Source organism: Janthinobacterium sp. 1L-D-8-B-C4 (assembly GCF_057291295.1).
This window is the reverse complement of record NZ_JBXAVX010000006.1, coordinates 285412-334857: the sequence shown is the minus strand read 5'-3', so window position 1 is coordinate 334857 and position 49446 is coordinate 285412. Positions and strand designations below refer to the sequence as shown.

Below are 49446 nucleotides of genomic sequence, written 5' to 3'. Positions count from 1 at the left end.
GTGGCGGCGGTGCTGCCGTCATAAGTCTTGCCGGCTGCTGCAAAGCCCAGCGCCAGTTCGCGCTGCGTAATCGTGGCAGTGGCGGCACCGGTGGTTGAGCCCAGAACATAGTTGGCCGCATCCACGCCGGACAGGCTGGCGTTTTGCACGGTTACGGTTTTCCCCGTACCGGCATTTTTATCACTAAACGCAGCACTTGCGGTCGCGCTCAACACGTCATTGGCGATACGATCATCGCTGACTGCCACGACGGCAGCCGTACCACCATCGTAGACCTTGTTGGCACCGGCAAAAGCCAGGTTCAGGGTACGTTGCGTGATATCGGCCGTGGCCGTGCCGCCGGTATTGGCCAGCGTATAGTTGGCAGCATCAGCACCGGACAGGCTGGCACCAGTCACCGTCACGGTCTTGCCGGCACCTGCATTCTTGTCCGCAAATGCGCCGGTTGCCGTTGTGGTCAGCACATCACCGTTCACACGATTATCAGTGACCGTTACAGTCGCCGCCGTATCACCATCGTAGACCTTGTTGGCACCGGCAAAGGCCAGGTTCAGGGTACGTTGCGTGATATCGGCCGTGGCCGTGCCGCCGCTACTGGCCAGCGTATAGTTGGCTGCATCCGTGCCGGACAGGCTGGCGCCGGTTACCGTCACGGTCTTCCCAAGACCTGCATTCTTTTCGGCAAACGCGGCGCTGGCCGTTGCAGTCAGCACGTCGTTGGCGATACGATTATCGGTAATCGTCAATGATGCGGCGGTGCCGCCATCGTACGTCTTGTTGACGCCGGTAAAGCCGAGATCAAGCGTACGCACCGTAATGCCGGCGCTGGCCTTGCCTGTGCTGGCATTGAGCACGTAATTGCCCGCGTCGCTGCCGCCCAGGTTGCCGCTCGCCACGCTGTAGTTGACGTCCTTGCTGGCGCCAACGTTCTTGTCGATGAAATTGGCCGAGGCGCCAGACAGTTGCACCTGATCGGCACCGAACACACCTTCGAAGGTCGCGCTGAGGCTGGCGCCGGTACTGCCATCGTAGACTTTATTGGCGGCGCTCACGCTGGCCAGGCTGAGGCTGGCTCGGCTGATCTCGGCCGTGCCGCTGGCCGTTTCGGCAAGGCTGTAATTTCCCAGTGCATTGCCGCTCAAGGCCAGGCCGCTGAGATTGACCGCCTTGGCGGTGCCGGCATTCTTGTCGACAAATTGCGCACTGCCGGTCACGCCCGGGGTGTCGCCACTGACCGTATTAGCCAAGGTAAAGGTCGCATTGGCAAACCCCAGCTGGCCGTCATACACCTTGCTGCCGCCCAGGATCACGCTCAGGGCGCGCGGCGTGACGGCCAGCGTGGTGCTGCCGGCATAGGTGATATCGTATTTGGTCGACCACAGGCCGCCCAGTGCGTAGTTGCCGACATTGAGTGCGTTGCCGTAGCTGGCGGTGCCGCTGGCGCCAAGATCGCCGTTCGTCAGGCCGACATAGCTGAGCGTGCCGACGCTGGCCATCAGGCCATCATAGACCTTGCTGGCCGCGCCGCTGGTGCTCACCTGCAACGGCGTCAAAAAAGCCTTCAACAGCGGCGTGGTGTAGCCGTCGTAGATGCGCCAGACGGCGTTCTCGCCGAAATTGAAGCCGCCGAAACTGCTTTGCTGCTGCATCTCTGCCGTGGTGCGCCCGGCGGAGCCGCCCTGATCGCGCTCTGTGCCAGCGGTTTGCCGGTCGAAAGAGGCCGGTCCTACGGCCGCGCCCGGATCGGCGCGCCCGACCACCGCTCCCACCGTATTGAAGGCAAAGCCATTGCCCGAGACATGACCGGAGAAATACAGCCGGCTGGCGCTGCTGCCCGCCACGCTCCAGCCGATCACGCCACCCACGTTCTGGCGCGTGAGCATCTCGTCGCTATTGCTGGCCAGGCCGATGGCGCCGGTGGCGTAAGCGTCGGCAATGCTGCCGCCATTGCGTCCGACCAGGCCGCCAACATTGGCACCGCCGCCCACGCCGCCGGTAGCATACGCCTGCGAAATGGCGCCATCGTTATTGCCGACCAGGCCACCGATCTGTTCGCCGGGCGCCGTGACGGCACCGCTGGCGCGCGCCACCGTAATCGTGCCGCCGCTGTTGTTGGAGCCGACCAGGCCGCCAATCGATGAACCGCTGACGCTATTGCCATTCATGCCGCCGGCCAGGCCCGTCACATTGCCGCTGGCGCTGGCATTGCTGATGACGCCGCTATTGGCGCCGACCAGGCCGCCGACATTGCTGCTGCCGCTGACAGCCATGCTGCTGCTTACATTGCTGAGCGTGCCTTCGCTGTTGTTGCCCACCAGAGCGCCGACATTGTTCCCGCCGATAACGCTACCGCCCACCATCGCCAGGTTGCGGATGGTGCCGCCCTGCAGCCTGGCAAACAGGCCGCTGCCAAAAAACGAAGGGTTCGCGCCGCCGTTGATGGTCAAGCCCTGGATGCCGTGATTGCCGCCATCAAGGATGCCGCTGTAGGCATACTCGTCGCCGCCGAACAGCGGCGTGAAACCGGCGCCCTGGTTCCAGTTGGCGGTGCCGCTGGCGTCGATATCGCCCGCCAGCAGATAATTGTTGTTGTTGATCTGTTTGCCGACGCCTTGCAGGCCGTACACATCGGCGATCTGGTACGGCCCCGCCACGCTGCCGTCGCCGCCTGTCACGCGCAGGAAGGTACCGCGCGCAACATTGAAGCGGTAGGCGGAAAACGCCGGCAGGCTGGCGGCGTTTTGTACCCAGTTACCGCCGTCGAGAAGAAATTCGCCACCCACGCTGACCGCGCCGGTGGCGCTGATGTCGCCGCCTTCCAGGGTCAGGCCCTTGGCGACCGATACAGGGCCGTTCAGCGCGATGCCACCGCCGCTGCGCAAGGCCAGCGTGGTCAGGCCGCTCAAGCCGCTCAGGTCCAGCCCGCCCTGCACCTTCAGCGTGCCGCCAAAGTCGCTGCCGCCGATGGTGATCGCCGGCGCGCTGATGGTGTTCAGCTCCGCAGTTGACAAGCCCAGGCTGCTGGCGCTGTCGACCGCCGCGCTGCCGACTTCAATACTGCCGCTGCTGCTGCGCCGCTTCAGGCTGACCATGGCGTTGGCGTTTTCGTCGGCGCTGGCGGTCGATATCGATTGGGCCGCGCCGCCCAGGCTCATGTTGTCGGCCACCAGGTTGACCGCGCTGGCCGCATGCAGGCCGCCGCCGGCGCCCACCGTCAGGGTGCCGCCGGCCGTGGCGCGCAGCGTGGCGCCGCTCTGGCGCAGCGCCAGCATATTCGATACCAGCAAGTTGCCGCCGGTTTCCAGGTTCAGGTTGCGCACGCCATTGTCGCCAAGGTTGACCAGGTCGACCGGCTGGTTGACGATCAGATTGCCCGAGGTGGCGTCGCCGATGGTGACGGTATTGGCCGAGAGATGGTTCAGTTCGGCGTTCGTCAGGCCCAGGCCATTGCCGGGTTTGTTGCCGACAAACACAGGCCGGCCACTGGTCAGCGGCTTGAAGATGACCTCGCCATAAGCGGCCACACCGCCGAGATTGATCCCGCCGGTCAGGCTGATATTGTCAGCTTGCAAGATGAACTGTTGACCGTAGACACCGCTACCGACCAGTTGATCGCCGCTGCCGCCCAGGTTGATGCCGCCCTGGGCCGTGTTGGAACGCAAGATCAGATTGCCGCTGCCGGCATTGATCACGCCGGCGCCGTTGACGCTGGCGCCAGACAGGTCCACCGCGCCGCCATTGGTGGTAATCGCCGTGCCCAGGTTCAGGTTCGCGCCACTGCCGTAGGCCATGCCGCCGCTGGCGTCGTTGGCCGACAGGGTCACCGCGCCGCCCAGGGTGGTGATCGGCGCGTTGACGTTGATCATTTCGCCGGCCGTGGCCGTGATGCCCACGCCTGCATTGACCATCGTGATGGCGCTGTCGAAATTGATGCGGCGCACCGCCTGCAAGGTCACATCGCTGCCGGCATTGGAAATGGTGGCGGCGCCGATGGTGGCGGTGCCAAGCGCCGGCGCATCGGCAAACTGGTCAAAGCTGGTCAGCTCGCCGCCATAGCCGTCGACCACTTCGATATCGTAGGGATCGATCAGCCAGTTGCCGCGCTTGCCGCGCAAGGAGGCGGTGTCGACGCGGATGCCCTTGATGTCCAGGTAGTGGCCCGAGGTTTCCACCAGGCCGCCGTTGCCGGACGCGGCGCCGCCGCGCGCCGAAATGCTGCCGTACACGCGCGCCGTCTGGTTACCCCAGACGATGACCTTGCCGCCGTCACCGCTGCTGATCGCATCGGCCTTGATGCTGGCGCCACTTTCCACCGCCACTTGGCGCGCATTCGCAATCGCCGCGTTTTTACCCTGGTAGTCGCCGCCCAGCAGCACCGTGCCGCCGCCAACGGCGCCGCTGGCGTCGACCGAGGCGTTGCCTTGCATGCCGACCTGCTCGCCCAGCACGGTAATCTCGCCGCCCTTGCCCGCCGCACTGGTGGCGCTGGTGACGCTGCCGTTTTCCAGCAGCGCCTTGCCGGTGGCTTTCAGCACGATCTTGCCGTTTTCGCCGAGCACCGCGCTGTTGGCATTGAGCACGCCACGCTGGTTCAGCAGCGCGCCGACCATGCCGATGCGCCCGCCCTGCGCCACGATCTGGCCCACATTGATGGCCTGGTCAGCGGGCGCCGACAGCACCACGCGCAAATCCGGGTTGGCGGCGTCGGCCAGTTGCACGCTGTGGCCGGCGGCCAGCAGCACGTCGCCATTCGGTGCGGTGATGATGCCGCTGTTTTCCACATTCGGCGCGATCAGCAGAATCTGCCCGCCGCTGCCGGCGTTGATGGTGCCCTGGTTGAGGACGGCGCCGGCCTGCTCGCCGGCATTGAAATTCATCTTGCCAGCCAGGAAATCCTGGTTCGACAGCGCCAGGCTGGACGCCACCAGGCCCGCCACATCAACCCGCGCATCGCGGCCGAACAGCACGCCGTTCGGATTGATCAGGAACACCTTGCCGTTCGATTGCAGCGAGCCGAGGATCTTGCTGGGGTCTTGTCCGGTGATACGGTTCAGTACGCTGCTGCCGGCATTTTGCTGGAGAAAGCGCGTAATTTCCCCCGGGTTGACGGAAAAACTCTGCCAGTTGATGATGGTATTGGGCGTGTTCGTGATGGTAAACAGATTGCCCTGCTGGTTGAACGTGGCCTGGCCATGCACCACTTGCGGCAAGACCGGATTGGCGTGGGCCGCATTGAAGCAGGCGGCGATCAGCAAGGCCAGCGCGGTGCGGCGCAGCGGCGGCTCGAAGGGGCCGCCAGCAGGCACGGTGCGCAATGTTTTTTGTTTGGTCATGATGTGTTTATCCTTGATGCTCAATACCTCAGTGCATTAATACGAAATCGCAACTCTGAAATGCAGGCGGTTGGCGTCGCGGCGCCCGGTCTGGCCGGGGTTGACCACATGCGCGTAGTCCAATTGCAGGTTGGCGTAGCGGTTCAGCAAAATGCGCAGGCCCAGGCCGCTTGAACCGATCGCCATGCTGTCGATTTCGCCGGGCAAGCCATGATTGCGGCGCACCCAGGCCGTGTCATAAAACGCCAGCGCGCGGCACTGGTAGCCGCCATCGCCGCACCAGTTCGGCGTATACAGTTCCAGGTTCAGGTTGGCGCCGGAATCGTTGGCCACTTCGCGTTCGAGAAAGCCGCGCACGGTGGCCGCGCCGCCGACGCCAAACTGCTCGCCCGGCACCAGCGCATCGGGCGTGTACTGGCCGTTGAACAGCGCGCGCCATTGCCAATCCTGCTCCAGAACGTGGCTGTAGTTGCCACTGACGCGCACGGTGCTGTAACCGGCCTTGGCGCCGGCACGCGCCAGCGTAAAGTCGTGCTGGCTGCCATTCTTGCCGCCGGGAATATTGCGCGCCAGCGTCAAGCCCACGCTGGCCTCGCCACGCGGCAGGCTCCAGGCGCCGATATAGGCGATGCTGACGGGATGCACTGTCACGTCGGTACCGAGCTCCATGCCGAAGAACTGCAGGCTGTTGCGGTAGGCCTTGAAGTCCAGGCCATACACCAGCTTGGGTTCATAGTTGTCGCGCTTGCCGAAGTTCTGGTTGTAGCGCGCGCCGGCAGTGGTGCCGCGGCCGCTGACGGCCAGATCGAAAATGCCGGCCGCGACAATACCCGAATCGACATTCGAATAGCTGGCAAAAAAGTCCAGCGAGTCGCCCAGCGCATACAGCGGCACGTGGTAGCCGAGGCCGTACACGCCGACCTGGTTGGCGTGTTCAAGCGAGGTGGTGTATTGCAGGCTGGCCACATGATCGCGGCCCCACAGGTTGGCATGCTGCAGCACCACGCCGGCGTGGGTCTTGCCGGAGTCCTTGCTGCCGGTATTGTCGAGGTTGAGCGTGGCTTTCCAGGCGCGCTCATCCACCACCGCGATGCTGGCGTCGACCGTGCCGTCGGCCTGGCCGGTAGCCAGCTTGACTTCCATCTTGCGCGCCGGATTTTCATTGGCCAGCTTCAGGCTTTGGCCCAGGGCCGGCATGTTCGGCGTCTGCCCTTCGACCAGGGCCGGCAGGGCGCGCCGCACATTGGCGTCGTCGACATACTGGTTGCCGGTAATGGCCACCTTGCCGACCTGCGTCTGCACCACTTCCAGGCGCACGGCACCGCGAGCCAGTTCCTGCTCCGGCAAGGCCACCAGCACCATGGTGTAGCCGCGCTTGCGGTAGGCGTTTTCCAGCGCCTCGACGGCTTGCTGGATCGCGCCAAAATCGCGCTGCCGGCCAGCGAACGGCGCCACCAGCGATTGCACCAGTTGCGGTCCCAGCAAGGTGTCGCCGCTGACCTCGTAGCTGGCAATATCAAACAGCGGGACGGCGTTGTCGGCAGCCGGGGTTTGGGCGTTTGCGCATGCCGCGCAGAGTAACAGCGCGGAACCTGCAAGCAGGCGCACCAGACGATAATTCATGTGTGAGAGTTCTTGTGGTTGCATGGCCAGTCAGGCGTGTCTGGACCATCAATTGATTGAAAGCAAAGTTTAGACGGATTCTGATTTCCAGTCAGAAATTTCTATGCTAGCGATGGTTATTTTGTCTCGAAGCTGGTAACGCCATCCCAGTCCTCGCCGGGCGGGTTGTCGCGATACCGGCGCAGCCGCTCGGCGTACAGCCGGCGCAAGCCATCGTCTGGCAGTTCCAGCAAGATTGCCTCGACGCCATCCCAGTCGCGTGCACGCAACAGTTCGAGCAGGCGCGACCAGCGCGCCAGCAGCGCCAGTTCCTCCGCATCGGCTTCGCTGTGCAAGCCGCGTGGCTCGAAAATCGCCACCGGCTCGGTCTTGCCCTTGACCCGCACGCGGTCCAGTTCGCGGTAGGCAAATTGCGGCGCCTGCGCGCGCGTGAATTCGCTGACCGCAATGCCCACGCCGTACACCTTGGTAATGCCTTCCAGGCGCGCGCCCAGGTTGACGGCGTCGCCCATCACGGTATAGGCACGGCGGATGCGCGAACCCATGTCGCCCACATGCATCAGGCCGCTGTTGATGCCGATGCCGATCTGCAGCGCCGGCCAGCCGCGCGCCTGGAATTGCTGGTTCAGGCGCGCTGCGCTGCGCTGCATCAGCAAGGCGCTGGCCACGGCCCTGCCCGCGTGGTCGGGAAACGCCACCGGCGCGCCCCAGAACGCCATTACGGCATCGCCGATATATTTGTCGAGCGTGCCGCCATGGCTGTCGCGGATGTCTTCCGACATGGCTGTCAGGTAGAGGTTGATATATTCGCGCAATTGCTGCGGCGTCATCTGTTCGGAAATGGCGGTAAAGCCGCGCACGTCGGCAAACAGCACCGACAGCTCGCGGCTTTCGCCGTCCATGCTGTAGCGGTCGGGATCGTCGGCCATCTGCGCCACCAGTTCCGGCGCCACATACTGGCCAAAACGCGACACCAGCGCGCGGCCCTTGCGCACTTCAAAGAAATAGCCCCAGGCCAGGTTGGCGACGAACAGCGCCGCGATCAAGAGCAGCAGCACGGCGCAATCGAGCGCGGCATCGAGGCTGTGGTACAACCACCAGTTCAGGCCCAGCGCGCCGGCCAGCGCGCTGCCTGCCAGCAGGACGGCTGCCGCCGGCGTGGCCAGCGCCAGCGCGCAGCCCAGCAGCAATCCCACCAGCACTACCTGGCCGAACTCGATCGCCAGCGCATAGTCGGGGCGCGACTTGAAGTGGCCGTCAAGTATCGACTTGATCAGGTTGGCATGCACTTCCACGCCAGGAAACTCGGCATTGACAGGCGTGGCGCGGATATCGTTCAGGCCAGCGGCGGTAGTGCCCACCAGTACGATGGCGCCATGCAGCACCTCGGCCGGCACCGCACCCATCAGCACATCGGCGGCCGACACATAGCGAAAAGCCCCGCCGTCCGGGCCGCCATTACCGCGAAACTGGATGGTGGTGGTCAAGGCTTCGCCGACCGGGATATCCAGCCGGCCGCGCGGCGTAAACAGTGCAATGCGATCCAGGCCACCGTGTTCGCGCTCGGCCTCGGACAGCTGGTCGGCGCTCTGGCTGAACACCGGCGCGATCGCGCGCGCCTTCAGATACACGCTGGCGGTGGCCAGCGACAGCGAAGGGTAATAGCCGTCGCCGATGCGCTGCAGCAACGTGGACGAACGCAGCACGCCATCGCTGTCGGTCAGCGCGGTGAAGATGCCGGCGCCTTGCGCCGCCTGCTGCAGCTGCGCCAGGTTCGCTTCGTAGCCCGGTGCGCTAAATGCCGTGACGGTGCGCCCGTTCAGGTCGGCCACCGTAAAGGCAGGCTTGGGCAGCACGCCCTTCTTTTGCCGGTCCGAGACGCTGTAGCCCAGCACTACCGGCTGGCCGCGCATTGCTTCGGCAAACAGGCCGTCGTAGTCCATCTGCGGTTTCAACCGTTCAAGCTGGCTGCGCAAGCCTGGCACGCCGGCCAATTCGCCCTTGGCCAGCTCGGCCAGCACGCCATAGCCAGAGCTGGTATCGGCTTCCGGAAACGAAATATCGAAGCCGACCGCCGCCACGCCATAGTGGCCCGTCAGCTGCGACACCAGCCTTGCCTGTACATCGCGGCCCCAGGGAAAACGGCCGATCTGGTTCAGGCTTTTTTCGTCGATATCGACGATCACGATACGCTTGTCGAGTCCCGGCGTGTCGGCACGCATGCGCATGTCGCCCAGCATTGCGTCCAGGCGGCTCACGGTATCGGTGCCGTACAGGCCGATGCTGGCACAGGCGGCCAGCAGGGTCAGCAGCGCGCCCAGCAGCAGGCGCGCGCCATGCTTTTTCAATCCGGAAAGCCAGCGCATCAGGGCACGTAACCGGGAATGGCGGCCTCGTCAACGGCGTCGACCTGCTCGGGCTGCATGTGCTTGTGGGCAAACGCCAGGTAGACCTTGCTGCGAATAAAGACGTCGAACAGGTCGGGATCGATATGACCATTCAGGCTGAAGTGGCCCAGGATGCGCAGCGACTCGGACAGTGACTTGCCCTTTTTGTAGGGCCGGTCGCAGGCCGTCAGCGCTTCAAAGATATCGGCGATCGCCATCAGCCGCGCCGGCACCGACATCTGTTCGCGCGTGAGGCCACGCGGATAACCCTTGCCATCCATGCGTTCATGGTGGCCGCCCGCGTATTCGGGCACTTTTTGCAGATGCTTGGGCCACGGCAGCGCTTCGAGCATGCGGATCGACACCGAAATATGGTTGTTGATGATCTTGCGTTCAACCTCGGTCAGGGTGCCGAAACGGATGGTCAGGTTTTCCAGTTCATTGGCGTCGAGGAAATCGCGCTCGACACCGTCGGGGCCGATCCAGCGCCGCCGTGCAATTTGCCGCACCCGCTCCTGGTCGGCCGGCGACATGCCTTCGCCGCCGATATTGGCGTGACGCAGAAAGTCGCGCTCCTCGCGCAGCAGCGTTTGCTGCTGCCGCAACGCATGTTCAAGCTCTTCCTTGCGCTCGGGAGCCGCCAGCTGCGCCTTCAAGGTGGCAATTTCAAGGTCGCGCAGCAGCACTTCGAAGCGCGTGTCGAGCAGGTGGATGCGGTCATAGATGGTTTCCAGCTTGGTGGCCTTGTCGACCACGTGCACCGGGGTGGTGATCTTGCCGCAGTCGTGCAACAGGCCCGCCAGCCACAGCTGCTTGCGTTCGTTCTCGCTCAACTGGAAACCGGCCATCGGCCCCGTATCAACCGCATGCACGGCGTCGGCCAGCATCATGGTCAGCTCGGGCACGAACTGGCAATGGCGGCCCGTGTACGGCGACTTTTCATCGATGCCGATATTGATCAGGTTGACCAGAGACTCCAGCAACTGTTCCAGCTGGCGCAACAGCAATTGATTGGTCAGCGCCACGGCCGCCTGCGCCGCCAGGGCCTCGATAAAACGCTGGTCGGTGGCGGAAAACGCCTGCACCGCGCCAGTGGCGCGATCCTGGGCATTGATCAGTTGCAGCACGCCGATCAGCTCGCCTTCATGATCGCTCATCGGCACTGTCAGGAAGGAGGTGGAACGGTAGCCATAATGGCCATCGAAGGCGCGCATGCCCGAGAAATTGAATTCGCCCGACTGGTACACATCGTCGATATTGACCGACACGCGGCGGTGCGCCGCATACGCCGCCACCGAGCCAAGATTCGGTGCGCCGTCGTCCTGCCACAGCGCAACGCCCGGCACGCCGATGGCCACGCCGGCGCTGGCACCCTGGCGCAGCCCCAGGCTGTCGTTGATGCTGATATGAAACTCCAGGCTGCGTCCATCCGCGCTGGGACGGTACAAGGTGCCGCCATCGGCGTCCGTCATGTCCTTGGCGACCAGCACGATACGTTCAAGCAGCGGCGTGATATCGCCGCCGTGCAGCATGCCTGCGGCCGCGCCACGGCCCAGTTCGACGCTCAGTTCAGTCAGCTGGTCGAGCCGCTGGGCGATTTGCTCGGGGTGCAGCTGGAGCATGATGGAGGCTGGGAAAGTGGCAACAACCGCCAGTGTACCGTTGCCAGTGTCCGACTGTACATTATAAAAATGCAACAACCGAAAATAGATTTCCGAAACACAACAATTATAAAAAAATGCCGTTTTGTGCACGACAATTAGAATAGAATCAACAATCGTTACAGTATAACAAGGCAGCGATGAAATTTACCTTCAGGGGCGTGCGCGGTTCGATCCCCTCGCCCGGTCCGCACACGGTGCGCTATGGCGGCAACACGACCTGCATCGAAGTGCGTACCGCCAACGGCGCCCTGCTGGTACTCGATGCCGGCAGCGGCATCTTCGCCCTGGCCGGCGCACTGCCGCCGGGACCAGCCACGGCCCATATCCTGATCACCCACAGCCACTGGGACCATATCCACGGCCTGCCGATGTTCGCGCCGCTGTTCATCCGCGGCAGCCATGTGCGCCTGTACGGCGCGGCGGACGCGTTTGGCAACGGCATCGAGCACGTGATGTCCACCCAACTGCAGAACAATTATTTCCCCGTCAGCGAAGCTGCCATGGCGGCCGAGATCGACTACCGTACCCTGGCCGTCGGCGAGCGCGTGGAAGTGGCCGACGCGGTGGTGACAAATACCGCAATGAACCATCCGGTAATCAACCTGGGCTACCGCATCGAGTCCGGCGGCGCCTCGCTGTTTTTCAGCGGCGACCATGAACCGTTCGACAATCCGCACGCCAGCGGCTCGCCCGAACACGCATCCTGCCAGGCCGTCATTGCGCAGCGCCAGGAGGCCATCGACAAGGCGATAGCCGGCGTCGACGCGCTGATCATGGACTGCTCGTACACGCGCGAGGAATACACGGCCAAGCGCGGCTGGGGCCACGGCACCTTCGACGGCGCATTGGAACTTGCCCTGCGCTGCGGCGCCAGGCGGCTGTATTGCACCCACCACGAACCGGGCCGCAGCGACGACCAGCTGGAAGCGGTGTTCGCCGACGTGATGGCGCGTTTTGCCGGCCGGCTGGGGCCGTTGCAGGTGTTCCTGGCCACCGAGGGCATGACGGTTGAGCTGGCTTAAGCCCGTGTGTGTTGGATAACGAACAGTATCGCCTGGCAAAAAAGTGCATCATGGAACTTCATCATTCAAGGAGAGCACCATGACCCAGCAAAGCGAGAAAGCGCGCGAACAGCAGCAGCGCGAAGATCAGCAAGCCCAGCATGAAGCGAACAAAAGCCGCCAGCAGGCCGAGCAGGACAAAGGCGCGATCCGCCAGAATGACGGCCTGAAGGAGCATCAAGGTGGCGACAAGGGCCCGCGCGGCCAGTAATTCCCGACCACCAGACAGGCGCCGCGGCGCCTGTTTCATTTGACACTTCCCCATGAAAAACCTGCTGACGATTGCCGGCCTGGCACTGCTCTCTGCGCTGGCGACCGCCCTGCTCGCCTTTATGGCGCTCGAACTGATGCCCTGCTCCTGGTTCGGCAGCGCCTCGGAAGGCGCTTGCGGCTATGGCGCCACGTTTGCCGTAATGGGTGCCTCGCCGTTCGTGTTCCTGGTGTTGATGGTGCTGCTGTGCATCGGGTATGCGCGCCGGCAGGCAAAACAGGCAAAGAGCGAGCCATGAAAAAAGGGAGCCTGCACGGCTCCCTTTTCAAACGCGACGGTACTTCATCACATGATATGGTGGCCGATCCACCAGGCCACTGCGGCAACAAAAGCCGAAGCAGGAATCGTGAAGATCCAGGCCCAGACGATATTGCCCGCCACGCCCCAGCGCACGGCCGACATTTTCTGCGCCGAACCGACGCCGACGATGGCGCCGGTGATGGTGTGCGTGGTCGACACCGGGATGCCCAGCGCGGTCGACACGAACAGGGTGATGGCGCCACCGGTTTCGGCGCAGAAGCCGCCCACCGGTTTCAATTTGGTGATCTTCTGGCCCATGGTCTTGACGATGCGCCAGCCACCGAACAGGGTGCCGAAGCTGATCGCCGTGTAGCACGAGATGATCACCCACAGTGGCGGCATCGCGTCCGCCGCGTTGGAGTGACCGGCGGCGATCAAGAGCATCCAGATAATGCCGATGGTTTTTTGCGCGTCATTGCCGCCGTGGCCCAGGCTGTAGGCAGCGGCCGAGGCCAGTTGCAAACGGCGGAACCATTTGTCGACCTTGCGCGGTGTGGAACGCACGAAAATCCACGACACGATCAGCATCATGATCGAGCCGAACACAAAGCCCAGCACCGGGGCGATCACGATAAAGGCGACGGTTTTCCACAGGCCGGCGGCAACCAGCGCGCCGGTGCCGGACTTGGCGACAGCCGCGCCGACCAGGCCGCCGATCAGCGCGTGCGAGGACGACGAAGGAATCCCGTAGTACCACGTAAACAGGTTCCAGAAGATGGCGCCCATCAGCGCGCCAAAGATCACGTACTGGTCGATAACTGTCGGGTCAATGGTGCCCTTGCCCACCGTGGCGGCCACGGTCAGCTGGTGAAACACGAAAATGGCGACAAAATTGAAGGTGGCAGCCATGGCAACCGCGGTCTGCGGTTTCAATACGCCCGTCGAGACCACCGTGGCGATCGCGTTGGCGGCATCGTGGAAGCCGTTCATGAAGTCAAACAGCAGTGCCAGGGCGATCAACAGGCCTAGCACGTAAATGCTGATTTGTATGGTCATTGGTATGTTCTTTTCGATTCTGGTTCAGGACAGGCCCAACGCTTACGCGTTTTCGACGATGATGCCTTCGATAATATTGGACACATCTTCGCAACGGTCGGTCACGGTTTCCAGAAGCTCGTAGATCGCTTTCATCTTGATCAGGTTGCGCACGTCCGGTTCGTCGCGGAACAATTTGGACATGGCGGCGCGCATCACGTGGTCGGCGTCCGACTCCAGGCGGTCGATCTCTTCGCAGATGGCGACGATCTTGCGCGAGTTGTCCATATTGTGCAGCAGGGCGACGGCGTCGCGCACCTTCTCGGTACAGGCCAGCACCAGTTCGGCCAGGCGCTTGGCTTCCGGCGTAACAGCTTTCAGGTCGTACAGGGAAACGGTCTGGGCCGCGTCTTCCAGCAGGTCGAGGATGTCGTCCTGGCGCGTGATCAGTTGATGGATGTCATCGCGATCGATCGGCGTGATGAAGGTCTTGTGCAGCATTTCAACCGTAGCGTAGGTTACCTTGTCGGCCTGTTTCTCGATGCTCTCGATGGCATGCACGCGGTTTTCCAGGTCGTCGAAATTGGTCATCAGGCCGAGCATCTCTTTTGCGCCCTTGACGCACAGTTCCGCGTGCTGGTTAAACAATTCAAAAAACTTGCCCTCAGTGGGCATCAAGCGTCCAAACATGTCATTCTCCGTTAAGCATTGAGTCGTGTTATTTACTACAGAAAGCCGCCCCGGTGAGTGGGGGCGGCCGATGGAATGCCAGTGCTGCTGTGTTAGTCGCCTTGGTAAAGCGCCAGGCCACCACTGTAATTGCCAAATTTGGTGTACTGCCCCATGAAAGTGAGGCGGATGCTGCCGATTGGCCCGTTACGCTGTTTGCCGATAATGATCTCGGCCGTGCCCTTGTCGGGCGAGTCGGGGTTGTACACCTCGTCGCGGTAAATGAACAGGATCACGTCGGCATCCTGCTCGATAGCGCCCGATTCGCGCAAGTCCGACATCACCGGACGCTTGTTGGGACGTTGTTCCAGCGAGCGGTTCAGCTGGGACAGCGCAATCACCGGGCAACCGAGTTCTTTCGCCAAGCCTTTCAGGCCACGTGAAATCTCGGAAATCTCGGTGGCACGGTTGTCGCCGGGGGAATTGGCCGACATCAGCTGCAAATAGTCGACGATGATCAGGCCGAGCTTGCCGCACTGGCGCGACAGGCGGCGCGAACGCGCGCGCAACTCGATCGAGTTCAGCGCCGGCGTTTCGTCGATGTACAACTGGGCGTCGTTCATCTTCTGGATCGCGTTGGTGAGGCGCGGCCAGTCTTCGTCGTTCAGGCGGCCGGTGCGCAGGCGGTGCTGGTCGAGCTGCCCGACCGAGCCCAGCATACGCATGGCCAGCTGGGCGCCGCCCATCTCCATCGAGAACACCGCCACCGGCAAGCCGCTGTCGATCGCCACGTTCTCGCCGATATTGACGGAAAACGCGGTCTTGCCCATCGACGGGCGGCCGGCGACGATCACCAGGTCGCCCGGCTGCAGGCCGGAGGTCATGCGGTCGAGGTCGATAAAACCGGTCGGCACGCCGGTGATTTCACTCTGGTTGTCACGGCTGTAGAGCTCGTCGATGCGCTCGACCACTTGCGTCAGCAAGGGCTGGATCGCGGTCCAGCCCTGCGCGCCGCGCGCGCCTTCTTCGGCAATCGCAAAGATCTTCGATTCGGCTTCGTCAAGCATCTGCTTGACTTCCTTGCCTTGCGGGCTGAACGCAGTGCCCGAGATATCGTCGGCCACGGTGATCAACTTGCGCAGCACGCCGCGGTCGCGCACGATCTCGGCGTAACGGCGGATATTGGCTGCCGACGGCGTGTTTTGCGCCATCGCGTTCAGGTAAGCGAGTCCGCCCACATCCTCGGCCTTGCCGAGCTGGGTCAGGGTTTCAAAAACAGTAATGACATCGGCCGGCTTCGAGGCGTTCACCATCTTGACGATTTGCTCGAAGATGATGCGATGGTCATAGCGATAGAAATCATCCGCATGCATGAAATCGGCAATGCGGTCATACGCGGCATTATCGCGCAGCAGACCACCAATGACGGACTGTTCTGCTTCGATCGAATGCGGCGGTATGCGGAGGGAATCCAGTTGTGGATCTGAGGGGGCGTTCATGGCGCGAATTATACCCGCTTCGGCGTGCGGGCAAAAATAAAGGGCTGAAAATGACGGAAAAAAAGGCCACAAAAAAGCCGGGCGAACCCGGCTTTTCCAATTGCGGCAATGCTGCAGGCCGAGGCCTGCAAACGATTTACGCGTTTGCGTCTGGTACCACAGCGATCACCACTTCCACTACCACGTCGGTGTGCAGGGCAACCGAAACGTTGTGCTCGCCAACAACTTTCAGCGGGCCGGTAGGCATGCGTACTTGTGCTTTTTCAACAGCGAAACCTTGCTTGGTCAGCGCTTCAGCGATGTCGAAGTTGGTGACAGAACCGAACAGACGGCCATCGACGCCAGCTTTTTGAGCAACTTGAACGGTCAGGCCGCTCAGTTTTTCGCCCTGGGCTTGCGATGCAGCCAGTTTGGCGGCAGCAGCTTTTTCCAGTTCAGCGCGCTTGACTTCGAATTCGGCGATCGCCGTAGCGGTAGCACGACGGGCCAGGCGTTGCGGGATCAGGAAGTTACGTGCGTAACCGTCTTTGACTTTGACGACTTCGCCGAGGTTACCGACGTTAACAACTTTTTCTAACAGAATGATTTGCATAGTTCTTCTCCAGGAATATCTGACCGATTAAGCGTGGTGCAAATCGGTGTATGGCAGCAGCGCGAGGAAGCGAGCGCGCTTGATTGCGGTGTCAACTTGGCGCTGGTAGTGCGCTTTGGTACCGGTCAGGCGTGCTGGCATGATCTTGCCGTTTTCTTGGACGAAGTCTTTCAGCGTGTCAACGTCTTTGTAGTCAACTTGTTCAACGTGTGCTGCGGTGAAGCGGCAGAACTTCTTGCGTTTGAACAGTGGGTTTTGCTGTTTGCGTTTTTCTTTAAGCTTGAGCTTGTTTTTGTCGAACTTTTTACCGAATGCCATTCTAGGCTCCTGTATCTAAAATTGCGCTAGTCAGAACTGACTGCACTAAAATCAATGATGTGAAACACCAAACTCTTGCTGTTGCGGCTTTTCCTGGCCAGGAAACCCGTGAACTGATACACCCCGCCCAAGCTTGCCTGACTGAACCGGCCTGAGATTTCGCCAGCGGCAAGCGCGGCAAGTTCAAACTCGGTCAAACGGGCGATACCGGCTTCCATCTGCTGCGAACTGTGCTGCAATACTGCATTCACGATCGGCAACCCTGCCGGGGTATAGCGCAATATTTCGCGCTCGGCAATGATGGCGGTAACTTGTAACTGGTTCAGCGCACGATCCTGGTCAATCAGGCTGCTGCTGCGGCTGGAGCGGCTGCTGGTGCTTCGGTGCGGTGGCTTTTGGCCGCATCTTCGCGTTGTACCGATTTCATCATCGGCGAAGGAGCTGTTTCAGCTTTCTTCATTTTAACGGTCAGGTGACGCAACACGGCATCATTGAATTTGAATGCTGTTTCCAACTCGACCAGGGTCTCGTTGTCGCATTCGATGTTCAGGCAGATGTAGTGTGCTTTAGGCAGTTTCTGGATCGAGTAAGCCATTTGACGGCGGCCCCAATCTTCCACGCGGTGAACCGAACCGCCGCGGGTGGTTACGCTGGCTTTGTAGCGTTCGATCATCGCGGGCACTTGCTCGCTCTGGTCCGGATGGACGATAAAGACTATTTCATAATGACGCATGCAAACTCCTTCAGGTCGGATTGATAATCGCCCACCCCGGCGTCAAGACGGGTGTGGGAAGGTCAGCCGAAGATTATAACCGCCTTTTGCAATCCGTTCAACCATTGCTTGCCATGCAGCGCCTGCAACGCCCGCCAGCGCAGCATTTTTGCTTCGCGCGCGACTTTTTCCATCGAAATCGGCCGAAAATGCCGAAAGTCGCTTGCATAGTCGGCGATACTGTACAAAAATACAGACTGTTCATATAGACAGCATTTCACTATGCACCCACCATCCATGATCAAGCTGACAGCACGACAAGAACAAATCCTGAACCTGATCAAGGACGCGATTGAAAACACGGGTTTTCCTCCGACCCGCGCCGAAATCGCCAATGAATTGGGTTTCAAATCGGCCAATGCAGCCGAAGAGCATTTGCAGGCCCTGGCCCGCAAGGGCGCCATCGAGATTTCGCCGGGCACCTCGCGCGGCATCCGCCTGATCGGCGCCTCGCTTGCCGAGCCGGCGCTGCCGAAGGTGCCTGCCGCGCTGCTGATGTCGCTGCCGCTGATCGGCCGCGTGGCCGCCGGTTCGCCCATCCTGGCGCAGGAAAACCTGGAAGCGAGCTACAACGTCGATCCGGCCCTGTTTTCGGCCAAGCCCGACTTTTTGCTGAAAGTGCGCGGCTGGTCGATGCGCGACGCCGGCATCATGGACGGCGACCTGCTGGCCGTAAAAAAAGTCGACAGTGCCAAGAACGGCCAGATCGTCGTAGCCCGCATCGGCGATGAAGTCACCGTCAAGCGCTACAAGAAAACCGGCACCCTGATCGAACTGTTCCCGGAAAACCCCGACTTCAAGGTCATTACCGTGACGCCGGAAGACGAGTTTGCCCTGGAAGGCCTGGCAGTCGGCCTGATGCGCAGCTGGCATTAAACTGCTGCACGTGAAAAAGGGCCGCCACAGCAATGCTGTTGCGGCCCTTTTTATTGCCGAAGGCGTTTACGCGTCCAGCGCGCTCTTGAAATCATCGAGCAGGTCGGCTTCATCCTCGATACCGACGGAAACGCGGATCAGCGACTCGGCAATGCCCATGCTGGCGCGGCGTTCTGCACCCATCTCGTAGAAGATCGTATGGGCGACCGGTATCACCAGGGTGCGCGTGTCGCCCAGGTTGCTGGCCGGTATCGCCAGGTTCAGGCGATTGAGGAAATCGAAGCAGTCGATGCCGTCTTTCAATTCAAAACTGAACAGCGAACCGTAGCTGCGGAACAACTCGGACGCCAGCGCGTGCTGCGGGTGCGACGCCAGGCCCGGGTAATGCACGGCCGCCACGCGCGGATCGGCTTGCAGCATGGTAGCGAGCGCCAGCGCGTTCGAGCAGGTGCGGTCCATGCGCAAGGCCATGGTTTCGGCGCCCACGGCAATATGATGCGCCGCTTCCGGCCCCAGCGAGGCACCGAAGTCGCGCAAGGCCTTGGCGCGGATCTGCGCAATGCCCCATTGTTTCGGCGCCGCCTTTTTGTAGTTCTCGAAAATATTCGGGTACTGCGTCCAGTCGAACACACCGGTATCGGTCAGGCTGCCCCCAAGCGCATTGCCGTGGCCGCCGATCGACTTGGTCAGCGCATTGATCACCAGGCCGGCGCCCACCGCTTTCGGGCGGAACAGGTAGGGCGTGGTCATGGTGTTGTCGACGATATACAGGATGCCTTTCTCGCGGCACAGCTCGCCAATCTTTGCCAGGTCGGCGATCTGCGTACGCGGGTTGGCGATGGTTTCAACGAACACGATGCGCGTTTGCGGCGTGATGGCGGCGGCCACGTTAGCCACTTCGGTGGCGTCGACGAATGACACGCCGATGCCCTGCCCCGTCACCGTCTGCCACAGGCTGTTGGTATTGCCGAACAAAAAGGCCGACGACACCACATGGTCGCCGGCGCGCAGCAAGGATTGCACAACGGCACCGATGGCACCCATGCCGGTGGCAAAGCACAAGGTGGCCACACCGTCTTCCATCTGGTTGACCTTGTCTTCCAGTGCGGAGACGGTCGGGTTGCCCTGGCGGCCGTAGCGAAAGCCCGGCTCCTTGCCCTGGAACACGGACGCCAGCTGGCGCGCGTCACTGTAGCCGAAAGCAACCGAAGTATGCACGGGCTTGTGCAGCGAGCCGTGCTCGATGCCCTTGCGGCGGTCGTTATGCAGGATGGTGGTGGTAAAGCCGTAGGTTTTTTTGGTGGTCATCGATGAAATTCCGGATATTCGATTTGCCGCGCAACCCCAAGGCAAATGCCGGGGTCAGACCTGAAGGTCTGACCCCAAAAAAAGCCCGGCGCAGGCCGGGCAGGTTACTTATGCTTCGGTAGTCGCCAGGTTCAGGTTCAGCTGGGAACGCGGCGTGTCTTCGGGCGCTGCCGCCTTCGGATTGTGGCGCGCATATTCCAGGCGGTCCAGGTAGTCCTGCGAGACGTCGCCGGTCACGTAGACGCCGTCAAAGCACGACGCTTCGAAGTTGGTCAGGGCCGGGTTGACGTCGGCAATCGCCTGCTTCAGGTCGTCGATATCCTGGTAGACCAGGTAATCGGCGGTGATTTCGCGGCACACTTCTTCGGTGGTGCGGCCATAGGCGATCAGCTCATCGCGCGTCGGCATGTCGATGCCGTAGACGTTCGGGTAGATCACCGGTGGTGCGGCCGAAGCGAAGATCACCTTGCGGGCGCCGGCTTCGCGCGCCATCTGCACGATTTCGCGGCTGGTGGTGCCGCGCACGATGGAGTCGTCGACCAGCAGTACGACCTTGTCCTTGAATTCGGACGGAATCGCGTTGAGCTTCTGGCGCACCGACTTCTTGCGCGCCGCCTGGCCCGGCATGATGAACGTACGGCCGATATAGCGGTTCTTGATGAAGCCTTCGCGGTACTCGATGTTCAGCGCCAGGGCCAGCTGGATGGCGGCCGGACGCGACGAGTCGGGAATCGGCATGACCACGTCGATGCCGCCTTCGGGCAGTTCGCGGCGGATCTTTTCGGCCAGGTATTCGCCCATTTTCAGGCGCGTGGCGTACACCGAGGCACCGTCAATGACGGAATCGGGACGCGCCAGGTAGACGAATTCGAACACGCATGGGTTCAGGCTGGCGTTGTCGGCGCATTGCTGGCTGTGCAGTTTTTTGTCAGCATCGATGAAGACCGCTTCGCCCGGCGCGATATCGCGCACGAAACGGAAGCCCATGCCTTCCAGTGCCACCGATTCGGAGGCGATCAGGTATTCGGTGCCCTGCTCGCTTTCGTTGATGCCCAGGCACAAAGGACGGATGCCGTGCGGATCGCGGAAGGCCAGCAAGCCCACGCCGGCGATCTGCGCGACGGCCGCATAACCACCCTTGACGCGGCGGTTCAGCACGGTCACGGCCTTGAAGATCGCCTCAGGATCGAGCACCAGGCCGCTGGTGGCCTGATGGATTTCATGGGCCAGCACGTTCAGCAGCACTTCCGAGTCGGAATCGGTATTGATGTGGCGGCGGTCGTTCTTGAACATCTCCTGTTTCAGCTGTTCCCAGTTGGTCAGGTTGCCATTGTGCGCGAGGGTAATGCCGAACGGCGCATTCACGTAAAACGGTTGCGCTTCTTCTTCGCTCGACGAACCGGCGGTAGGGTAGCGGCAGTGGCCGATGCCGGAATTGCCTTGCAGCGAACGCATGTTACGCGTACGGAAGACGTCGCGCACCAGGCCATTGGCCTTGTGCATGGAAAACATACTGCTGTGATTGGTCGCAATCCCTGCCGCGTCCTGACCACGATGTTGCAAGAGCAACAACGCATCATAGAGCAATTGATTGACAGGTTGATGGGAAACGACGCCGACGATGCCACACATGGTGTGCTCCTGTAACTGTGCTACTGATTTAAAAAGATCAAAATTTCACATGCTGCGCGTAGGCGGCAGGCAGATAAGGCTTGATGATGCGCGCACCCTGCTCCGCAAACGGACTGAGCAAGGCGTTCTTCCAGAACGGCTGTTGCGGAATCGAGGTCATGCCGCACAAGATGACGGTGGTCAGCACAATTACAAGCCCCCGCGCCGCGCCGAACAGGCTGCCCAGCATCCGGTCGGCCAGGCTCAGCCCGGTTACCTTGACCAGCGCATCGATCGTCATGCCAAGCAAGCCCATCAGGATGCGTACGCCGATAAACAGAATCACGAAGGCCAGCAGCAGGCGCACGGCCTCGCCAGGAATCACGGCCGGCAGGAATTTCGCCAGGGTCGCGCCGTAGGCGTTGGCTGCGACAAACGCCACCACCCAGCTCACCAGCGACAGGATTTCCTTGATCAGGCCGCGCATCATGCTGATCAGCACCGAAGTGGCCAGCACGAACAACACCAGATAATCGAAAATCGTCACGCCGCCTGGCCCACTGGCATCATGCTGGCACCAGGCTGCCGCCCAGGCCCAGCTTTTGCAATTTGGCGCGCGTCTTTTCCGCCTCGTCGCGGCTGCCGAACGGCCCCACGCGCACGCGGATGCGCTGGCCACCGGCGCTGGACACTTTTTGCGTATAGGAATTGATGCCCGCGTCGCGCAACTTCGCCTGCAGTTCATCGACCTTGTCCTGCGTTGCCAGCGCGGCGACCTGCACAACGAAGCGGCCGCCATCGTTATCGGACGATTTTTCCTCCATTTTGGCAACCGGCTTGGCTTCCGCTTTGGCCGCAGGTTTACCTTCCAGGATGGCCATCGCGCGCGCCGCATCGTCATTCGATTTTTCCACCTTGACCGGTTTCGGTTCAGGCTTCGGCTCCGGCTTGACTTCATGTTTCGGTTCAGGCTTGGGCTCGACCTTGGGCTCGCGCTTCGGCTCGGCCTTGGCCTCGACCTTCGGCTCCGGTTTTGTTTCGTGCTTCGGTTCGACCTTGGGCTCGACCTTCACCGGCTTCGGCTCAACATACGTCGGCTTCGGCTCGACATAGGCCGGCTTGACCGGTTCGGCCGCGGCCACCACGGTGGCGGGAACCGGCGTTGGCATCGGCGTCGGTTTGCTTCTGGCCGGCAATGGCGTATCGACGATTTCCTCGGACTGGTCCAGGCCATTGTTGGCCGCGCCCTGCGCCGGTACCGCTTGCACCGGCGCAGGCGCTGCAGCAACTTTTTCTTTCGACGGAATATCGATGGCGATATCGTTGACGGGCGACTTCGGTTCGGAATCGAGCAGCATCGGCAGGCCGACAGCCACGCCAAGGGCCAGCGCGATGGCGCCGATCAGGCGGCGGCGCGCGCGTTTCTTTTCCGGCAAGGCCGGATCGGGCGCATCGCGGCCAGCACGGCGGCCACCACCACCGGAGGTATTGGCGGCGCGCTTGCGGGTCGGCGACTGCGCTTCGCCAGGAACATAAAAGCCGCTGTCTTCGCCAGAGGATTCTTGCTTGTTTTTAAACAGTTTCGAGAACAAGCCCATGCGTCATTTTCAGTCGAGTGCGTTTCAGTGAAGTGAGGATTTCCTGGCCTTCATCACGCCGGCAACGGTGAGGAAAGAACCAAAGACCACAATTCTATCATTCTCACCCGCCCGGCTCATTGCATTTGCAAAAGCTTGTGCCGGATCATCGAATACGGACACCGTATGATCGCCACTATCCGGCTTGTCTTCCAGCATGATCTGTACCTTGGCCGCCAGCTCGGAAGCGCTGGCCGCGCGCGGCGAAGGCAGGCCCGTCAGGCACCAGTGATCGACGTGTTCGCTCATCGCGGCCAGCACGCCATCGATATCCTTGTCGAGCATGGACCCGAAGACGGCATAGGTATAAGGGTGAAAGCCCATATTGCCCAGGTTCTGGTTCAGCGCCGAGGCTGCATGGGGATTGTGCGCCACATCAAGAATCACGCTGGGGCGACCAGGCAGCACCTGGAAGCGGCCCGGCAGCTCCACCGTCACGAGGCCGGTGCGCACTTCCTGCGCGCCGACCGGCAACTTCAATTTCAGCACTTCCAGCGCCGCCAGCACGGCGGTGGCGTTGAGGATCTGATTGGCGCCGCGCAGGCTCGGGTAGGCCAGCGAATTGCGGCGCTGCTCGCGCCCGCCATAGTTCCACTGCTGCTTGTCGCCCGAATAATTGAAGTCGCGGCCCATCAGCCACAGGTCGGCGCCGATCGCCGTCGCATGATCGATCAACGATTGCGGCGGCACCGGATCACTGCAGATGGCCGCCTTGCCAGCGCGGAAGATGCCGGCCTTTTCAAAACCGATCGCCTCGCGCGTGTCGCCCAGGTAATCGGTATGGTCGATATCGACGCTGGTAACGATGGCCACGTCGGCGTCGATCACATTGACCGCATCGAGGCGCCCGCCCAGGCCCACTTCCAGGATCGCCACGTCGAGCTGCGCGTGCGACAACAGATGCAGGATGGCCAGGGTGGTGAATTCGAAATACGTCAGCGGCGTGTCAGCGCGCACCGCTTCGACGGCATTGAAGCTGGCGACCAGCTGCTCGTCGCTGGCCATTTCGCCCAGCACACGCGCGCGCTCGTTAAAGTCGAGAAAGTGCGGCTTGATATACAGGCCCACTTTGTAGCCAGCACGCAACAAGACCGACTCCAGCATGGCGCAGGTCGAACCTTTGCCATTGGTGCCGGCCACCATGATCACGGGGCAGGAAAATGCCAGCTGCAGGCGCGCCTTGACGGCCTGCACGCGGTCCAGGCCCATATTGATCTGGGTTTCCGAATGCCGGGTTTCCAGCATGGCGAGCCAGTCTGGCAAAGTGATGGGGAGGTTTTGCATGGGAGACTTCTTGTGTAAGGATGCGCGAGGCAGAGAAACAGGCAACCCTAAACAACATCTGGGGTCGGACCCTCAGGGTCCGACCCCAGCGGTTCATGGGTTCGGGTAAATGGACATTATTCCATTCAATACAATCAAGCCAGCACTTCCACAGCCTGATTCTGCAACAGTGCCAGCAAATGGGCGATTTCTTCGCGCATCTTGCGGCGGTCGACGATCATGTCGACGGCGCCCTTGGTGACCAGGAACTCGGCACGCTGGAAGCCTTCCGGCAATTTTTCGCGCACGGTGTTTTCAATCACGCGCGGGCCGGCAAAGCCGATCAACGCTTTCGGTTCAGCAATCACCACGTCGCCCATGAAGGCAAACGAGGCCGACACGCCGCCCATGGTCGGGTCGGTCAGCACACTGATGAACGGCAGTTTCTTTTCGGCCAGCTTGGTCAGCATGGCGGTAGTCTTGGCCATCTGCATCAAGGAAAGCAAGCCTTCCTGCATGCGCGCGCCACCGGTGGCGGTAATGCAAATGAATGGCACTTTCTGTTCCAGCGCGATCTGCGCGCCGCGCACGAAGCGCTCGCCGACCACCGAGCCCATCGAGCCGCCCATGAATTCAAATTCAAAGCACGCCACGACCACCGGCAAGCTCATGATGGCGCCGCCCATGACAACCATGGCGTCGGTCTCGCCGGTCGCTTCCATGGCGGACTTCAGGCGGTCCGGGTATTTCTTGCTGTCCTTGAATTTCAGCGTATCGACCGGCAGGATTTCCTGGCCGATTTCATAGCGGCCGCCGGCGTCCAACAGGCTGTCGAGGCGCTCGCGCGCACGGATGCGCATGTGATGGTCGCATTTCGGGCAGACGTGCAGGTTCGATTCCAGGTCGGTGCGGTACAGCACGGCTTCGCACGAAGGACATTTGACCCACAGGCCTTCCGGCATGGTCTTGCGCGCGGCAGCATCAGAGCGCTGTATGCGCGGTGGCAGCAGTTTTTCCAACCAACTCATATTTTTCTCCTGGTGCCCTTGTCGGGCAAGAAAGTCGTGTCGGTGCGTCGGTGGACGCACCCGGCGAACGATGACGGGGTGGCCGCGTCTCGCGGCGCGCCCCCAGTTTTATCTGGTGCACAGCCAATTCAGTGGCCGAAGTGTAGCCGTTTATCGCCGGGCTGTCGAACTTTGCAAGCAAGTCATCATTGAATAAATAACAATTTCACTCAAGCATCGAGCGCGGCGCGGATACCGGCCGTAAAGCTGCGCACGGCCTCGGCTTCGCCACCGGCCGGTGCATTTTCTATCTCCTGAATAATGCGGCTGCCGATCACCACCGCATCGGCCACCTCGGCCACGGCGCGCGCGGTGGCGGCGTCGCGGATGCCGAAACCCACGCCGATCGGCAATTTAACATGCTGGCGGATGGCGGCCAGGCGTTCGGCCACTTGCGCTGTATCAATATTGCCGGCGCCCGTCACGCCTTTCAGCGACACGTAATAGCTGAAGCCGCCACCGACCTTGGCCACTTGCGCGATGCGCTCTTCGGTCGAGGTGGGCGCCAGCAGGAAGATCAGATCGAGCCCTGCGGCACGCATGTCGGCGGCGAAACCTTCGCACTCCTCGGGCGGATAATCGACCACGATGGCGCCATCGGCGCCCGCTTCTTTCGAGGCGGCGATAAAGGCGGCGTTGCCGATGCGCTCGATCGGATTGGCGTAGCCCATCAGCACTACCGGCGTAGTCTGGTTCGTCAGGCGAAACTGGCGCACGTACTCGAACACGTCATGGATGCCGACATTGAATTTCAATGCGCGCTCACAGGCGCGCTGGATCACCGGGCCTTCGGCCATCGGATCGGAAAACGGCACGCCCAGTTCCAGCACGTCGGCGCCGCCTTCGACCAGCGCATGCATCAGCGGCACGGTGGCGTCGGGGCCGGGGTCGCCGGCGGTAATGAAGGTGACCAGGGCGGTCTTGTTGTGGGCTTTTAAGGAGGCAAAGGTTGCGTCGATACGGGACATGGATGGCTTTCTTGTTATGGTGGACAATGTCGGATTACGCGCTTGCACGCTAATCCGACCTACGCGATGCAGGGTCAGTTAAAGTTCAACCCCATGCGCTCCGCTACCGTATGCATGTCCTTGTCGCCGCGGCCCGACAGGTTGGCCAGTACAATTTTGTCTTTCGGCAAGGTTGCCGCCAGCTTGGCCGCGTAGGCCAGTGCGTGCGATGATTCCAGCGCTGGAATGATGCCTTCGATATGGCAGCAGTCGTGGAAAGCCTGCAGCGCTTCGTCGTCGGTGATCGAGACGTATTGTGCGCGGCCCGAGTCTTTCAGCCACGAATGTTCGGGACCCACGCCGGGATAATCAAGGCCGGCCGAGACGGAATGGGTCTCGATGATCTGGCCATTGTCATCCTGCAGCAGATAGGTGCGGTTGCCATGCAGCACGCCAGGGTAGCCGGCCGTCAGCGAAGCCGAGTGCTTGCCCGTTTCCAGCCCTTCGCCGGCCGCTTCCACGCCGATCAGCTGCACGTCCTTCTGGTCGACATACGGGTAAAAAATGCCCATGGCGTTCGAGCCGCCGCCGATGCAGGCCAGCACGTAGTCGGGCTGGCGGCCGGTCATTTCCGGCATCTGCACCAGGCATTCCTCGCCGATCACGGACTGGAAGTCGCGCACCATCATCGGATACGGGTGCGGGCCGGCCACGGTGCCGATGATATAAAAGGTGTTTTCAATATTCGTGACCCAGTCGCGCATGGCTTCGTTGAGCGCATCTTTCAAGGTCTTGGAACCGGATTCGACAGGTACGACTGTAGCGCCCAGCAGTTTCATGCGGTACACGTTCTGCGCCTGGCGCTTGACGTCTTCGCTGCCCATGTAGACCACGCATTCGAGGCCGAAGCGCGCGCAGATGGTGGCCGTGGCCACGCCGTGCTGGCCGGCACCGGTTTCGGCGATGATGCGCGGCTTGCCCATGCGCTTGGCCAGCAGGGCCTGGCCGATCACATTGTTGATCTTGTGTGCGCCAGTGTGGTTCAGGTCTTCGCGCTTGAAATAGATCTGCGCGCCGCCAGCCATTTCGGACCAGCGCTTGGCGTGGTAGATCGGCGAAGGCCGGCCGACAAAGTGTTTCAGCTCATAGCGGAATTCTTCGAGGAATTCCGGGTCGGCACTGTAGCGTGCATAGGCGTCCTTCAGCTCGGCCAGCGCGTGCGTCAGTGTTTCGGCAACAAACGAGCCGCCGTAGGGGCCAAAGTGGCCGCGGGCATCGGGAAAAGCATAATCTGTGGCGTGGAACAACGGCGCAGCGCCGCTGGTATTGAATGGTTTCATGGGGTGTTTCCTCTGGCAATGATGGCATCGGCGTCCTGCACCGCTGCGACAAACGCGCGGATTTTGGACGCTTCCTTGATGCCCTTGGATGCTTCGACACCACTGCTGATGTCGACCGCCCAAGGGCGCACGCGCACCACTGCGTCAGTCGCGTTGTGTACGCTCAAGCCACCACTCAAAACGACCCGAGGCGCGAGTTCTTCTGGAACGAGAGACCAATCAAATACCTTTCCTGCACCGCCGTAGGCATCCACATAAGTATCGAGCAAGAGGCTGGAAAACAAGGGACTGGCGGCGCGATAGCGCTGTTCGTATTCTAGCAAATCTTGCGCGCTTGTGTCAGGCTTGACGCGGAACACCTGCACGAACGGCGTGTTGACGGCGGCAGCGATGGCCGCGCTGTGTTCGGGCGTTTCATCGCCGTGAAACTGCAGCAGCGACAAGGGCGCCAGCGCCGTGATCGCCTGTACTTCCTCCACGCTGGCGTTGACGAACAGGCCGACGCTGGCCACGTACGGCGGCATGGCGGCGATCAGGCCGGCTGCCTGTGCCGGCGTGACGTAGCGCGGGCTTTTCGGATAAAACACAAAGCCGATCGCATCGGCGCCGGCGGCAACGACGGCCTGGACATCTTCAACGCGGGTCAGGCCGCAGATCTTGATACGGGTGCGTGGCATGGGTATTTTTCCTTAAAACCAGGGCAAGGCGCTGCTGGCATCCTGCGGCAAGCCCCATTGCGGGTCGTAATCGATCTTCGCCAGGTACAGGCCGTCCGGCATGAAAGTGGGCGCGGCCGCATGGCGATCCCTGGTTTCCAGCAACTGCCCCAGCCACTCGGGTTTTTCGCGCCCGCTGCCGATATACACCAGTGAGCCGACCAGGTTGCGCACCATATGGTGCAAAAAAGCGTTGGCGGTGATGGTAAAGATGACCAGGTCGCCACGGCGCACGATCTGTATGTCATGCATCAGCTTGACGGGCGACTTGGCCTGGCACTGGGCGGCGCGAAAGGCCGTGAAATCATGCCAGCCCAGCAGCGGCTGTACCGCCTGCTGCATCAGCGCGACATCGAGCGGGCGGAAAAAGAAGCCGGCGCGTCCTTCCACCAGCGGCGAGCGGGTCGGGTTGTTGTACAGCACATAGTGATAGGTACGGGCGCGGGCGCTGAAACGGGCGTGGAAAAAGTCATTGACCGCCGGATCGCCGGGAAGTTCCTTGGCCCAGCGCACGGCAATCGAGGCCGGCAAAAAGGCATTGACGCCGCGCACCCAGGAATGGATGTCGCGGTTCAAGCTGGTATCGAAATGCACCACTTGCTCCAGCGCATGCACGCCGGCATCGGTGCGCCCGGCGCAGGTGGTGGCCAGGCGCACGCGGGCAAATTGCTCCAGCGCGTTTTCCAGCTGGTCCTGCACCGTCTGGCCGCTTTCCTGCTTCTGGTAGCCATGCCAGGCCAGCCCGTCATACTGCAGGCCCAGGACGATGCGCTTCAATGGCGTTGCTTCGTTAGTATTTTGCATCGCCGCATTATACCGGGCCTGACCATTCTGCCTAAGCGCCTGAGACGGCGTTCAGGGCAAGGCGCGCGCCCGAAGACAGTACGAATAGTACGGCGAGGGCACGCAACGCAGCCATGGGCGTCGTATCAGGTGATTAACTGAGTAATGCCTTCATTGTATTGGCTTTGGCGACCTGTTCCGCACTGCCGCCCTTGATCACTTCATCGATCAGTTCGCGCGCGCCTTCCTTGTCGCCGATTTCCTGGTAGGCAATCGCCAGGTCCAGCTTGGTATCCATTTCCATATGGATCGCCGACAGCGGGTCGTCCACGCCGGCACTGGCGGCCGTCTTGCCCTCGTTCAGGTCCAGGTCGATGCCGGTCAGGTCGAATTCCTGCGGCGCCGGCGGCGTCTCGGCCGGCACTGCCGCTGCGGGCGGCGGCGTCACGGGCGTGACTGGCGGCTCCAGGTCGAAGTCGGCCAGGTCGACGTCTTTCAGCGGATCGGGCAGCGGTGTCAGGCCGGGGCCCAGGCCATTCGCGGGACCGCCAGGCGGCTCCAGGTCCAGGCCGAAGTCCATGCTGGCGTCATACTCAGCGAGGTCCTTGCCGTCCAGCTTGCCGGCCGGTGGATTCGCAGCAGCGGGCATGACGATCGGGTCGCTGGTCGATACCGGCTCAAAGTCGAGACTATCGAGGTCGAAGTCGAGCGGATGGCGCTCGTCGCGCGCCGGCACCGCTGCGGCTGCAACTGGCGCAGGCTCGGCTGGTGGCAGGTCGATATCGAAGGCGCCCTGATTGAGCGGCAAATCCACGCTCTGGCCGTGCAACGGTTCTTCAGGCGGCTTGCTCAGGCTGACCACGGCGTCGACATCGGCGTCGCCATACAAAGGATTGGCTGGATCGAGCGCTGCGCCCATGGCGGCCGCCTGCGGCCACTCGTCGCCGTGGCCACGGGTCTGGCTGTACAGTTCGCTGGCCTGGTCTTCGAAAGCCGCCACATCCTTGCGTGCCGAATAGATTTCCAGCAGTTTCAGGCGCGCCGCATGGCGCTCGGGGTTGGCGCGCAGCGCTTCCTTGAGGATATCTTCGGCCTGGCCATCGCGGCCATAGGCAATATACACATCAGCTTCGGCCACCGGATCGACTTCATTGGCCGCCAGCGCCGTGCTGGCCGCCACGGCTGTCACGCCAGCGGCCGCAGCACCGATACCGGTTCCCGCGCCAAACAAGTGATTGCTCGCTTCGGACTGCTGGTCTTCCGGTGCAAGATCATGCGCCGGTGGAATATCGGCAGGCGAAGGCGCATCGGGTGGCAGCACCGGCGCGATGTGTTCGTGCGCGGGCGGCGTGTCTTTCCTGCGGCGCGCGATCACCAGCGCGGCGGCAGCGGCAAACAGGGCGGCCAGGGCAATGCCGATGGCACCCAGATGGTCGTTGATCTTGTCGGCAAAGGACGGCTCCAGTGGCGACGGCTTCTTGGCCAGCGGCACCGGCTTGGCCTTGGGCACCGGCGGCTGTGGTGCAACCGGCTGCGTTGCCGGCGCAGTGGCGGCCAATTCGCCGGGTTTGGCCGGCGACGGCGCGCTCTTGTCGGCCATGGCCTTGTTCTTTACGGCCATCAGCTGCTCCAGGTCGCTGACGTTCTTTTCCAGCTCTTTCACGCGCGAGGCCGCTTCGTCCACCTGCCGGGCCTTGGCGATTTTTTCTTCCTCGCTGGCCACCGTGCTCTTGCCGGCCGCCTTCGCCGCCGGTTCGGCTTTCGACAGTTTCAGCTTGTCCTGCGCTTCGCTCGTCGCAGTCGGCTTTTCCTCGACCCTGGTGGCGCCGATCTTGCCAGCCGTGCTTTGCGTGGCCTGGGCCGAGCGCGCCGGACGGCTTTGCGCCACCTGCCCCGACAGCTTGTTGCGGTAGGCTTCGAAATCGATGGCATGCGCCGTTACCACGCCTTTTGCCTCGGCGCCATCGAGCGCGCGCACGGTATCGGACGATGGCACGGCCAGGATGCGCCCGGCCTGCATGCGGTTCATGTTCTCGCCTTGGAAGGCGTCGGGATTGGCCCGGTACAAGGCGACCAGCATCATGTCGAGCGAGACACCCGACGGTTTCAGCTCACTGGCGATACGGCTCAGGGTATCGCCGCGCTTGACGCGATAGTCGGATGCTTTCGTGCTGTCGGCCTTTGCTGCCGCTGGCGTGGCTGGCGCCGCACCACTGCCCTGCCCTTTGCCAGGCTGCACCGGCGCGGCCACTTGCGCGCCGCGCGTCTGGCGCGCTTCCGGCGTATCGAGCACGAAGGCGTATTCGCGCGTCTGCACACTGCCCTTGCCGCTCAGTTCGACCATCAGATTGACCAGCGGTTCGGTCAGCGGCTGCGCCGAGCTGATGCGAATGTAGGGGGTACCGGTACGCGTCTCGATGGCAAACGTCAGCCCGTTCAGGGCGGGGTTGAAGTCGACCACGGCGCGGCGGTAGGCATCGGGTGGCGCCAGCTTGGCCAGCAGTGCCGAGGTTTCGCCCGGCTTGACGGCGGTCAGTTCGACTTCCGCGCGCAGCGGCTGGCCCACGGCGGACAGCACCGTAATCTTGCCCAGCTCGGCCGCGTATGCCGCCGGTGACAATAACACCGCGCAAGCGACCGCGCTGCTGAGTGTTTTGATGGCTAGGGAGGCGACTCGGGGACGAGTGTGTACAGGCATAATTGGTGGCATCTTGGTTGACGTGGGAAAACAGTTACTTTTCCAGAGGTATCAACATATCATCATGCCCTGAGCTATGCAAGCGCCGCATGGTTGCGCCATCCACGGGCATGGACGAAAAAAAAGCCGGGAAATCGGTCCCCGGCTCATTCATGCAATTACTTTAATATCGATCAGGCATCAAGCAAAATGCGCAGCATGCGGCGCAGCGGTTCGGCCGCGCCCCACAGCAACTGGTCGCCAACGGTAAACGCCGACAGGTATTCGCCGCCCATGCTCATCTTGCGCACGCGGCCGACCGGTATCGTCAGGCCGCCCGTGACGGCCGCCGGCGACAGGTCGCGCACCGATGCTTCGCGCGTGTTCGGCACCAGCTTTACCCATTCGTTGCTGCTGGCGATGATGTCGTTGATCTCGTCGAGCGGCACGTCTTTTTTGAGCTTGATGGTCAGCGCCTGCGAGTGGCAGCGCATGGCGCCGATGCGCACGCACAGGCCGTCGACGGCAATTTCCTTGCTGCCGAAATCGATGCCGCGGCCGAGGATCTTGTTGGTTTCCGCGCCGGCCTTCCACTCTTCCTTGGACTGGCCATTGCCCAGGTCCTTGTCGATCCACGGGATCAGGTTGCCGGCCAGCGGCGCGCCGAACTGCTTGATCTCGTCAGCCGAATAGCCGTGCTGGGTGGCCAGCACCTGGCGGTCGATTTCCAGGATGGCCGAGGCCGGGTTTTCCAGCAGCGCCTTGACGGAGCTGTTGATGGTGCCAAATTGCGTCAGCAGTTCGCGCATGTGCTGCGCGCCGCCACCCGAGGCCGCCTGGTAGGTCATCGAGGTCATCCAGTCGATCAGGTCGTGCTGGAACAGGCCGCCCAGGCCAATCATCATGCACGAGACGGTGCAATTGCCGCCGATATAGTTCTTCACGCCCTTGCCCAGCGCATCCTTTATGACGTGCAGGTTGACCGGGTCGAGCACGATGACGGCGTCTTTTTCCATGCGCAAGGTCGAGGCCGCATCGATCCAGTAGCCATCCCAGCCACTGGCGCGCAACTGCGGGAACACCGCGCTGGTATAGTCGCCGCCCTGGCAGGAAATGATGATGTCGCACTTGGACAGTTCGGCGATGCTGTTGGCATCTTTCAGGATGGTTTCATTCTTCGCCATCGCCGGCGCCGCGCCGCCCGTGTTCGAGGTGGTGAAAAACACCGGTTCGATATGGGCGAAATCGCCCTCTTCCTGCATGCGTTGCATCAGGACCGAACCGACCATGCCGCGCCAACCTACCAAGCCTACTAATTTCATTACCATTCCTCAAAATAAGACGGCGAACGCCGTCATTGAATAATTTTACGCCAGTGCTTTCACGACCGCATCACCCATCGCTTCGGTACCGACCAGTGTGGTGCCCGCTTCATGGATATCGGCGGTGCGCAAGCCTTGCGCCAGCACGCTTTTCACGGCTTTTTCGATCCGTTCGGCCTGCTCGGCGCGGTTCAACGAGTAGCGCAGCATCATGGCCGCCGACAGTATCGTGGCCAGCGGATTGGCGATGCCCTTGCCGGCGATATCAGGCGCCGAACCATGCGAAGGCTCGTACAGGCCCTTGTTGTTGGCGTCGAGCGAAGCGGACGGCAGCATGCCGATCGAGCCGGTCAGCATGGCGGCCGCGTCCGACAGGATGTCGCCGAACATATTGCCGGTGACCATCACGTCGAATTTCTTCGGCGCCCGCACCAGCTGCATGGCGGCATTGTCGACATACATATGGTCGAGCGCGACGTCCGGGTATTCCTTGTGCACATCGGTGACGATGTCTTTCCAGAACTGGAACGTTTCCAGCACATTGGCCTTGTCGACGCTGGTCAGGCGCTTGTCGCGCTTTTGCGCCGCCTGGAACGCCACGTGAGCGATGCGGCGGATTTCGCCTTCCGCATAGCGCATGGTGTCAAACCCTTCGCGCTGGCCCTTGAACGGGCCGTCCGGGCATTCGCGCACGCCGCGCGGCTGGCCGAAATAAATATCGCCGGTCAGTTCGCGGATGATCAGAATATCGAGGCCCGACACCACTTCCGGCTTCAGAGTCGAGGCGCCCGCCAGTTCCGGGTACAGAATCGCCGGACGCAGGTTGGCAAACAGGCCCAGGTTCTTGCGCAGGCCCAGAATGGCTTGCTCGGGGCGGAACTGGCGTTCCAGATTGTCGTACTGGTAGTCGCCAACGGCGCCGAACAGCACCGCATCGGCCGCCTTGGCCAGCGCCAAGGTGCCTTCCGGCAGCGGGTGGCCGTGGGCCGCATAACCGGCGCCACCGACGGGCGCCGTTTCCAGCTCGAACGATTCACCGAGCACATTCAGGACCTTGACGGCCTGGGCGACGATTTCAGGACCGATACCGTCGCCGGGCAGGATAGCAATTTTCATATTTTTATAGGAATTAAATAACGTTGGCGAGCCAGGGTTGATTCGACAAGTGGCGCTCTTCGAAGGCGCGGATATCGTCGGCGTGGCGCAGTGTCAAACCGATATCGTCGAGGCCATTCATCAGGCAATACTTGCGGAAGGCGTCGATCTGGAACGGGTACGATACCGCGCCGTTGCTGGTCGACACGCGCTGCTGCTCCAGGTCGACCACCAGTTTGTAGCCAGGGAAGGCCTTGACTTCATTGAACAGATGATCGACCTGGGCCTCCGACAGCACGATCGGCAGCAGGCCGTTCTTGTAGCAGTTATTGAAGAAGATATCGGCGAACGAGGGCGCGATAATGGCGCGGAAGCCATATTGATCCAGCGCCCACGGCGCGTGTTCGCGCGAGGAGCCGCAACCGAAATTCTTGCGCGTCAGCAAGATCGATGCGCCCTGGTAGCGCGGCTGGTTCAATACGAACTCCGGGTTCAGCGGACGGCGGCTGTTGTCCTGGCCCGGTTCGCCATGGTCGAGGTAGCGCCATTCATCGAACAGGTTGGGGCCGAAGCCGCTACGGTGGATCGACTTCAAAAATTGCTTCGGGATAATCGCGTCGGTATCGACATTGGCGCGGTCCAGCGGCGCAACCAGGCCTTCGTAAATCGTAAATTTATCCATGCTGTATCTACTCGGTAGGACGGGCGGCGCCAGGCGCCTGCCCCGTCACAGGGTTATTTTCCGCCGGCGCCAGTGACGACCTGGCCGACTTTCTGCACATCGCGGCCGATGCCGGAGACGGTGTTGCAGCCAGCCAGAACAACGGTGGCGATCAGGAGGGCGAAGAGTTTTTTCATGATGAGTGTGATATCAAATGAGGGACCGGACCGCCAGTGTACGCCAGCGCTTCCGGCCCCGGTAGTCATCGCAAGCTGCGCACATCGACAAAATGGCCGGCGATCCCCGCCGCAGCCGCCATTGCCGGCGACACCAGGTGGGTACGTCCGCCCTGCCCTTGCCGGCCTTCGAAGTTTCGGTTCGAGGTCGAGGCGCAGCGTTCGCCCGGTTCCAGGCGGTCGGCATTCATCGCCAGGCACATCGAACAGCCCGGTTCGCGCCATTCGAAACCGGCGTCCTTGAAGATGCGGTCCAGGCCTTCGCGTTCGGCCTGGTCCTTCACCAGGCCCGAGCCCGGCACCACCAGCGCCAAGGTCACGTTCGAGGCGCGGTACTTGCCGCGTACCACGGCGGCGGCCGCGCGCAGGTCTTCGATGCGCGAATTGGTGCACGAACCGATAAACACCTTGTCGATGCGGATGTCCGAGATTGGCGTATTCGGTTTCAAGGCCATGTAAACCAGCGCCTTTTCAATCGCGTCGCGCTTGACGCTGTCTTTTTCGTGGTCGGGATCGGGCACGCGGCCATCGATGCCCACCACCATTTCAGGTGAAGTGCCCCAGGTGACCTGCGGCTCGATCTCGGCCGCGTTCAGGGTGACGACCAGGTCGAAACGGGCGCCCGGGTCCGAATGCAGGGTGCGCCAGTAGGCTACCGCGCGGTCCCAGTGCGGGCCGGCTGGCGAAAACGGGCGGCCCTTGACGTAGTTGATGGTGGTGTCGTCAACGCCGATAATGCCGGCGCGCGCGCCCGCTTCAATCGCCATGTTGCACACCGTCATGCGCCCTTCCATCGACAGCGCGCGGATCGCCGCGCCACCGAACTCGATACAGTAGCCGGTGCCGCCGGCCGTGCCGATCTTGCCGATAATGGCCAGCACGATATCCTTGGCCGTCACGCCGGCCGGCATCACGCCGTCGACCTGCACCAGCATCGACTTCGATTTTTTCTGCAGCAAGGTCTGCGTGGCCAGCACATGCTCGACTTCCGAGGTGCCGATACCGTGCGCCAACGCGCCGAAGGCGCCGTGGGTCGACGTATGCGAATCGCCGCAGACGACCGTCATGCCGGGCAGGGTCGCGCCCTGCTCGGGTCCGATCACGTGCACGATGCCCTGGCGCTTGTCGTTCATGTTGAAATACGTCAGGCCATAGTGTTTGGCGTTCTTGTCCAGCGTTTCAACCTGCAGGCGCGAAACCGGATCGGCAATGCCGTCGGCGCGGCTGGTGGTGGGCACGTTATGGTCGGCCACCGCCAGGTTGGCGGAAACACGCCATGGCTGTCGCCCGGCGTCGCGTAGTCCGTCGAACGCTTGCGGGCTGGTCACTTCGTGCACCAGGTGCCGGTCGATATACAGAATGGTGGTGCCGTCTTCTTCGGCCCGCACCACGTGGGATTCCCAGAGTTTGTCGTAAAGCGTCTTCATCATGAGTTATGCAGCAATGCCACAGCCTGTAGTAATTGATCAAGTGAGTCCAGGTTCATACGGTGATCCACAAGGATTATGCCATATTTTGCCCATCACAGAACCGAAAGCGGTCCAGCCAGGGGATTGGCGATACAAAGTTCGGTCACTGTGTTGGATTTGAGTTGAAAATTGCCGATTAAGACCTTCTTGTGGCATCAGGCCTATCCATCAATCCGCTCGCCCGAAGCAATGAAGGTGTCACTACAACGCAATAGGATTTTCACGGACTTTCGTGTATTGTATTTTGACAACAATATCAAGGGATAACACTGATGAGACCAAGTTTTTTCGCATGGGCCGTCTTGGCCACCGTCGCGGCCAGTCACGCGCAGGCCGCCACGCCCGGCGAGGCGTGCCTGCAGGACTTGCGCGCCATTCCCGGCTTCTTGCTGGAAAACGATACCGGCGCGCGCCAGCACCTGGCGCAAAAAGGGCAAGCCTATTTCGACCTGGCGCTGGCCACGGCAAGCAAGGCGGCCAGCACCGCGCTTGACGCCGCCGCCTGCGACGCGGTGCTGGAAAACTATGTGGGCATGTGGCGCAAGGGCCATCTGCATGTCAAGCCGGGCAGCGCGGTGGACATTGCCGCGCCGGCACCGGCGCCGGGTGCCGCCAGCGGCCAGGCCGCGCCGTCGAAAGCGCCCACGCTGCGGTTGCTGAGCAGCCAGACCGTGCTACTGAGTCTGCCCAGTTTTCGCAGCAGCCATAGCGCGGCAATGCAGACCCTGCTGGACACCCACCGCGAGCAACTGGCCGCACGTCCCAACTGGATACTCGACGTGCGCCGCAATGGCGGCGGCAGCGACAGCACGTATGCGCCGCTGCTGCAATGGATCAGTTCGGGGGAAATGGTGCGGGTAGGTGCCGAATGGCTGTCCACGCCGGCCAATATCGCCGGCCAGGAAAGCGTCTGCGCGCTGCTGGCGCCCGGCGACGCCGCCTGCGCCGCTTTTGCCGGGCAGGCAGCGTCGCAGATGCGTAGCGTCCAGCCCGGCGAGTTCGCGCCGCAGCAGCCGGGCGGCACCATCAGCTATGTGCGCGTAGACGGGCAAACGCCACAGCGGCCGGCACGGGTGGCGATCCTGATCGACCGCGACTGCGCCAGTTCCTGCGAAGAATTCCTGCTGGCTGCGCGGCAAAGTTTTCACGTCAAGCTGATCGGACGCAACAGCTATGGCGCGCTCGACTATTCGAACCTGCGCCTGCATGCGCTGCCCTCGGGCCTGCGCCACTTGCAATACGCCACCTCGCGTTCTGCGCGCCTGCCGCATTTGCAGGTGGACCTGGGCGGCATCATGCCCGATATTTATCTGCCGCCCCCCAAGGACGAGGCTGGCCGCGACAATGAGATCGTGCGCGTGCAGCGCTGGCTGGAAGGCGGCACGCTGCGCCCCGACGGCGCATGAAAAAAGCCCGCGGCAGTAGCGCTGCCGCGGGCTTTTTCGGGAAATGCAAACGATCAGGCTGCCATGCGCACGGTGCCGCGGCAGCCGTCCATCAGGAACGACAGCCCCACCACCAGCACCAGTTCGCCTTCGGCTGAACGGGCGGTACCGGTAATGCCTTCGACCGTAATGGCCGTCATCGGCTTGATCACCAAGTCGGCCGTACCGTCCACGGCAGCGACTGCCAGGATATACGGCTGCGGTGCCGCGACCACGATGCCGACCCGTTCGCTGCACGACTCGTAGCCCAAGGCTCCAGCCAGCGAACGCACCGGCAATGGACGGCCCTGGTCTTTCAGCACCGGCGCACCACCTACTTCCATAAAGGTTTCAGGCAACTCGACCACCCGCTGCACCACCGCCATCGGCAGCGCCAGCGCGGCGCCCGAGGTCGACACCAGCATGGTCGGCACGATCGACAATTCGATCGGCAGGCGGATGGCAAATTTCGTGCCCTTGCCCAGCACCGACTCGATATGAATGGCGCCGCGGTTTTTCTCGACCGCCGTCTTGACCACGTCCATGCCGACACCGCGACCGGAGACGCTCGACGCCACTTCCTTGGTCGAGAAGCCCGGCAGGAACACCAGCTGGAAGCATTCGTCGTTGCTCAATTGCGCGTTTTCGCTGATCAGGCCTTTCTGCTGCGCCTTGCTACGCAGGAAGACCGGGTCCATGCCCTTGCCGTCATCCTGCAGCACGATCATCACGCTGTTCGCTTCCTGCCAGGCTTTCAGGGAAATATACGACTTGGCAGGCTTGCCGGCGGCCAGGCGATCTTCCGGCGATTCAACGCCATGGTCGAGCGAGTTGCGTAACATGTGCACCAGCGGATCGTACAGGCTGTCGACCACCACGCGGTCGACTTCCGTCTCGGCACCCTCGATGGTCAGCTCCACATCCTTGCCCAGGTCCTTGGCCAGCTCGCGCACCAGGCGCGGGAATTTCTGGAACAAACGGCCTACCGGCTGCATGCGCGTGGCCAGGGTGGCCCGTTGCAGTTCGGTCGAGTAGCGCGAAGCGCGTTCCAGGGTCTCCGCCAAGGTCGCCATCAGGGTCGCGGCCTGGCCTTCGAATTTGAATTGCAGCAGGCGTTCCAGCAGCACCGCAGCCTGGTTGGCGGCCTGCACCGATTCGCCGGCCACTTCCAGCAGGGCGTCGAGCTTGACGGCGTCGACGCGGATGCTGTCTTCCTTGACAGGCGCGGGGTGGCGCATGTCCGCGCGCTCTTCGCGCACCACGCCATCGACGGCCTTGGCGGCAGGCTTGGCGGCGGCAGGGGCGGCGGCAGCTGCGGCGGCAGGCACCGGTGCGGCGGCCACGGCGGCAGCAGGCGCAACCACCGTCAGCTGGCTGCCGGCTGGCACCACGGCGTTGTACAAAGCGGTCCAGTCGAGGCCGTCAGCGCCGATCACGGCAGTAGCGGCCGGTGCGGCAGCAACCGGCGCGGCGGCGGCAACCGGCGCCGCCACCACGGCAGGCGCTGGCGCGGCTGCAACAGGCGCATCCATGCTCTTGCCTTCGATGGCGTTGGTCAGGATCACTTCCAGCTCTTCCGGCATGGCCGGCAGGCTTTCCGGCGCGGCGCCATTGGCCAGTTCCGTCAACTGGTCGGCCACGAAGCCGGACGCCTGCAGCGCCGCCTCGATGGCGATCGGCGTCACCGGCGCGGCACCCGTGCGCAGCGCGTCAAACAGGTTTTCCGTCAGGTGGCAGGCCGCCACCAGCGCAGGCAGGCCCATGAAACCGGCGCCGCCCTTGATGGTGTGAAAGGAACGAAACACCGCATTGAGCGTTTCCTTGTTGTCCGGATCGCGTTCAAGACGCAGTAAGTGCTCTTCAACATTAACCGCAAGATCCATCGCCTCAACGACGAAATCCTTGAGCATATCGTCCATTAGAATCCCAAATCGGCAAGAAGGTCGTCGACATTATCCTGGTCCAGCGCCACCGACGGCACGGAAGGCCCCTGCATCAGCGGTGCTTCCTGTTTCTGTGCGAGTTTCTCGCGCACTTCGGCCGGGGCATTGTCGCGCAGCAACTGCGCCAGTTCATTTTCCACCGTCTTGGTGATATTGACCACTTTCTTGATCAACTGGCCGGTGATGTCCTGGAAGTCCTGGGCCATCATAATTTCCAGCAAGCGGGCTTTTTCCGCCTCGGTTGCCTCGGTCACGGCCTGCGCGAACTGGCGCGAGTCGCCGGCCAGGGCCTTGAATTCATCGAGGCTCAGCTTGCCGTCGAACAGCGCCGTCCAGCGGCTGTCCATGTCCTTGGCCTTTTTCGACAGCACATCCTGGGCCGGCATGCCTTCGTCGAGCGTGTTCAGCACCTTGTTGGCAGCCTGTTCGGTCAGGGTCGCGACGTATTCCAGGCGGTCCTGGGCGTCGACGATCTGCGACGACGCTTCCGTCAGCGCCTTGTCGTAGCCCAGTTCGCGCAGCGAGTCGTGCAGCAGGCGCACGATGCCGCCCAGGCGTTCGAACATCGGCTTGTCGGACTGGTCGGCCGGTGCGGCGCTGTCGGCAACCGGCGCGGACACCGGCGCAGGCGTTGCCGCGGCTGGCGCCGGCGCGGCTGGCGCTGTGCTGGCCGATACCGAGTCGAACAGCGCGTCGAAATCATCATCCGCTATCTCGGCGGGGGCTGCCGGGGCCGGCTTGGGCGCCTCGGTGCGTTGGGCAGATACTTCATCGAATAAGGCATCGAAATCATCAGCGGCGTTTGTCATATCCCTGCTTCTCCATAATTTGTCAAAATTCCGCCTGAACTGTGCGTTTTACAGACTACTACCCACAATTTCTCGATTAAGATGATTTGAGGCAATACCGCTGCGATGGTGCGAGTGTAGCAGGGCCGCGCCCTGTTGTTCAATCTCAAAACGCGCTTCCCGCCGCAAAGCGGGCATACAATACCTTTTCCGCACGGAAATATCTGTGTCAGGTGTTGTATTTTGAAATACTACCATTGGCGCGCAGGCAAGAGCATCAATCGGGCGAGAAAACCTTGCCGCAGGCCACGTGCCGCAACACCACAGCCATCAAATGGCAATTTTTTCTTCAACGTTGTCTATACTGAAGCTGCATGAGTGTTGATAAATATCAAGTCTTTCCATGAATACAATCATGCTGTCGAGCCTACAATAAGGCAGGCTGCGCGCAGCGGTTCACCCTCAGAAGGAGCTGTCATGTATAAGAAAATTCTGATCGCCACTGACGGTTCCGCCGTCTCCAACCTGACCGCCTGCGCCGGCGTCGCGTTCGCCGAACAAATGCATGCCGACATCCTTGCCCTGTACGTCGCGCCCGAATACCAGTATCCCGTGTATATCGAAATCATTCCGCCCAGCTATCCCAGCGAAGAAGAATACCGCATCGCGATGCGCAAGGCCGGCAGCGGCCACTGGCAACCCATCCTTGACGAGGCCGCCAGGCGTGGCCTGGAAGCGGGCGGCCTGACGGCTTTTTCCGACAGCCCGGCGCTGAAGATCGTCGAAGTGGCGCAGCTGCAGCACTGCGACCTGATCTTCATGGGTTCGCATGGCCGCAGCGGCTGGGGCCAGCTGCTGCTGGGCAGCGTCACCAACAAGGTGCTGTCGCACTCGACCTTGCCAGTGCTGGTACACCGCCTGATCAAGGAACCGCCAGCGCAATGAACCTTCGCACCAAACGATGCTGGTGCGGCGGCATTTTTCGGCTAAGATGGAAATCTTTCCGATTCATCAACTAACAATCGCCCGGCACCCGGCGAACCAACCTACTGCACCCTATGATACGTATTGTGATTGCCGACGACCACACCATCATGCGCGAAGGCCTCAAGCGCATACTGGACGGCGCACCCGACATCGACATCGTCGGCGAAGCCATCGACGGCTTTGAAGTACTGAACCGGGTGCGCGAGGGCGGCTTCGACCTGCTGCTGCTCGACCTGTCGATGCCGGGGCGCAGCGGGGTCGACCTGATCCGCCAGATCCGCAGCGAAGCGCCCAAGCTGGCGATCCTGATCCTGACCATGCACGAAGAAGAGCAATATGCGGTGCGTGCCATCCGCGCCGGCGCCCAGGGCTATCTGACCAAGGAAAGCGCCGGCACCCAGCTGGTCGGCGCCATCCACAAGGTGGCTTCCGGGCGCCCCTACATCAGCGCGGAAGTGGCCGAGCAGCTGGTGCTCAACATCATGATGCCCAATGAAAGCCTGCTGCACAAACAGTTGTCGGACCGCGAATTCGAAGTGTTTTCACTGCTGGTGGCAGGCAAGTCGATCACCGAGATCGCCAACAACCTGCACTTGAGCGTGAAGACGGTCAGCACCCACAAGACGCGCATCATGCAAAAAATGGGCATGAGTTCCCTTTCGGAAATGGTGCAATACGCCGTTGCCCACCGCCTGCTGTCGCCGTTCAAGTCCTGAACCAGCCCGCCGCGCGCGGGTTGCTTCACAGTAGGAACAATCCTACCCTACCCACCATACCTCCTACTGTCATATTCAGCCTCGGCTGATATGAATTCACTACGAGTGTTGGCATACTGAAACCAGTTATTGAGTTGCTGGAAGTTATTTCATCACATAGCAAGTTTCAGCGCTTCAAGCACCGCCAGGAGCATGCCGCATGCGGCGCAGTCCCTGAGCATTTCACTATTCCAACATGACCGACCTGACACCAGGAGATGAACATGCTGTCCACGCAAACGTCTGAAAACCGTCCGGCTTCCCCGATGCCCCCTTCGCCTTCCATGGAAGCGGGACGCCAGCGCCAGGGGCGGCTATGGTCGAACCTGAAGGAGGTCTGCGATCTGCTGCATATTTCCACCGCCTGCACCATCGCCGCCGACGAACTGCTGTTCCAGCACGTGCAGTTCAAGACCGGCCAGCGCATCCACACCATCGGTCAGCCCTTCGATACCCTGTATATCGTCAACTCGGGCTTTCTGAAAACCGTACTGATCGATGAATTCGGCAATGAACAGGTGCTCAGCTTCCCCATGAAGGGCGACATGCTGGGCGTCGACGGCATCCACACCCGCCATTACTCGTCGGAAGCGGTGGCCCTGTCGGACTGCGACCTGATCTTGCTGCCGTTCAAAAAACTGACGGCGCTGGGCCGCGTGCACCTGGAACTGGAAAACGTCATGTATGGCGTGATGAGCCGCGAACTGGTGCGCGAACAGGCGATGATCGGCATGCTGGGCGCGCTCTCCGCCGAGGCGCGCGTGGCCCGCTTCCTGGTGTCGCTGGCCGACCGCTTCGCGCAGATGGGCTACTCCAGCAAATTGTTCAACCTGCGCATGACGCGCCATGAAATCGGCAGCTACCTGGGCCTGACCCTGGAAACGGTGAGCCGCACGCTGTCGGCTTTCAACGAAATCGGCCTGATCACGGTGGACCAGCGCACCATCGGCATCAAGGATCCGGATGCGCTGAAAACGCTGCGCCGCCTGCCGCCATCGCGTTCGCGCGCCAAACAGCTGGCCGCCGCCAAGCTCAAGGCCGAGACGCTGGCCGCCAGCGCCGCCGTACTGGAAACGCCGCAGCTGCTCGCCGTCTGACCATCCCCCCCACAGGCTTGACCCGGCCGGAGCGCCTGCTCCCGCCGGGTCTTTTTTCATGCGCAAAAAAGCCGGCTTTTCGCGCAAATAACACTTGCATTTCGGGTCACATTCAACAATAATGCAAATACGAATCATTCTCAACTGAGACCAAGAAAGCCACCCATGCACAGCTCAAAACCAGCCATGATCCAGGATGCCGCCACCGCTCATGTGCGCCCGCCCGCCAGCATGGCGCAGCCGGCCCGCCGCATTACCAGCGAAACGCTGCTGCAGCAGGGCCGCGAAATCGAAATCGAACACAGCGGCAAGATCTACCGCCTGCGCGTCACGCAACTGAACAAACTGATCCTTACTGCCTGAACCCGCCGCAGCCGGCCCGGCAATCCATCCCCTTTCCGCAAGCCAGTCGTGCGCCCCAGGCGCGCGCGCCAGCGGCACTACCGCACAGGAGCGTCTGATGGCGAACGACCGTATTGAGACGATGTTGGCGAGCAACCATGAACAGCAGCCAGAACTGATGCTGTCCAATGTGCTGCACCTGATGTCGCACTATCACGCCAACGCGGCGTGTCCGAACCTGGCGTCGGTGATCGAACGCCATCTGCGGGTGTTGTCCAGCCTGCCAGGCCTGGCGCCGGTGCTGCAGGCAACCTGCCAGCAGCTGTCGCAGCAATGGGCGTCCATGGTCACGCTGGCGGCCAGTTCGCCCAAACCAGCCAGGCGCACCTTGCTCGAACGCCTGGACCGCCTGGTCAACCCCAAGCGCCCCCTGCCGCTGGCGCAATAAGCGCCGCCCGCCCCCCCTCCTAAGCCCAACAGGAAACCGCCATGTGTGACAAAGACAAATCTCTGCCCGTCATCAGCAACTGCTCCGCCGGCGAGGCCGATACCGCCGCGCTCACCTCGCGCCGCCGGCGTCTGTGGGAACTGTCGCATACCTGCCATTGTCCGCTGGTCGGCGTCGGTTTGCCGCTTGGCTATTTGCGCAAGCTGGTCGGCAAGATGACCGGGGGCCGCGTGCTGGCCGACGATTACGAAGTGCATGTGGGCGCGGTCACCGAATGCGGTGCGCGCAACCGTTTGTCGGAAGCGCTGCAAAAGGAACTGGAACGCCGCTACGCGCCGGTGATCCTTCGCTTTCGCGGCGCCAAGACCACTGACCAGGTGGCCCAGCTGTGGCGCACGGCAGTGGCCAACGGCGACGTTTCCGGCGCCTTCTGGGCCGGCCTGACTCATCCGCGCTGCGATGCGCAGCTGGAAGAACAGATGTGCCGCGACCTGCACATGATCCAGCATCAGGCCGGCGCCTGCGTGCGCGCCGACATGGGGAAATTTACCGCCTTGCAGGAGGACAATGCGCGCCTGGCGCAGGAACTGGCCAGGCTGCAGCAACGCAGCCAGGCCATGCTGCAGGAAAAGACCGGCGAACTGGAACGCCAGGAAGCGGTGCTGCTGCGCACGCGTGCCGAAGCGATCGGCAAGGACAGCGTGATCGACGGCCTGCGCGCGGAACTGGCGCAGTTGCAAGCGGCCATCCCCGCGCTGGAGTCGCGCACCCGCCTGGTCGAACGGCTGGCGCAAATGGATGAGCGCGAAAAAGAATTGCGCCTGCAAATTACGGAGTTGAAAGCCCAGCCCCGACCAGCCGCGGCCGTGCCGCCACCGGCGCCCAAGCTCGAAGTGCCCAGCGGCGGCAAGTTGAAAATGCCGATCCGCCTGGTCGACCAGAGCGTGCTGTGCGTAGGCGGGCGCAGCGGCAACGTCGCCACCTACCGCGCCCTGATCGAACGGGTCGGCGCGCAGTTTGCCCACCATGACGGCGGCCTGGAAGACAATGCCAACCTGCTCGATTCGAGCCTGGCGGCGGCCGACCTGGTGATTTGCCAGACCGGCTGCATCAGCCACAGCGCCTACTGGCGCGTGAAGGATTATTGCAAGCGCACCGGCAAGCGTTGCGTGTTCATCGACAACCCCAGCATTTCCAGCCTGGCGCGCGGCTTGCAGGAAGTGAGCGGCGAGCTGGAACCGGCCGCCCAGGACTGATCAACTCAGGCGCGCAGTTCGCGCTCGATCGCGTCCGCAAGAATGGCATCGTCCGGCGTGGTGTCGGGTGCGAAGCGCCCCACCACCCGGCCATCCTTGCTGATCAAGAACTTCTCGAAATTCCACAGCACGTCGTCCGGCTTTTCCTGCGTGATGCCGTAGCCGGCCAGCTTGGCGCGAAAATCGCTGCCGGGCTTTTCCTGCGCCTGCGGCTGCTGTTTCACCAGTTGCTGGTACAGCGGATGCTGGCCAGGCCCCTTGACGACGATTTTTTCAAACAGGGGGAACTGCACGCTGAACTTGCTGCTGCAAAAGTCGGCGATCTCTTCGTTGCTGCCCGGCTCCTGCGCGCCGAATTCATTGGCGGGAAAGCCCAGCACCACCAGACCCTCGGCCTGCTTGTCCTGATACAGTTTTTCCAGTCCTTCGTATTGCGGCGTCAGGCCGCAGGCCGAGGCCACGTTGACCACCAGCAGCACCTTGCCATGGTAGGCGGCCAGGCTGGTGGCCTGGCCATTGATCAGGTTGACGGGAATGGTATCGATGTTGTCGCTCATGCTGCCTCCTGGGAATGGGTCAAGCAGCCATGATAGCCTGCCGCGTCAATACACGTCGCGGCGGTAGCGCCCTTCGGCCGCCAGCGCATCGAGCGCCGGGCGGCCCAGCATCTCTTCCAACGCCTGGTCGACGCCGCCGGCCATGCCGGCCAGGCTGCCGCAAATATAAATCGCCGCGCCCTGCGCCAGCCACTGCAGCACCTCATCGGCATTGCCGCGCAAGCGGTCCTGCACATACAGGCGCTGCTCCTGGTCGCGTGAAAACACCAGGTCCAGCCGCGGCAAGTCACCACTGGCATGCCAGCGCTGCAGTTCTTCATGGTAATGCGCGTCATGCGCCGCGTTGCGCTCGCCAAAGATCAGCCAGTTGCGCCGCTGGCCGGCCAGCAGCCGGCTTTTCAGGTGGCCGCGCAGGCCGGCGATGCCGCTGCCGTTGCCGATCAATATCAAGGGCCTTCCGGCGTTGCCTTCCAGGCGGAAACGGCGATGCTGGCGCAGGCGCAGTTGCACCACTTGCCCCGGCTGCGCTTGCTGCGTCAGCCAGCCGGAAGCGAGGCCCAGGCCGCCGTCGGGATGGCTGTGCTGGCGCACCAGCAGATGCACGCGCCCTTCCTGCGGAATCGAGGCGATCGAATATTCGCGCGGCTTCGATGGATCGGCCGGCGCGGCCAGTTGCACCAGGTCGCCCGACTGCCAGGCGGGCAAGGCGCCGCTGACGGGCGCCAGTTCCACATGATAGATGGAGCCGCCGGCGCTGCCCGGATTGAGCAGGCGGCGCTCGAGCAAACGCCAGTCCTCGAACGCGGGCGCGCTCCAGTCGGGCGCATCGCTGGTGCCGGCCAGATGGCTCAGCTGCTGGAACCACGCGGCAATCGCCGCACTGGCGCTGCGGTCGACCTCGATGCGTTCGAACAGGCTTGCTGCTCCCTGCCCGGCCAGCCACGCATCGAGGGCGCGGCCAAAGCCGCAGAAGTGACTATAGCTATGGTCGCCCAGCGCCAGCACGCCATAATGCAATTGCGGCAGCGCCAGTTCGCCCGTCATCAGGCGGCCAATAAAGGCGGCGGCATTGTCGGGCGCATCGCCCTCGCCATAGGTGCTGACCAAAAACAGCGCCCGCTCGGCCTGCTGCAAGTCCTGCGCCGTCAGTTCGGCCAGTTCGCATACGCGCACGGCCACGCCAGCCAGGCGCAGGCTGTGCGCCGTCTGCGTGGCCAGTTCTTCGGCATTGCCGGTCTGGCTTGCATACGCCACCAGCCAGGCCGGATTGCCGGCCAGCGCCGCTTTCTCGGCAGCGGCGGCGCGGCGCCTGGCGCGCGCGCGCAGCCAGGGCGCCAGGCAAACGCCGGCATAACTGAGTGACATGCCGGCCAGCAGCAACAGCCGCGTCGTATCGTGGGTAAAAATCATGAAGGTATCAGTCGTCGAGCAGGGCCAGTAGGGCGCTGCTCAGGTATTCCTGGCAAGCCTGGCCATCGCGCCGCACGAAGCGGACGGCCAGGCCCTGCTGTTCGGCCAGTGCCATGCCGGCTTCGACGCCGAGCACGGTCAGGGCGGTGGACCAGGCGTCGGCCGCCATGCATTGCGCATGCACCACCGTTACCGAGGCAAGATCGTTGCTCATCGGCATGCCGGTACGCGGATCGATGGTATGGGCACGACGCGCCAGTCCATCATGGAAGAAACGGCGGTAGTCGCCGGACGTGGCGACCGACAGCCCATGCAGCGCCAGCATCATTTCCGCCGGCTGCAACGCAGCGTCGGCGTCGTCGACCTGTTCCAGCATCACCCACCACGGTTGTCCGTCCGGCTTGCAGCCCGCACCGCGCAGCTCGCCACCGACTTCCACCAGGTAGTGCGCCACGCCCTGGCTGTCCAGGTAGCGCGCCAGCCGGTCCACTGCATGGCCCTTGGCAACAGACGACAGGTCCAGCTGCACGCCGCCGGGCTGGCGCACGCGGCGCGTGGACACATCAAACTCAACCTGAGCACGCTGCGACAACAAATGCCGTACCGTCGCCGCAGCGGGCACGGCAAAGCCGGGCTGGTCATAGCGATTCACGGGGCCGAAGCCCCAGGCATTGACAAGCGCGCCAGCGCACGGATCATACGCGCCGCCGCTCAGCTGCGAAACCTGCAGGGCAAAACCCAGCACTTCGCCAAAGGCGGCGGGCAGTTGCTGCCAGCTACCTGGCGCGGCGCGGTTGAAACGGCCCAGGTCGGAATCCGGCTGCCAGTGGCTCATCTGCTGCACCACCAGGTCCAGCTGCTGCTGCAAGCCCAGACGCAAGTCGGTACTGCCGGCGCGCCCCGCCAGCGCACTGTCGACCAGGCGCACCGACCAGCTGGTGCCCATGCTCAGGCCGTGCAGCTCCCGGACCGCCGCGCCAGGCGGCGGCATGCGGTCATCGAGCTGCAGCGGCAACAATACCCGGCGCATCGCTTATTCCGGCAATACTTCCACCGTGGCCGCATAGGTCATGCGGCGCTCGGGCATGGCTGGCGGTTGGCCGGCGACCGGTGGCGTGGCCGCTGGCCAGCTGCTGTTGACGTAGTACATGCCGGCCGCCGGCACCGTAAACGTGATCTCGCCCTTGGCGTCGGTGCTCTGGCGAATTTCACCGAGCACGCCACGGTAGCGCACGCCACCAGGCACCAGGCTGAAGGCCTGGTTGGCGGCAGGTTTGCCGTCGATCAGGAAGCGCCAGGTGGCTTTTTCGCCGGCGCGCAATTCGTTCGGGTGCGTGACGGGCACCAGTTCCAGGCCCACGCCCGTCGGCTTGAACACCTCCATGCTGGCTTCGTCCTTGCTGAAGAAGGTCTCCAGGCGGCTGGCGGTGCGCGTGACTTTCACGTCCGTCGCATCGGCCGGCACGTCTTTCTTGAAGGTTTCTTCGTTGCCACGGAAACGCTTCTGTTCGCCGTTGACCTTGTAGCTGCCCATCACGTTTTTCGACACGATGGCGGCCTTGTAGGTACCCGGCTTTTCCATCTTGACGTCAAATACGCTGCGCAGGCGGCCGGTGACGGCGTTTGCCGGCGTGACGGTGGCGCCGTCCGGGCCGGTGACGACCAGCGCGTCGAGACGCAGCGGCTGGTGATCGATCTCGAACAGGCCTTCGGAGATGGCGGCGTCCACCGTGACCCAGGCGTCCTTGCTGTCGACCATGGTGCTCGATGGCACCATCCACGGACGGTGCGCGTGGGCGTTCATGGCCAGGCCGGCCAGGGCCAGGGCGATCAGCGGTTTGTTCAATTGTTTCAACATGATGGCAGCGCCTTAAGGTTTGAGTTGGACGACGACGTTACCGAGTTCTTCCTTGCCTTTGGCAGGAACCGACTGGGCCGACTTCGGCGGCCACTGGAACGGTACGCGC

The 49446-nt window shown here is 62.4% G+C and carries 45 protein-coding genes (1 of these 45 only partly in view); 11 read left to right on the top strand and 34 right to left on the bottom strand.

All coding sequences use genetic code 11. The features are described 5' to 3' along the window. From AC0Z42_RS13600 to AC0Z42_RS13585, 4 genes are all read right to left on the bottom strand, one after another. Nucleotides 1-5333: YDG domain-containing protein (locus AC0Z42_RS13600; RefSeq protein WP_485468740.1), on the bottom strand; the 5333-nt coding region annotated here is incomplete at its 3' end. Between the two features lie 36 nt (nucleotides 5334-5369). After that, the gene (locus AC0Z42_RS13595; protein ID WP_485468739.1) at nucleotides 5370-6956 is read right to left on the bottom strand and encodes a ShlB/FhaC/HecB family hemolysin secretion/activation protein; all 1587 of its coding nucleotides are present in this window, start codon (nucleotides 6954-6956) and stop codon (nucleotides 5370-5372) included. 116 nt (nucleotides 6957-7072) lie between these two features. After that, on the bottom strand, nucleotides 7073-9322 hold the full coding sequence (locus AC0Z42_RS13590; protein ID WP_485468738.1) for a CHASE2 domain-containing protein: 2250 nt from the start codon (nucleotides 9320-9322) through the stop codon (nucleotides 7073-7075). After that, complete coding sequence (locus AC0Z42_RS13585) at nucleotides 9322-10965, bottom strand: HD domain-containing phosphohydrolase (protein ID WP_485468737.1); 1644 nt, start codon at nucleotides 10963-10965, stop codon at nucleotides 9322-9324. The genes AC0Z42_RS13590 and AC0Z42_RS13585 overlap by 1 nt, the downstream gene beginning before the upstream one ends. Before the next feature lie 179 nt (nucleotides 10966-11144). Here AC0Z42_RS13585 and AC0Z42_RS13580 point away from each other — a divergent pair, with 179 nt between their 5' ends. From AC0Z42_RS13580 to AC0Z42_RS13570, 3 genes are all read left to right on the top strand, one after another. Then, a complete protein-coding gene (locus AC0Z42_RS13580) occupies nucleotides 11145-12029 on the top strand; it encodes an MBL fold metallo-hydrolase (protein WP_485468736.1) in 885 nt (294 codons plus the stop codon). A gap of 79 nt (nucleotides 12030-12108) precedes the next feature. Further along, on the top strand, nucleotides 12109-12279 hold the full coding sequence (locus tag AC0Z42_RS13575) for a hypothetical protein (protein ID WP_176460862.1): 171 nt from the start codon (nucleotides 12109-12111) through the stop codon (nucleotides 12277-12279). Nucleotides 12280-12331: 52 nt separating this feature from the next. Further along, a complete protein-coding gene (locus tag AC0Z42_RS13570; protein ID WP_485468735.1) occupies nucleotides 12332-12577 on the top strand; it encodes a hypothetical protein in 246 nt (81 codons plus the stop codon). A 47-nt stretch (nucleotides 12578-12624) separates the two neighbouring features. Here the strand turns inward: AC0Z42_RS13570 and AC0Z42_RS13565 are convergent, their stop codons facing one another. The 7 genes from AC0Z42_RS13565 to rpsF all read right to left on the bottom strand — a co-directional run bounded on the left by AC0Z42_RS13565 (nucleotide 12625) and on the right by rpsF (nucleotide 17425). Then, a complete protein-coding gene (locus AC0Z42_RS13565) occupies nucleotides 12625-13635 on the bottom strand; it encodes an anion permease (RefSeq protein WP_485468734.1) in 1011 nt (336 codons plus the stop codon). Between the two features lie 42 nt (nucleotides 13636-13677). Continuing rightward, complete coding sequence (locus AC0Z42_RS13560) at nucleotides 13678-14304, bottom strand: DUF47 domain-containing protein (RefSeq protein WP_065310472.1); 627 nt, start codon at nucleotides 14302-14304, stop codon at nucleotides 13678-13680. A 92-nt stretch (nucleotides 14305-14396) separates the two neighbouring features. Beyond that, complete coding sequence (locus tag AC0Z42_RS13555; RefSeq protein ID WP_308925158.1) at nucleotides 14397-15782, bottom strand: replicative DNA helicase; 1386 nt, start codon at nucleotides 15780-15782, stop codon at nucleotides 14397-14399. Nucleotides 15783-15918: 136 nt separating this feature from the next. After that, entirely contained in the window at nucleotides 15919-16374 is a 456-nt protein-coding gene (gene rplI / locus AC0Z42_RS13550; protein ID WP_065310470.1) for a 50S ribosomal protein L9, read from the bottom strand. 27 nt (nucleotides 16375-16401) lie between these two features. After that, nucleotides 16402-16692, bottom strand: a complete 291-nt coding sequence (rpsR, locus tag AC0Z42_RS13545; RefSeq protein WP_010400024.1) for a 30S ribosomal protein S18 — start codon at nucleotides 16690-16692, stop codon at nucleotides 16402-16404. 26 nt (nucleotides 16693-16718) lie between these two features. Beyond that, nucleotides 16719-17018, bottom strand: coding sequence for a primosomal replication protein N (gene priB / locus AC0Z42_RS13540; protein ID WP_485468748.1), 300 nt, complete (start codon nucleotides 17016-17018; stop codon nucleotides 16719-16721). A 17-nt stretch (nucleotides 17019-17035) separates the two neighbouring features. Then, entirely contained in the window at nucleotides 17036-17425 is a 390-nt protein-coding gene (rpsF, locus tag AC0Z42_RS13535; RefSeq protein WP_034750499.1) for a 30S ribosomal protein S6, read from the bottom strand. Nucleotides 17426-17701: 276 nt separating this feature from the next. Here rpsF and lexA point away from each other — a divergent pair, with 276 nt between their 5' ends. After that, nucleotides 17702-18340, top strand: coding sequence for a transcriptional repressor LexA (gene lexA / locus AC0Z42_RS13530; protein ID WP_485468747.1), 639 nt, complete (start codon nucleotides 17702-17704; stop codon nucleotides 18338-18340). 66 nt (nucleotides 18341-18406) lie between these two features. On the opposite strand, the gene AC0Z42_RS13525 is transcribed toward lexA, so the two are convergent. From AC0Z42_RS13525 to leuC, 16 genes are all read right to left on the bottom strand, one after another. Continuing rightward, a complete protein-coding gene (locus tag AC0Z42_RS13525) occupies nucleotides 18407-19648 on the bottom strand; it encodes a cystathionine gamma-synthase family protein (RefSeq protein WP_485468733.1) in 1242 nt (413 codons plus the stop codon). 108 nt (nucleotides 19649-19756) lie between these two features. Beyond that, nucleotides 19757-21280 carry an amidophosphoribosyltransferase gene (gene purF / locus AC0Z42_RS13520; protein ID WP_485468732.1) on the bottom strand — a complete coding sequence of 508 codons (1524 nt, stop codon included), beginning with the start codon at nucleotides 21278-21280 and terminating at the stop codon, nucleotides 19757-19759. A gap of 37 nt (nucleotides 21281-21317) precedes the next feature. Continuing rightward, nucleotides 21318-21806, bottom strand: a complete 489-nt coding sequence (locus AC0Z42_RS13515; RefSeq protein ID WP_485468731.1) for a CvpA family protein — start codon at nucleotides 21804-21806, stop codon at nucleotides 21318-21320. Nucleotides 21807-21825: 19 nt separating this feature from the next. Continuing rightward, nucleotides 21826-22857: an SPOR domain-containing protein gene (locus AC0Z42_RS13510; RefSeq protein ID WP_485468730.1), complete on the bottom strand. Its 1032-nt coding sequence runs from the start codon at nucleotides 22855-22857 to the stop codon at nucleotides 21826-21828. A 24-nt stretch (nucleotides 22858-22881) separates the two neighbouring features. Then, a complete protein-coding gene (folC, locus tag AC0Z42_RS13505) occupies nucleotides 22882-24180 on the bottom strand; it encodes a bifunctional tetrahydrofolate synthase/dihydrofolate synthase (protein WP_485468729.1) in 1299 nt (432 codons plus the stop codon). A gap of 134 nt (nucleotides 24181-24314) precedes the next feature. Beyond that, the gene (gene accD / locus AC0Z42_RS13500) at nucleotides 24315-25187 is read right to left on the bottom strand and encodes an acetyl-CoA carboxylase, carboxyltransferase subunit beta (protein ID WP_436545610.1); all 873 of its coding nucleotides are present in this window, start codon (nucleotides 25185-25187) and stop codon (nucleotides 24315-24317) included. A gap of 209 nt (nucleotides 25188-25396) precedes the next feature. Continuing rightward, nucleotides 25397-26194 carry a tryptophan synthase subunit alpha gene (gene trpA / locus AC0Z42_RS13495; RefSeq protein WP_485468728.1) on the bottom strand — a complete coding sequence of 266 codons (798 nt, stop codon included), beginning with the start codon at nucleotides 26192-26194 and terminating at the stop codon, nucleotides 25397-25399. 74 nt (nucleotides 26195-26268) lie between these two features. Further along, complete coding sequence (gene trpB, locus AC0Z42_RS13490) at nucleotides 26269-27513, bottom strand: tryptophan synthase subunit beta (protein WP_485468727.1); 1245 nt, start codon at nucleotides 27511-27513, stop codon at nucleotides 26269-26271. Continuing rightward, nucleotides 27510-28190, bottom strand: coding sequence for a phosphoribosylanthranilate isomerase (locus AC0Z42_RS13485; protein WP_485468726.1), 681 nt, complete (start codon nucleotides 28188-28190; stop codon nucleotides 27510-27512). The genes trpB and AC0Z42_RS13485 overlap by 4 nt, the downstream gene beginning before the upstream one ends. 12 nt (nucleotides 28191-28202) lie before the next feature. After that, nucleotides 28203-29033 carry a tRNA pseudouridine(38-40) synthase TruA gene (gene truA, locus AC0Z42_RS13480; RefSeq protein ID WP_485468725.1) on the bottom strand — a complete coding sequence of 277 codons (831 nt, stop codon included), beginning with the start codon at nucleotides 29031-29033 and terminating at the stop codon, nucleotides 28203-28205. A 133-nt stretch (nucleotides 29034-29166) separates the two neighbouring features. Next, entirely contained in the window at nucleotides 29167-31632 is a 2466-nt protein-coding gene (locus AC0Z42_RS13475) for a motility hub landmark protein FimV (protein WP_485468724.1), read from the bottom strand. Nucleotides 31633-31883: 251 nt separating this feature from the next. Next, nucleotides 31884-33011, bottom strand: a complete 1128-nt coding sequence (gene asd, locus AC0Z42_RS13470) for an aspartate-semialdehyde dehydrogenase (protein ID WP_485468723.1) — start codon at nucleotides 33009-33011, stop codon at nucleotides 31884-31886. 45 nt (nucleotides 33012-33056) lie between these two features. Next, nucleotides 33057-34127 carry a 3-isopropylmalate dehydrogenase gene (leuB, locus tag AC0Z42_RS13465; protein WP_485468722.1) on the bottom strand — a complete coding sequence of 357 codons (1071 nt, stop codon included), beginning with the start codon at nucleotides 34125-34127 and terminating at the stop codon, nucleotides 33057-33059. Nucleotides 34128-34140: 13 nt separating this feature from the next. After that, nucleotides 34141-34788: a 3-isopropylmalate dehydratase small subunit gene (gene leuD, locus AC0Z42_RS13460; protein ID WP_485468721.1), complete on the bottom strand. Its 648-nt coding sequence runs from the start codon at nucleotides 34786-34788 to the stop codon at nucleotides 34141-34143. 53 nt (nucleotides 34789-34841) lie between these two features. Beyond that, the gene (locus AC0Z42_RS13455; protein WP_485468720.1) at nucleotides 34842-34964 is read right to left on the bottom strand and encodes a lipoprotein; all 123 of its coding nucleotides are present in this window, start codon (nucleotides 34962-34964) and stop codon (nucleotides 34842-34844) included. A gap of 65 nt (nucleotides 34965-35029) precedes the next feature. Then, entirely contained in the window at nucleotides 35030-36433 is a 1404-nt protein-coding gene (leuC, locus tag AC0Z42_RS13450) for a 3-isopropylmalate dehydratase large subunit (protein ID WP_485468719.1), read from the bottom strand. A 311-nt stretch (nucleotides 36434-36744) separates the two neighbouring features. Here leuC and AC0Z42_RS13445 point away from each other — a divergent pair, with 311 nt between their 5' ends. After that, nucleotides 36745-37878 carry a S41 family peptidase gene (locus tag AC0Z42_RS13445; RefSeq protein ID WP_485468718.1) on the top strand — a complete coding sequence of 378 codons (1134 nt, stop codon included), beginning with the start codon at nucleotides 36745-36747 and terminating at the stop codon, nucleotides 37876-37878. A gap of 53 nt (nucleotides 37879-37931) precedes the next feature. Here AC0Z42_RS13445 and AC0Z42_RS13440 read toward each other — a convergent pair whose 3' ends face one another. Both AC0Z42_RS13440 and AC0Z42_RS13435 read right to left on the bottom strand, forming a co-directional pair. Further along, complete coding sequence (locus tag AC0Z42_RS13440; RefSeq protein WP_485468717.1) at nucleotides 37932-39815, bottom strand: chemotaxis protein CheA; 1884 nt, start codon at nucleotides 39813-39815, stop codon at nucleotides 37932-37934. Further along, nucleotides 39815-40648: a protein phosphatase CheZ gene (locus AC0Z42_RS13435; protein WP_485468716.1), complete on the bottom strand. Its 834-nt coding sequence runs from the start codon at nucleotides 40646-40648 to the stop codon at nucleotides 39815-39817. The genes AC0Z42_RS13440 and AC0Z42_RS13435 overlap by 1 nt, the downstream gene beginning before the upstream one ends. A 456-nt stretch (nucleotides 40649-41104) precedes the next feature. Here AC0Z42_RS13435 and AC0Z42_RS13430 point away from each other — a divergent pair, with 456 nt between their 5' ends. The 6 genes from AC0Z42_RS13430 (at nucleotide 41105) to AC0Z42_RS13405 (ending at nucleotide 45512) form a co-directional block, all read left to right on the top strand. Next, on the top strand, nucleotides 41105-41572 hold the full coding sequence (locus AC0Z42_RS13430; RefSeq protein WP_485468715.1) for a universal stress protein: 468 nt from the start codon (nucleotides 41105-41107) through the stop codon (nucleotides 41570-41572). A gap of 113 nt (nucleotides 41573-41685) precedes the next feature. Further along, nucleotides 41686-42330: a response regulator gene (locus AC0Z42_RS13425; protein ID WP_485468714.1), complete on the top strand. Its 645-nt coding sequence runs from the start codon at nucleotides 41686-41688 to the stop codon at nucleotides 42328-42330. Between the two features lie 323 nt (nucleotides 42331-42653). Further along, nucleotides 42654-43466 (top strand): Crp/Fnr family transcriptional regulator, encoded by an 813-nt coding sequence (locus tag AC0Z42_RS13420; RefSeq protein ID WP_485468746.1) that lies wholly within the window; start codon nucleotides 42654-42656, stop codon nucleotides 43464-43466. Between the two features lie 165 nt (nucleotides 43467-43631). Next, nucleotides 43632-43829: a hemin uptake protein HemP gene (hemP, locus tag AC0Z42_RS13415; RefSeq protein ID WP_485468713.1), complete on the top strand. Its 198-nt coding sequence runs from the start codon at nucleotides 43632-43634 to the stop codon at nucleotides 43827-43829. 97 nt (nucleotides 43830-43926) lie between these two features. Then, nucleotides 43927-44256 carry a hypothetical protein gene (locus AC0Z42_RS13410; protein WP_485468712.1) on the top strand — a complete coding sequence of 110 codons (330 nt, stop codon included), beginning with the start codon at nucleotides 43927-43929 and terminating at the stop codon, nucleotides 44254-44256. Between the two features lie 41 nt (nucleotides 44257-44297). After that, a complete protein-coding gene (locus AC0Z42_RS13405; protein WP_485468711.1) occupies nucleotides 44298-45512 on the top strand; it encodes a DUF2325 domain-containing protein in 1215 nt (404 codons plus the stop codon). A gap of 5 nt (nucleotides 45513-45517) precedes the next feature. Here AC0Z42_RS13405 and AC0Z42_RS13400 read toward each other — a convergent pair whose 3' ends face one another. The 5 genes in view from AC0Z42_RS13400 to AC0Z42_RS13380 are tightly spaced (at most 45 nt apart) and all read right to left on the bottom strand, a layout consistent with a single transcriptional unit that may run on beyond the window. Further along, nucleotides 45518-46069, bottom strand: coding sequence for a glutathione peroxidase (locus tag AC0Z42_RS13400; RefSeq protein WP_485468710.1), 552 nt, complete (start codon nucleotides 46067-46069; stop codon nucleotides 45518-45520). Between the two features lie 45 nt (nucleotides 46070-46114). Beyond that, complete coding sequence (locus AC0Z42_RS13395; protein WP_485468709.1) at nucleotides 46115-47479, bottom strand: sulfite reductase subunit alpha; 1365 nt, start codon at nucleotides 47477-47479, stop codon at nucleotides 46115-46117. Between the two features lie 7 nt (nucleotides 47480-47486). After that, nucleotides 47487-48509: an FAD:protein FMN transferase gene (locus AC0Z42_RS13390; protein ID WP_485468708.1), complete on the bottom strand. Its 1023-nt coding sequence runs from the start codon at nucleotides 48507-48509 to the stop codon at nucleotides 47487-47489. A gap of 3 nt (nucleotides 48510-48512) precedes the next feature. Further along, nucleotides 48513-49337, bottom strand: coding sequence for a DUF4198 domain-containing protein (locus AC0Z42_RS13385; protein WP_485468707.1), 825 nt, complete (start codon nucleotides 49335-49337; stop codon nucleotides 48513-48515). A 12-nt stretch (nucleotides 49338-49349) separates the two neighbouring features. Beyond that, a protein-coding gene (locus AC0Z42_RS13380) for a DUF2271 domain-containing protein (protein ID WP_485468706.1) crosses the window boundary here: on the bottom strand, nucleotides 49350-49446 show its end. The gene runs 419 nt beyond the window's last position; the window shows 97 of its 516 coding nt (coding positions 420-516); its start codon lies off the right edge, out of view; its stop codon occupies nucleotides 49350-49352.

Bases quoted from the DNA above. Each gene is read 5' to 3' on its own strand.
- AC0Z42_RS13385 (WP_485468707.1), bottom strand. From the start codon at position 49,337: ATGTTGAAACAATTGAACAAACCGCTGATCGCCCTGGCCCTGGCCGGC.
- folC (WP_485468729.1), bottom strand. From the start codon at position 24,180: ATGCAAAACCTCCCCATCACTTTGCCAGACTGGCTCGCCATGCTGGAA.
- AC0Z42_RS13575 (WP_176460862.1), top strand. From the start codon at position 12,109: ATGACCCAGCAAAGCGAGAAAGCGCGCGAACAGCAGCAGCGCGAAGAT.
- AC0Z42_RS13580 (WP_485468736.1), top strand. From the start codon at position 11,145: ATGAAATTTACCTTCAGGGGCGTGCGCGGTTCGATCCCCTCGCCCGGT.
- AC0Z42_RS13405 (WP_485468711.1), top strand. From the start codon at position 44,298: ATGTGTGACAAAGACAAATCTCTGCCCGTCATCAGCAACTGCTCCGCC.
- AC0Z42_RS13455 (WP_485468720.1), bottom strand. From the start codon at position 34,964: ATGAAAAAACTCTTCGCCCTCCTGATCGCCACCGTTGTTCTGGCTGGC.
- hemP (WP_485468713.1), top strand. From the start codon at position 43,632: ATGCACAGCTCAAAACCAGCCATGATCCAGGATGCCGCCACCGCTCAT.
- AC0Z42_RS13395 (WP_485468709.1), bottom strand. From the start codon at position 47,479: ATGATTTTTACCCACGATACGACGCGGCTGTTGCTGCTGGCCGGCATG.
- rpsR (WP_010400024.1), bottom strand. From the start codon at position 16,692: ATGGCATTCGGTAAAAAGTTCGACAAAAACAAGCTCAAGCTTAAAGAA.
- accD (WP_436545610.1), bottom strand. From the start codon at position 25,187: ATGAGTTGGTTGGAAAAACTGCTGCCACCGCGCATACAGCGCTCTGAT.
- asd (WP_485468723.1), bottom strand. From the start codon at position 33,011: ATGAAATTAGTAGGCTTGGTAGGTTGGCGCGGCATGGTCGGTTCGGTC.
- AC0Z42_RS13595 (WP_485468739.1), bottom strand. From the start codon at position 6,956: ATGAATTATCGTCTGGTGCGCCTGCTTGCAGGTTCCGCGCTGTTACTC.
- leuB (WP_485468722.1), bottom strand. From the start codon at position 34,127: ATGAAAATTGCTATCCTGCCCGGCGACGGTATCGGTCCTGAAATCGTC.
- purF (WP_485468732.1), bottom strand. From the start codon at position 21,280: ATGTGTGGCATCGTCGGCGTCGTTTCCCATCAACCTGTCAATCAATTG.
- AC0Z42_RS13555 (WP_308925158.1), bottom strand. From the start codon at position 15,782: ATGAACGCCCCCTCAGATCCACAACTGGATTCCCTCCGCATACCGCCG.
- AC0Z42_RS13390 (WP_485468708.1), bottom strand. From the start codon at position 48,509: ATGCGCCGGGTATTGTTGCCGCTGCAGCTCGATGACCGCATGCCGCCG.
- truA (WP_485468725.1), bottom strand. From the start codon at position 29,033: ATGCAAAATACTAACGAAGCAACGCCATTGAAGCGCATCGTCCTGGGC.
- AC0Z42_RS13570 (WP_485468735.1), top strand. From the start codon at position 12,332: ATGAAAAACCTGCTGACGATTGCCGGCCTGGCACTGCTCTCTGCGCTG.
- AC0Z42_RS13445 (WP_485468718.1), top strand. From the start codon at position 36,745: ATGAGACCAAGTTTTTTCGCATGGGCCGTCTTGGCCACCGTCGCGGCC.
- AC0Z42_RS13440 (WP_485468717.1), bottom strand. From the start codon at position 39,815: ATGGACGATATGCTCAAGGATTTCGTCGTTGAGGCGATGGATCTTGCG.
- rpsF (WP_034750499.1), bottom strand. From the start codon at position 17,425: ATGCGTCATTATGAAATAGTCTTTATCGTCCATCCGGACCAGAGCGAG.
- leuD (WP_485468721.1), bottom strand. From the start codon at position 34,788: ATGGATAAATTTACGATTTACGAAGGCCTGGTTGCGCCGCTGGACCGC.
- AC0Z42_RS13420 (WP_485468746.1), top strand. From the start codon at position 42,654: ATGGAAGCGGGACGCCAGCGCCAGGGGCGGCTATGGTCGAACCTGAAG.
- AC0Z42_RS13565 (WP_485468734.1), bottom strand. From the start codon at position 13,635: ATGACCATACAAATCAGCATTTACGTGCTAGGCCTGTTGATCGCCCTG.
- AC0Z42_RS13425 (WP_485468714.1), top strand. From the start codon at position 41,686: ATGATACGTATTGTGATTGCCGACGACCACACCATCATGCGCGAAGGC.
- rplI (WP_065310470.1), bottom strand. From the start codon at position 16,374: ATGCAAATCATTCTGTTAGAAAAAGTTGTTAACGTCGGTAACCTCGGC.
- AC0Z42_RS13525 (WP_485468733.1), bottom strand. From the start codon at position 19,648: ATGACCACCAAAAAAACCTACGGCTTTACCACCACCATCCTGCATAAC.
- leuC (WP_485468719.1), bottom strand. From the start codon at position 36,433: ATGATGAAGACGCTTTACGACAAACTCTGGGAATCCCACGTGGTGCGG.
- AC0Z42_RS13585 (WP_485468737.1), bottom strand. From the start codon at position 10,965: ATGCTCCAGCTGCACCCCGAGCAAATCGCCCAGCGGCTCGACCAGCTG.
- AC0Z42_RS13560 (WP_065310472.1), bottom strand. From the start codon at position 14,304: ATGTTTGGACGCTTGATGCCCACTGAGGGCAAGTTTTTTGAATTGTTT.
- trpB (WP_485468727.1), bottom strand. From the start codon at position 27,513: ATGAAACCATTCAATACCAGCGGCGCTGCGCCGTTGTTCCACGCCACA.
- trpA (WP_485468728.1), bottom strand. From the start codon at position 26,194: ATGTCCCGTATCGACGCAACCTTTGCCTCCTTAAAAGCCCACAACAAG.
- AC0Z42_RS13430 (WP_485468715.1), top strand. From the start codon at position 41,105: ATGTATAAGAAAATTCTGATCGCCACTGACGGTTCCGCCGTCTCCAAC.
- AC0Z42_RS13410 (WP_485468712.1), top strand. From the start codon at position 43,927: ATGGCGAACGACCGTATTGAGACGATGTTGGCGAGCAACCATGAACAG.
- AC0Z42_RS13400 (WP_485468710.1), bottom strand. From the start codon at position 46,069: ATGAGCGACAACATCGATACCATTCCCGTCAACCTGATCAATGGCCAG.
- AC0Z42_RS13435 (WP_485468716.1), bottom strand. From the start codon at position 40,648: ATGACAAACGCCGCTGATGATTTCGATGCCTTATTCGATGAAGTATCT.
- AC0Z42_RS13590 (WP_485468738.1), bottom strand. From the start codon at position 9,322: ATGCGCTGGCTTTCCGGATTGAAAAAGCATGGCGCGCGCCTGCTGCTG.
- lexA (WP_485468747.1), top strand. From the start codon at position 17,702: ATGATCAAGCTGACAGCACGACAAGAACAAATCCTGAACCTGATCAAG.
- AC0Z42_RS13485 (WP_485468726.1), bottom strand. From the start codon at position 28,190: ATGCCACGCACCCGTATCAAGATCTGCGGCCTGACCCGCGTTGAAGAT.
- AC0Z42_RS13510 (WP_485468730.1), bottom strand. From the start codon at position 22,857: ATGGGCTTGTTCTCGAAACTGTTTAAAAACAAGCAAGAATCCTCTGGC.